This window comes from Pseudoalteromonas sp. SR41-8 (genome assembly GCF_014163915.1).
Classification (GTDB): Bacteria; Pseudomonadota; Gammaproteobacteria; order Enterobacterales; family Alteromonadaceae; genus Pseudoalteromonas; species Pseudoalteromonas rhizosphaerae.
Window position 1 is genome coordinate 57,672 of the sequence record NZ_JACJEE010000016.1, and the last position, 51,393, is coordinate 109,064.

At 41.3% G+C, this 51,393-nt stretch carries 53 protein-coding genes and 1 riboswitch; of the genes, 32 read left to right on the forward strand and 21 right to left on the reverse strand.

The window, feature by feature from the left end; genetic code table 11:
- Positions 1-105: 105 nt before the first annotated feature.
- From rpsJ to H5162_RS12450, 12 genes are all read left to right on the forward strand, one after another.
- Positions 106-417, forward strand: a complete 312-nt coding sequence (gene rpsJ, locus H5162_RS12395; protein ID WP_002957900.1) for a 30S ribosomal protein S10 — start codon at positions 106-108, stop codon at positions 415-417.
- A gap of 27 nt (positions 418-444) precedes the next feature.
- Entirely contained in the window at positions 445-1,080 is a 636-nt protein-coding gene (rplC, locus tag H5162_RS12400) for a 50S ribosomal protein L3 (protein ID WP_054206125.1), read from the forward strand.
- A gap of 17 nt (positions 1,081-1,097) precedes the next feature.
- Entirely contained in the window at positions 1,098-1,703 is a 606-nt protein-coding gene (gene rplD, locus H5162_RS12405) for a 50S ribosomal protein L4 (RefSeq protein WP_054206126.1), read from the forward strand.
- Entirely contained in the window at positions 1,700-2,002 is a 303-nt protein-coding gene (gene rplW, locus H5162_RS12410) for a 50S ribosomal protein L23 (protein ID WP_054206127.1), read from the forward strand. The genes rplD and rplW overlap by 4 nt, the downstream gene beginning before the upstream one ends.
- Positions 2,003-2,019: 17 nt before the next feature.
- A complete protein-coding gene (rplB, locus tag H5162_RS12415) occupies positions 2,020-2,844 on the forward strand; it encodes a 50S ribosomal protein L2 (protein ID WP_007376192.1) in 825 nt (274 codons plus the stop codon).
- A gap of 15 nt (positions 2,845-2,859) precedes the next feature.
- On the forward strand, positions 2,860-3,138 hold the full coding sequence (rpsS, locus tag H5162_RS12420) for a 30S ribosomal protein S19 (protein WP_010561269.1): 279 nt from the start codon (positions 2,860-2,862) through the stop codon (positions 3,136-3,138).
- Positions 3,139-3,152: 14 nt separating this feature from the next.
- Positions 3,153-3,485 (forward strand): 50S ribosomal protein L22, encoded by a 333-nt coding sequence (gene rplV, locus H5162_RS12425; RefSeq protein WP_004588690.1) that lies wholly within the window; start codon positions 3,153-3,155, stop codon positions 3,483-3,485.
- An 11-nt stretch (positions 3,486-3,496) separates the two neighbouring features.
- Complete coding sequence (gene rpsC, locus H5162_RS12430) at positions 3,497-4,198, forward strand: 30S ribosomal protein S3 (protein ID WP_054206128.1); 702 nt, start codon at positions 3,497-3,499, stop codon at positions 4,196-4,198.
- A 12-nt stretch (positions 4,199-4,210) separates the two neighbouring features.
- Positions 4,211-4,624 carry a 50S ribosomal protein L16 gene (rplP, locus tag H5162_RS12435; protein WP_002957890.1) on the forward strand — a complete coding sequence of 138 codons (414 nt, stop codon included), beginning with the start codon at positions 4,211-4,213 and terminating at the stop codon, positions 4,622-4,624.
- Entirely contained in the window at positions 4,624-4,815 is a 192-nt protein-coding gene (gene rpmC / locus H5162_RS12440; RefSeq protein ID WP_054552371.1) for a 50S ribosomal protein L29, read from the forward strand. The genes rplP and rpmC overlap by 1 nt, the downstream gene beginning before the upstream one ends.
- Positions 4,815-5,072, forward strand: coding sequence for a 30S ribosomal protein S17 (gene rpsQ, locus H5162_RS12445; RefSeq protein ID WP_016709053.1), 258 nt, complete (start codon positions 4,815-4,817; stop codon positions 5,070-5,072). Before rpmC ends, rpsQ begins: the two co-directional genes overlap by 1 nt.
- Before the next feature lie 172 nt (positions 5,073-5,244).
- Positions 5,245-6,117: a hypothetical protein gene (locus H5162_RS12450; protein WP_310736428.1), complete on the forward strand. Its 873-nt coding sequence runs from the start codon at positions 5,245-5,247 to the stop codon at positions 6,115-6,117.
- On the opposite strand, the gene H5162_RS12455 is transcribed toward H5162_RS12450, so the two are convergent.
- A complete protein-coding gene (locus H5162_RS12455) occupies positions 6,011-6,547 on the reverse strand; it encodes a helix-turn-helix domain-containing protein (RefSeq protein ID WP_182760126.1) in 537 nt (178 codons plus the stop codon). The two genes, H5162_RS12450 and H5162_RS12455, sit on opposite strands and share 107 nt — an antisense overlap.
- Before the next feature lie 183 nt (positions 6,548-6,730).
- Between H5162_RS12455 and H5162_RS12460 the strand changes: the two genes are divergently transcribed.
- The gene (locus H5162_RS12460; protein WP_182760125.1) at positions 6,731-7,195 is read left to right on the forward strand and encodes a hypothetical protein; all 465 of its coding nucleotides are present in this window, start codon (positions 6,731-6,733) and stop codon (positions 7,193-7,195) included.
- Between the two features lie 28 nt (positions 7,196-7,223).
- Here H5162_RS12460 and H5162_RS12465 read toward each other — a convergent pair whose 3' ends face one another.
- Positions 7,224-8,855, reverse strand: a complete 1,632-nt coding sequence (locus H5162_RS12465; protein ID WP_182760124.1) for an endonuclease — start codon at positions 8,853-8,855, stop codon at positions 7,224-7,226.
- A 408-nt stretch (positions 8,856-9,263) separates the two neighbouring features.
- On the opposite strand from H5162_RS12465, the gene H5162_RS12470 reads away from it, so the two are divergent.
- The 5 genes from H5162_RS12470 to H5162_RS12490 all read left to right on the forward strand — a co-directional run bounded on the left by H5162_RS12470 (position 9,264) and on the right by H5162_RS12490 (position 15,059).
- Positions 9,264-11,072, forward strand: a complete 1,809-nt coding sequence (locus H5162_RS12470; protein WP_182760123.1) for an assimilatory sulfite reductase (NADPH) flavoprotein subunit — start codon at positions 9,264-9,266, stop codon at positions 11,070-11,072.
- Between the two features lie 68 nt (positions 11,073-11,140).
- Entirely contained in the window at positions 11,141-12,838 is a 1,698-nt protein-coding gene (gene cysI / locus H5162_RS12475; RefSeq protein WP_182758034.1) for an assimilatory sulfite reductase (NADPH) hemoprotein subunit, read from the forward strand.
- A gap of 43 nt (positions 12,839-12,881) precedes the next feature.
- Positions 12,882-13,622, forward strand: coding sequence for a phosphoadenylyl-sulfate reductase (locus H5162_RS12480; protein WP_182732337.1), 741 nt, complete (start codon positions 12,882-12,884; stop codon positions 13,620-13,622).
- A gap of 137 nt (positions 13,623-13,759) precedes the next feature.
- Entirely contained in the window at positions 13,760-14,494 is a 735-nt protein-coding gene (locus H5162_RS12485; RefSeq protein WP_182732338.1) for an ABC transporter substrate-binding protein, read from the forward strand.
- 34 nt (positions 14,495-14,528) lie between these two features.
- Positions 14,529-15,059 (forward strand): DUF4124 domain-containing protein, encoded by a 531-nt coding sequence (locus H5162_RS12490; protein WP_182732339.1) that lies wholly within the window; start codon positions 14,529-14,531, stop codon positions 15,057-15,059.
- Here H5162_RS12490 and H5162_RS12495 read toward each other — a convergent pair.
- The 5 genes from H5162_RS12495 to H5162_RS12515 form a co-directional block, all read right to left on the reverse strand.
- The gene (locus H5162_RS12495) at positions 15,056-15,901 is read right to left on the reverse strand and encodes an ABC transporter substrate-binding protein (RefSeq protein ID WP_182735686.1); all 846 of its coding nucleotides are present in this window, start codon (positions 15,899-15,901) and stop codon (positions 15,056-15,058) included. The genes H5162_RS12490 and H5162_RS12495 overlap by 4 nt on opposite strands.
- Positions 15,902-15,911: 10 nt before the next feature.
- Positions 15,912-16,148, reverse strand: a complete 237-nt coding sequence (locus H5162_RS12500; RefSeq protein WP_145237921.1) for a hypothetical protein — start codon at positions 16,146-16,148, stop codon at positions 15,912-15,914.
- A 125-nt stretch (positions 16,149-16,273) separates the two neighbouring features.
- Entirely contained in the window at positions 16,274-19,021 is a 2,748-nt protein-coding gene (gene acnA / locus H5162_RS12505) for an aconitate hydratase AcnA (protein ID WP_182778659.1), read from the reverse strand.
- Positions 19,022-19,218: 197 nt separating this feature from the next.
- Entirely contained in the window at positions 19,219-19,638 is a 420-nt protein-coding gene (locus H5162_RS12510; protein WP_182732342.1) for a hypothetical protein, read from the reverse strand.
- A gap of 83 nt (positions 19,639-19,721) precedes the next feature.
- Positions 19,722-20,105: an RNA-binding S4 domain-containing protein gene (locus H5162_RS12515; RefSeq protein ID WP_149980457.1), complete on the reverse strand. Its 384-nt coding sequence runs from the start codon at positions 20,103-20,105 to the stop codon at positions 19,722-19,724.
- Between the two features lie 257 nt (positions 20,106-20,362).
- Between H5162_RS12515 and H5162_RS12520 the strand changes: the two genes are divergently transcribed.
- On the forward strand, positions 20,363-20,650 hold the full coding sequence (locus H5162_RS12520) for a hypothetical protein (protein ID WP_182732343.1): 288 nt from the start codon (positions 20,363-20,365) through the stop codon (positions 20,648-20,650).
- Between the two features lie 56 nt (positions 20,651-20,706).
- Complete coding sequence (locus H5162_RS12525) at positions 20,707-21,369, forward strand: hypothetical protein (RefSeq protein WP_182732344.1); 663 nt, start codon at positions 20,707-20,709, stop codon at positions 21,367-21,369.
- Here the strand turns inward: H5162_RS12525 and H5162_RS12530 are convergent.
- The 5 genes from H5162_RS12530 to glnA all read right to left on the reverse strand — a co-directional run bounded on the left by H5162_RS12530 (position 21,366) and on the right by glnA (position 26,469).
- On the reverse strand, positions 21,366-21,824 hold the full coding sequence (locus H5162_RS12530) for a cyclic nucleotide-binding domain-containing protein (protein WP_182732345.1): 459 nt from the start codon (positions 21,822-21,824) through the stop codon (positions 21,366-21,368). The genes H5162_RS12525 and H5162_RS12530 overlap by 4 nt on opposite strands.
- Before the next feature lie 28 nt (positions 21,825-21,852).
- Positions 21,853-23,238, reverse strand: coding sequence for a nitrogen regulation protein NR(I) (gene ntrC, locus H5162_RS12535; RefSeq protein ID WP_145237940.1), 1,386 nt, complete (start codon positions 23,236-23,238; stop codon positions 21,853-21,855).
- A gap of 18 nt (positions 23,239-23,256) precedes the next feature.
- Entirely contained in the window at positions 23,257-24,327 is a 1,071-nt protein-coding gene (gene glnL, locus H5162_RS12540) for a nitrogen regulation protein NR(II) (protein ID WP_145237942.1), read from the reverse strand.
- A 90-nt stretch (positions 24,328-24,417) separates the two neighbouring features.
- On the reverse strand, positions 24,418-24,930 hold the full coding sequence (locus tag H5162_RS12545; RefSeq protein ID WP_246175485.1) for a DUF4124 domain-containing protein: 513 nt from the start codon (positions 24,928-24,930) through the stop codon (positions 24,418-24,420).
- A gap of 132 nt (positions 24,931-25,062) precedes the next feature.
- Positions 25,063-26,469 (reverse strand): glutamate--ammonia ligase, encoded by a 1,407-nt coding sequence (gene glnA, locus H5162_RS12550; protein ID WP_145237945.1) that lies wholly within the window; start codon positions 26,467-26,469, stop codon positions 25,063-25,065.
- A gap of 520 nt (positions 26,470-26,989) precedes the next feature.
- Here glnA and typA point away from each other — a divergent pair.
- On the forward strand, positions 26,990-28,813 hold the full coding sequence (gene typA / locus H5162_RS12555) for a translational GTPase TypA (protein ID WP_145237948.1): 1,824 nt from the start codon (positions 26,990-26,992) through the stop codon (positions 28,811-28,813).
- Between the two features lie 483 nt (positions 28,814-29,296).
- On the opposite strand, the gene H5162_RS12560 is transcribed toward typA, so the two are convergent.
- Entirely contained in the window at positions 29,297-30,025 is a 729-nt protein-coding gene (locus H5162_RS12560; protein ID WP_182732346.1) for a CBM9 family sugar-binding protein, read from the reverse strand.
- Between the two features lie 194 nt (positions 30,026-30,219).
- Here H5162_RS12560 and H5162_RS12565 point away from each other — a divergent pair, with 194 nt between their 5' ends.
- Entirely contained in the window at positions 30,220-30,495 is a 276-nt protein-coding gene (locus H5162_RS12565) for a hypothetical protein (protein ID WP_145237954.1), read from the forward strand.
- Here the strand turns inward: H5162_RS12565 and H5162_RS12570 are convergent.
- A complete protein-coding gene (locus H5162_RS12570) occupies positions 30,490-31,581 on the reverse strand; it encodes an MBL fold metallo-hydrolase (RefSeq protein ID WP_182735689.1) in 1,092 nt (363 codons plus the stop codon). The genes H5162_RS12565 and H5162_RS12570 overlap by 6 nt on opposite strands.
- 178 nt (positions 31,582-31,759) lie before the next feature.
- Positions 31,760-32,416, reverse strand: coding sequence for a DUF2959 domain-containing protein (locus H5162_RS12575; protein ID WP_145237960.1), 657 nt, complete (start codon positions 32,414-32,416; stop codon positions 31,760-31,762).
- 88 nt (positions 32,417-32,504) lie between these two features.
- Between H5162_RS12575 and H5162_RS12580 the strand changes: the two genes are divergently transcribed.
- Genes H5162_RS12580 through dtd form a run of 3 tightly spaced genes read left to right on the forward strand, consistent with a single transcriptional unit; the run spans position 32,505 to position 34,809 of the window.
- Positions 32,505-33,398 (forward strand): virulence factor BrkB family protein, encoded by an 894-nt coding sequence (locus H5162_RS12580; RefSeq protein ID WP_182735690.1) that lies wholly within the window; start codon positions 32,505-32,507, stop codon positions 33,396-33,398.
- Positions 33,399-33,430: 32 nt separating this feature from the next.
- Positions 33,431-34,384, forward strand: coding sequence for an alpha/beta fold hydrolase (locus H5162_RS12585; RefSeq protein ID WP_182778661.1), 954 nt, complete (start codon positions 33,431-33,433; stop codon positions 34,382-34,384).
- Complete coding sequence (dtd, locus tag H5162_RS12590) at positions 34,372-34,809, forward strand: D-aminoacyl-tRNA deacylase (protein ID WP_182732350.1); 438 nt, start codon at positions 34,372-34,374, stop codon at positions 34,807-34,809. Before H5162_RS12585 ends, dtd begins: the two co-directional genes overlap by 13 nt.
- Positions 34,810-34,822: 13 nt before the next feature.
- On the opposite strand, the gene H5162_RS12595 is transcribed toward dtd, so the two are convergent.
- On the reverse strand, positions 34,823-35,512 hold the full coding sequence (locus H5162_RS12595; protein ID WP_182732351.1) for a spermidine synthase: 690 nt from the start codon (positions 35,510-35,512) through the stop codon (positions 34,823-34,825).
- A gap of 217 nt (positions 35,513-35,729) precedes the next feature.
- Here H5162_RS12595 and H5162_RS12600 point away from each other — a divergent pair, with 217 nt between their 5' ends.
- The gene (locus H5162_RS12600; protein ID WP_182778663.1) at positions 35,730-36,623 is read left to right on the forward strand and encodes a bifunctional GNAT family N-acetyltransferase/hotdog fold thioesterase; all 894 of its coding nucleotides are present in this window, start codon (positions 35,730-35,732) and stop codon (positions 36,621-36,623) included.
- Between the two features lie 54 nt (positions 36,624-36,677).
- On the opposite strand, the gene H5162_RS12605 is transcribed toward H5162_RS12600, so the two are convergent.
- The 5 genes from H5162_RS12605 to dapA all read right to left on the reverse strand — a co-directional run bounded on the left by H5162_RS12605 (position 36,678) and on the right by dapA (position 41,981).
- The gene (locus H5162_RS12605) at positions 36,678-37,718 is read right to left on the reverse strand and encodes a phospholipase A (RefSeq protein ID WP_182778665.1); all 1,041 of its coding nucleotides are present in this window, start codon (positions 37,716-37,718) and stop codon (positions 36,678-36,680) included.
- A gap of 290 nt (positions 37,719-38,008) precedes the next feature.
- Positions 38,009-39,130, reverse strand: coding sequence for a succinylglutamate desuccinylase/aspartoacylase family protein (locus H5162_RS12610; protein ID WP_182718986.1), 1,122 nt, complete (start codon positions 39,128-39,130; stop codon positions 38,009-38,011).
- Positions 39,131-39,135: 5 nt separating this feature from the next.
- Positions 39,136-40,341, reverse strand: coding sequence for a PLP-dependent decarboxylase (locus tag H5162_RS12615; protein WP_182732355.1), 1,206 nt, complete (start codon positions 40,339-40,341; stop codon positions 39,136-39,138).
- Positions 40,341-41,081 carry a 2,3,4,5-tetrahydropyridine-2,6-dicarboxylate N-succinyltransferase gene (locus tag H5162_RS12620; RefSeq protein ID WP_182778667.1) on the reverse strand — a complete coding sequence of 247 codons (741 nt, stop codon included), beginning with the start codon at positions 41,079-41,081 and terminating at the stop codon, positions 40,341-40,343. The genes H5162_RS12615 and H5162_RS12620 overlap by 1 nt, the downstream gene beginning before the upstream one ends.
- Positions 41,082-41,096: 15 nt before the next feature.
- Positions 41,097-41,981, reverse strand: a complete 885-nt coding sequence (gene dapA, locus H5162_RS12625; protein ID WP_145237988.1) for a 4-hydroxy-tetrahydrodipicolinate synthase — start codon at positions 41,979-41,981, stop codon at positions 41,097-41,099.
- Between the two features lie 132 nt (positions 41,982-42,113).
- Positions 42,114-42,307, reverse strand: a riboswitch (Lysine riboswitch).
- A gap of 190 nt (positions 42,308-42,497) precedes the next feature.
- Between dapA and H5162_RS12630 the strand changes: the two genes are divergently transcribed.
- From H5162_RS12630 to H5162_RS12655, 6 genes are all read left to right on the forward strand, one after another.
- Positions 42,498-43,199, forward strand: coding sequence for a DNA-3-methyladenine glycosylase I (locus H5162_RS12630; protein ID WP_182778669.1), 702 nt, complete (start codon positions 42,498-42,500; stop codon positions 43,197-43,199).
- An 8-nt stretch (positions 43,200-43,207) separates the two neighbouring features.
- Positions 43,208-44,623 (forward strand): YdiU family protein, encoded by a 1,416-nt coding sequence (locus H5162_RS12635; protein WP_182778671.1) that lies wholly within the window; start codon positions 43,208-43,210, stop codon positions 44,621-44,623.
- 467 nt (positions 44,624-45,090) lie between these two features.
- On the forward strand, positions 45,091-46,155 hold the full coding sequence (locus H5162_RS12640) for an OmpA family protein (RefSeq protein WP_145237997.1): 1,065 nt from the start codon (positions 45,091-45,093) through the stop codon (positions 46,153-46,155).
- Positions 46,156-46,432: 277 nt separating this feature from the next.
- Positions 46,433-49,030, forward strand: coding sequence for a bifunctional aconitate hydratase 2/2-methylisocitrate dehydratase (gene acnB / locus H5162_RS12645; RefSeq protein WP_149980473.1), 2,598 nt, complete (start codon positions 46,433-46,435; stop codon positions 49,028-49,030).
- A 389-nt stretch (positions 49,031-49,419) separates the two neighbouring features.
- Positions 49,420-50,052 (forward strand): 2OG-Fe dioxygenase family protein, encoded by a 633-nt coding sequence (locus H5162_RS12650; RefSeq protein ID WP_145238003.1) that lies wholly within the window; start codon positions 49,420-49,422, stop codon positions 50,050-50,052.
- A gap of 9 nt (positions 50,053-50,061) precedes the next feature.
- Complete coding sequence (locus H5162_RS12655; protein ID WP_182732361.1) at positions 50,062-51,294, forward strand: cysteine desulfurase-like protein; 1,233 nt, start codon at positions 50,062-50,064, stop codon at positions 51,292-51,294.
- The last annotated feature ends 99 nt before the right edge of the window (positions 51,295-51,393 follow it).

Consider the following 51,393-nt stretch of genomic DNA (forward strand, 5'->3'; position numbering starts at 1 on the left):
GAACTCAACGTAGATATAAATCAACAACCGGCATCTTATGTTTTTAAGATTGTTTCGGTCGTTTTTTTATGCTCTTTTAAATGCTCTTTATATTGAGGTTTAAGAATGTCAAATCAACGCATTCGTATTCGCCTAAAAGCTTTTGACCACCGTTTGATTGACCAATCAACGGCGGAAATCGTGGAAACTGCGAAACGCACTGGCGCACAAGTACGTGGTCCAATTCCACTACCTACACGCTTTGAACGTTTTACTGTACTTACATCACCGCACGTTAATAAAGATGCGCGTGATCAGTACGAGATCCGCACCCATAAACGTCTGATCGACATCGTAGAACCAACTGACAAGACTGTTGACGCACTTATGCGTTTAGATCTTGCTGCTGGTGTTGATGTTCAAATCAGCCTGGGTTAATCGAAAGATTAGAGAGGTTTTAGGAAAATGGCATTAGGTCTAGTCGGTCGTAAAGTGGGTATGACACGTATCTTCACTGAAGATGGTGTATCTATCCCTGTGACAGTTATTGAAGCGACACCTAACCGCATTGCTCAGATCAAATCTGACGCAACAGACGGTTATAACGCGCTTCAAGTAACCGCAGGCACTAAAAAAGCAAGCCGTGTAAACAAAGCAACAGCGGGTCACTTCGCTAAAGCTGGTGTTGAAGCGGGTCGCGGTCTGTGGGAATTCCGCCTAAATGGTGGTGAAGGCGATTTTGAAGTAGGCGCTGAGCTTACTGTTGAATTATTCAACGAAATCAACAAAGTTGACGTAACCGGTACTTCTAAAGGTAAAGGTTTCCAAGGTGGTGTTAAGCGCTGGAATTTCAGCATGCAAGACGCTACACATGGTAACTCTCTATCTCACCGTGCTCCTGGTTCAATCGGTCAAAACCAATCACCTGGTAAGGTGTTTAAAGGTAAGAAAATGGCCGGTCATATGGGTGCTGAGCGTGTAACGACTCAAAACTTAGAACTAGTACGCGTTGACGCTGAGCGTAACTTGCTTTTAGTTAAAGGTGCAGTACCTGGCGCTATCGGCGGTGACGTTATCGTTAAACCTGCTGTTAAAGCATAAGTCCTGGAGATTTAGTGATGGAATTAGCAATTAAAGACGCTTCTGGCGGTCTTGAAGTTTCTGAAGCTACTTTTGGACGTGAGTTTAACGAAGCATTAGTACATCAAGTAGTTGTTGCATACGCAGCAGGTGCTCGTCAAGGTACTCGTGCTCAGAAGACACGTTCTGAAGTAAGCGGTGGTGGTAAAAAACCATGGGCTCAAAAAGGTACTGGCCGTGCACGTGCTGGTACAATCCGTAGTCCAATTTGGCGTTCAGGTGGCGTTAGCTTCGCAGCTAAACCACAAGACCACAGCCAAAAAGTAAACCGTAAAATGTACCGCGGTGCGATCAAAAGCATTTTATCTGAATTAGTTCGTCAAGAGCGTTTAATCGTTGTTGAAAGTTTTGCTCTAGCAGCACCAAAAACTAAAGAACTAGTTGCTAAGCTTAAAGAACTTGAGCTTAAAGATGTTCTAATCGTAACTGAAGAAGTAGATGAGAATCTATTTTTATCGGCACGTAACCTGTACAAGGTTGACACGCGTGATGTAGCTGGTATCGACCCTGTAAGCTTAATCGCTTTCGATAAGGTACTTATTACAGCAGCTGCTGTTAAGCAACTTGAGGAGACGCTAGCATGATTCGTGAAGAACGTCTTTTAAAAGTGATCCTTGCTCCACATATCTCTGAAAAAAGCACTATTGCTGCTGAAGAAAACAACACTATCGTTTTCAAAGTAGTAAATGACGCAACTAAAGCTGAAGTTAAAGCAGCTGTAGAGAAGCTTTTTGAAGTGGAAGTAACTGGTGTTCGCACACTTAATGTTAAGGGTAAAACAAAACGTACTGGCGCACGTTTCGGTCGTCGTAGCGACTGGAAAAAAGCTTACGTTACTCTTAAAGAAGGCAGCGAACTAGACTTTGTCGGCGGCGCCGAGTAATAAGGGGAGTTAGAATTATGGCACTTCAAAAGTGTAAGCCAACTTCTGCGGGTCGTCGTCACCTAGTTAAAGTGGTAAACCCAGATCTACATAAGGGCAAGCCATACGCACCACTATTAGAGAAAAACTCTAAATCAGGTGGTCGTAATAACAATGGTCGTATTACGGTTCGTCATATCGGTGGTGGTCATAAGCAGCATTACCGTTTAATCGATTTTAAACGTACTAAAGATGGCATTCCAGCCACTGTTGAGCGTTTAGAATATGATCCAAATCGTAGCGCAAACATCGCACTTGTATTATATGCAGACGGTGAGCGTCGTTACATTATCGCACCAAAAGGCTTAAAAGCTGGTGATGCAATCCAGTCTGGTGTTGATGCACCAATCAAGCCTGGTAATGCATTACCTATGCGCAATATGCCTGTAGGTTCGACTGTTCACAACGTAGAATTAAAACCAGGTAAAGGTGCTCAAATCGCACGTTCTGCTGGTGCATACGTTCAAATCCTTGCTCGTGATGGTCAGTATGTAACATTACGTCTTCGTTCAGGCGAAGTTCGTAAAGTTGAATCAGATTGTCGTGCGACGCTAGGTGAAGTAGGCAATGCTGAGCATATGCTTCGTTCACTTGGTAAAGCAGGTGCAAATCGCTGGCGTGGTATTCGTCCGACAGTTCGTGGTGTTGCCATGAACCCGGTTGATCACCCACACGGTGGTGGTGAAGGTCGTACATCTGGTGGTCGTCATCCTGTGTCTCCATGGGGTAAGCCGACTAAAGGTGCTAAGACGCGTAAGAACAAGCGTACGGATAAATTTATAGTACGTCGTCGTACTAAGTAATATTGAGGAATAGCCATGCCACGCTCTCTCAAGAAGGGTCCTTTTATAGACCTACACTTGCTGAAGAAGGTAGAGAAAGCTTTGGAAAGCGGTGACAAGAAGCCAATTAAAACTTGGAGCCGTCGTTCAATGATCATACCTAACATGATCGGATTGACCATTGCTGTCCATAATGGTCGCCAGCATGTACCAGTTTTCGTTTCTGACGAAATGATCGGTCACAAACTAGGTGAATTTGCACCAACTCGCACTTACCGTGGCCACGCTGCGGATAAGAAAGCGAAGAAACGTTAAGAGGGGAATGATAAATGCAAGCATTAGCTAAACATAAATTCGCCTCTGGTTCGGCGCAAAAAGCACGTCTAGTTGCAGATCAGATCCGCGGGTTACCTGTCGATCGCGCACTAGAAATCCTGGCGTACAGCCCTAAGAAAGCGGCTGTATTAGTTAAGAAAGTACTTGAGTCTGCTATTGCTAACGCAGAGCATAACGAAGGTGCTGACATTGATGAGCTACGTGTAACAACGATCTTTGTGGACGATGGTCCAACAATGAAACGTATTATGCCACGTGCTAAAGGACGCGCAGACCGCATCCTTAAGCGTACAAGCCACATCACTGTTGTGGTTTCAGATAGCTAGGAGTATAAGTAATGGGACAAAAAGTTCATCCTACTGGTATTCGCCTAGGTATATCTAAACCTTGGGTTTCTACCTGGTACGCGAGTTCAAAAGATTTCTCTGCACAGCTTTTTGGCGATCACAAAGTACGTACATTCCTTACTAAGGAATTGAAAGCGGCTTCTGTGTCTAAAATCGTTATTGAGCGTCCAGCAAAATCAATCCGCGTAACAATTCACACGGCTCGTCCGGGTGTTGTTATCGGTAAAAAAGGCGAAGACGTAGAAAAATTACGTCAAGCGGTAACTAAGATTGCTGGTGTACCTGCTCAGATCAATATTTCTGAAGTACGTAAACCAGAACTAGATGCACAACTAGTAGCAGACGGCATTGCCTCTCAACTAGAGCGTCGTGTTATGTTCCGTCGCGCTATGAAGCGTTCGGTACAAAATGCAATGCGCATCGGTTCTAAAGGGATCAAAGTTGAAGTTAGCGGTCGTCTTGGCGGCGCAGAAATCGCACGTTCAGAATGGTATCGTGAAGGTCGTGTACCTCTACATACTCTTCGTGCTGATATCGACTACGCAACTTCTGAAGCCTTAACCACTTATGGTATCATTGGTGTTAAAGTTTGGATCTTCAAAGGCGAAGTTATTGGTGGTTTACCACTAGTACAAGAGCAAGAGAAGCCAGCTAAACGCGCACCAAAGAAAGCCAAAAAAAGTGCTAAGTAGAGGTAGCGAGTAATGTTACAGCCAAAACGTACAAAATTCCGTAAAATGCACAAAGGCCGCAACCGTGGTTTAGCGCAAAACGGTAACAAAGTAAGCTTCGGTACTTTCGGTTTGAAAGCTACTGGCCGTGGCCGCATGACTGCTCGTCAAATCGAAGCAGCTCGTCGTGCCATGACACGTCACGTGAAACGTCAAGGTAAAATCTGGATCCGTGTCTTCCCTGACAAACCGATCACAGAAAAGCCTCTTGAAGTTCGTATGGGTAAAGGTAAAGGTTCTGTTGAATATTGGGTTGCTGAAATTCAGCCTGGTAAAGTACTTTACGAAATGGAAGGTGTTTCTGAAGAGCTTGCTCGTGAAGCATTCGACCTTGCTGCTCGTAAACTGCCATTCAAAACAACTTTCGTAACTCGGACGGTAATGTGATGAAAGCAAGCGAACTAAAAGATAAAAGCGTAGAAGAGCTTAATGCTGAACTTCTAGGTCTTCTTCGTGAGCAGTTTAACCTGCGCATGCAAGCAAGCACTGGTCAGTTAGCTCAAACTCACACGCTAAGAACAGTACGTCGCGATATCGCGCGTGTAAAAACAGTTATTAACCAGAAGGCAGGTCAATAATGAGTGATAAAATTCGTACTCTTCAAGGCACTGTAATCAGCGACAAGATGGAAAAATCTTTCACTATCGCTATCGCACGTTACGTGAAGCACCCAATCTATGGGAAATTCATCAAACGTACGACTAAATTACACGTACATGACGAAAATAACACAGCAAAAGCGGGTGACGTTGTTACTATCCGTGAATGCGCTCCAATCTCTAAGACTAAGTCTTGGACATTAGTAGACGTTATTTCTAGTCCAAAACAAGCTTAATTTTTAATTAAGTCTGTTTTATAAAAAGCCTCGGCATTAGCTGGGGCTTTTTGCTTTTAGTACTGCAGTAAAGCCACTTATTGATGGTTTTTAACCTAATAACAGTGCCTCCCTAAATGAACTAAACCTGCCTAGTTATACTCATAGAATAAACTGTTCACAGGGAGCGGATGTGTTTAAAGGTAACTATAAAGCGTGGGGTATATCAATTGGTTTGCATGTTGTTGTTATTTGTTTGATTTCGAGGCAAACGATTGAGATAGCACAACCCCCTACAGGCAAAGTAATAAAAGCTTATGTAATGGTGGACCTTGCAACATTACCTAGTAATAAAAATAGTAAGCAACCCAGTGCTTCATTCTCTGAAAATAATACTGAGCTTGATGCAAGTGAGTTAACAACTAAGCCGCTTAAAGAACGTGATTTTGAAAACGACAAGCAATTAGAATCAGATTTACCGGATGGTGCTATTACAGCAAATGGAAATACGGCCACAAGTACCGATGGAAAAAAGCATAATGTTGATAAGGTAGTTATTGATAATATAAAGAGTAAGGTTAATTCAAAAGCTAAACAGCAGTCATTTAAAAAGCTTAACCCTTACGCATTGATACCTCAGTTTTCAACTTCAAATAAGGCCATTGTATCGTTTGATTACACGCAAATAGCAACTTTGCCAAATCGTAAAAACCACCAACAAATTACGGTTCCTATTGAGCATTCTAGTGATTTAAAATCAGTGATATTATGGCAAAACGCTGATGGAGGTAAGCGAACGGAGATGTATAAAGGTATGTGTTATGACATCGATTTCAATGGTGTGATGGGGAAAGTAGGGTTGCCGCAAGGATCACCAAGGCCATGTAAAAATAACGATGCTATTTTATTCGATAAAATAATGGATAAATGGAACGTTAAAAGCAAATTCGGTAGTGGGTTCATAATTTACGAAACTTATGTGTTTGCGATAAAACGCCTATTACGACTGACACTAAAATACACAGCACGGAGCTTACAATTAAAAAGCGGTTTTCAATCCGGCTAACTTGTCTTTCGCCCACAATTTGGTATGTAACATCCCCCTCTATAAATCGCTCGCCTTGATATTGCTGAGTCACATTAAACGCTAAAAAGTCCCCTAGCTTTGCTTGATAGGTGAAGTAGGTTTCTGGATAAAAAATTTCATATGTTGCACACAGCCACATTACAAGACTAGTGATAATCAGGAGCAAACTCATAAGTGGCATTTTTTTAAATGATGTGTGTTGTGATGGTTTTGAGGGTGAATACTTATCTAAACACGCTTTGCCATAGCAAAGTTCGAGCTTTTCAATTACCTCAGTGGAAGGAATAAATTGTCCATTTTCGAGCTTAGATAAGTAAGACTGCTGGATACCAATTTCACGTGCAGCAAATGCTTGGGTCCACTTTTTGTTTGCTCTAATGCGTTTTAATTCTGTTCCTAATGATGACATGTTTCCATACTCTAATTGTTTACTTACCCGCGCATTATCGCTAAAAATGAGTTTTTTAAATAGCCTGCTGAGTTATATTCATGGCGATGAATAAAAAGAATATCATGAATATTAGTGAGTTATATATTAATTAGGTGTTTTTTAGTTATGCTAAGCAGACTTATTAATAAAGGAGTATAACTAATGAAAACGTATTTTTATAAAGCAGTAATCTGTATTACCTTGGGGTTTTTATCCTCAGCATGTATTGCAGAGCCAGTATTTGCGATTGAAGCAACTATTTATAAATTAGAAAATAATATAACCATAGACAGCCAAGTAAATGAAACACTAAAAAATCTACAACCCATTCATCAACCTCAACTATTAGCCAGCTTGAACAAAAGTGCATTAATAGAAATAGGTGACGATGAGCAGTTAACAGCCCTTGAGATTAAAACAAATAAAGAAGGAAGCTATTTTAACGCGAGTATGAAACTTAAAGAAAAAGTAGACAGCCAATGGGAGTCTATTACGTCTTTTATGCCAAATATTCCAAATGGGCAAACGGTGTATTTTAGTCGAACATTTGCAGACAATGTATGGGTGATTAAACTAACAGGGCAGCGCTATGAGTCTATTGCGCTTGGTCAGGCGAGTTTTAAATAGCTTCAGCCTTGGCTGAAGCTATATTTCTCTACCAAATCATTTCTACAAATTCAGGGTAGTCGATATAGGGATTACGATTACCTTGAAATTCAAACGCTGCTTGGTTTCGGTCTATTTCCATTTGGCTCACAGGGTCTGCGTTATGCCAATTAAGCAACATAGCAACAACCCAGCTTTCAAATACTTGGTTACTTGACCCATTAAGTACCGCATTACTTGCAGTGGTATTATTTTGCCAAGAGCCGATTACGTTTTCATAACGTGTAGCCATATAAAAATAAGCGCGAGCAAAGTCACCTTTAAATTCATCAATCGGTTCAAATACTGTACCTGAGTAATTAATTGCGCTACTAGCAGAGCCTAGTTTGCTGCCGTTTGTTGATGTAAACGTAGCGCTTGCCACTTCACCAAACGGAAAGTTGCTACGTTTAGAATTTACATAACCATCGGTTGCATAAATGTGGTGAACATCTGAGTTCATAGGCTCATTTGTGCCGCCAAACCAACTTTTAGGAAATGAATGTTCGCGGTTATAGCAATCAGCTTCACTATTGTAAGTGCCGCATTGATCACTTACAGCGACATAGTTATAGCTGTCTTGACCGGTGGGATTTTCTGAATAGCGATCGAGTATTGAATTGTCATTTTCAAAGTACTTATCCCGTGAAGCAATATCGTAAAAACTCCAAATAGCTGAATAACCCTGTGAGTTGTGACCTTTAATAATGTTATAGAGCGCGGTTTTAAGTGCATAGCCCGTTAAACCTTGTGCTGTAACATAGTAGCCAGTTGGCTCGCTGGGTGGCGTTTCTGGGTTGGTATTATCACCAAGTATAAAGGGAGTTGCTTCACTGCTTTGAAAACTACTGCCGTTAGCCAATGTTGTTTGGGCGGATGTTAGCGCGTAGCTGCCATTACCAAATGAACAGCAAATACCGTCGCCGTAACTATCAAAAATACTAAATGTGTAATCGCCATCAACTAAGCAGGCTTGCTCTGTATAGCTGTTGTTGCCACTATAACTGCCACCTGACGCAACCGCTGTGCCTTGGGCGTTAGTGATTTGCCAGCTAGTCTCTTCGCCATAGTTATCAGTTGTCAGTGCTAAGTTAACGGTGTTATCAGCACAACCGACTGGTGGCGGTGGGGTGGTATCACTAGAACCAGGTGTAAAACTATCCACATAAACAGTTTCACTGCCATCAAAGCCGCTGACATCGTAAAAACGCAGGCCAACGGTAATCGTAGCATTGCTGGTTGCTGGATATGTATAGCTTATTTGTTGCCACTGATTTAATAACGCTGGATTTGAATAGCCTTGATAGCCGTCGGCAATTAAGCGCGCTTTAATGCCGCCTTCGGTGTGATAAACCCAGCTTGAGAATAAGTAGCTTTTGCCGGCCTCAACAGTAACTTCTTGCAGTAAATCAGTATTGCTTTGACTAGCGGTATTAACCACTACTTTTGCAGCAAGAGCTCCTGAATTTACTATGGTATTTGAAGCTGATAGTGTAATACCAGTATCAATCGTGCTCCAGCCGTTTGGGCTATTACCTGACCAGTTTTCAAAGTCACCATTATTAATGGTGGCCATGCAGGGAAGTGCTGTAGCTAACATAGCACTGCTGAGTATGAGTTTTCTATATGCCCCGTGTGACATAGTGTTTCCTTATTATATTTATAGTCGGCGCACAGAATGTGGCCAAATCCACTATAGCCTACTCAAGATTTGTTGCAAAAAAGTTAATTTGTATTTTGAAAAAAATGAAGTGAATAAATTTTTGTATGATATTTCTGATCGGCTAAGTGTGGTGCTGAAATCGTAAGTAGTTATTTGTTACCTTTTAATCTGTTTTTACTGGTTAATTTATAAATTAATAACTAAATGGAATAACAAAGCAGATTCTATTCTTTTTTTATTGGCGCGTACCCCGTTATTCTTCACACTCAGAGAAATCTTTAGGGCCTGAGTTATTTGCCTTAAAGTTGACACAAATTTTAGGCAAAGTGATTACTGCAATCAGTGAGCATTTTGCAGATAACTTTCAGGGTTACGGGGAATTAATTCATGTTGTTAAGTCAACTCAATGCGCTAGCAAGTCCGCTATCGCAAGAGCAAGTACAGAAGCTACAAGGTTTAGTGGCTGAGCTTAATCCAATCCAGCAAGCTTGGGTAAGTGGTTATCTTGCTGCGAATGCCAATACGGCGGCATTAGGTGGTGTTGTAGGTGCTGCGCCAAGTGTTGGGGATGCAGCGGCATTGACCATTTTATATGGCTCACAAACCGGTAATTCAAAAGGTGTAGCGACTAAGCTCAAAGAGCAAGCGGAGTCTCGTGGTTTAGCTGTTAAGCTGGTTAGCATGGCTGATTACAAACCAACGGCCCTGAAAAAAGAAAAATTCTTAACTGTCGTTGTTTCTACTTACGGTGAAGGTGAGCCGCCGGAAGATGCCGAAACATTACATGAGTTTTTAGCAACCAAAAAAGCGCCTAAGCTTGATGGCGTTAAAATTGCGGTTATAGGTTTAGGTGATTCAAGCTATGAGTTCTTCTGTCAAACAGCAAAAGACTTTGAACAGCGCTTAAATAAGCTCGGTGCAGAAACCATTTATCAGCGTGCTGATTTAGACGTTGATTACGATGATGAAGCCGCCAGCTGGATCAGCGGAGCACTTGATGCATTTGAACCTGATTTAAAAGCACAGCAAGGCGCAACAGGTGGGCAAGTGGTGTCATTTGGTGCACCAGCAACAGCTGCCAGCCAATATACTAAGCAAAACCCATTTCCAGCAGAACTTAGCCTAGTGCAAAAGATCACTGGTCGTGACTCTAGCAAAGATGTGCGCCATGTTGAGATTTCACTGGAAGGATCTGATATTACTTACACACCGGGCGATTCATTAGGCGTGTATTTTTTAAATGATGAGATTCTGGTTGATGAAGTACTGACACTGACGCAAATTGATGGTGCCAGCAAAGTTAAAATCGCTGATGAAGAGCTCAGTGTTCGTGATGCACTGATTGAAAAACTTGAATTGACTCAGTCATACCCTGGCTTTGTTGAAAAGTACGCGATAGCGACAGGTGCGCCTGAGCTATTAAAGCTGGTTGAAGATAAAGCGGCAATGCGTGAATATATTGAGCCTCGCCAAATCTTTGATGTGATCCGCCAAAATCCAGCTGCGCTTGAGGCACAAACGTTTGTTGATTGCCTACGTAAACTGCAAGCACGTTTATATTCAATTGCGTCAAGCCAAGCAGAAGTTGAAGATGAAGTGCACTTAACCATTGGTCTAGTTGAATTTGAAGCATTCGGTAGTGAGCATTTAGGTGGTTGTTCTGGTTATTTAGCACGTCGTGCTGAAGAAGGTTGTAAAGTAAAAGTATATAGCGAGCATAATGATAACTTCCGTTTGCCAACTAACGACGAAACGCCAGTGATTATGGTTGGCCCTGGTACTGGTATTGCGCCGTTCCGTGCTTTCTTGCAAGAACGTGATGCCCGCGAAGCATCCGGTAAAAACTGGTTATTCTTTGGTAATCCACACTTTACCCAAGATTTCTTATATCAAGTAGAAATTCAAGGTTACTTAAAATCAGGGCTACTAAGTAAAGTTGATGTGGCGTTTAGCCGTGACCAAGCAGAGAAGGTCTACGTGCAAGACAAGCTACGCCAAAACAGCAAAGACGTATTTGCATGGCTAGAAGCGGGCGCGCATTTTTATATTTGTGGTGACGCAAATCGCATGGCGAAAGATGTACACCAGGCATTGGTTGATATCATCAAAGAAAACAGCGGTAAGAACGATGAAGACGCTGAGCAGTATTTAAAAGATTTACGTAGCGCAAATCGCTATCAGAAAGACGTGTACTAAGCGTAGACGTTGCTTACTTTATAAAAGCAAAGCTAACAGCCGTCACTGTAACAAATTTAGGATCAAACATGAGCGAACAAGATAAAAACGTAAAGCTTTCTGATAACGAGCGTTTGAAAAGAGAAAGTAACTTTTTACGTGGCACCATAGAGCAAGATTTAAAAGATGAGATCACCGGTGGCTTCACTGCGGATAACTTTCAGTTAATTCGTTTCCACGGTATGTATCAACAAGATGACCGTGATATTCGAGGTGAGCGTGCTAAGCAAAAGCTAGAGCCATTACACAACGTAATGTTACGTGCTCGTATGCCTGGCGGTATTATCAAACCTGAACAATGGTTAGCAATTGATAAGTTTGCTGACGAAAAAACTAGCTACGGCAGTATTCGTTTAACAACCCGTCAAACGTTTCAATTTCATGGTGTGTTAAAACCAAATATAAAAGGCATGCACCAAATGCTTAATAGCGTGGGCATCGACTCTATTGCAACGGCAGGTGATGTTAACCGTAATGTACTTTGTACTACAAACCCTGTGGAATCTGAGTTGCATCAAGAAGCATACGAGTGGGCTGCAAAAATCTCAGAACATTTGTTACCAAAAACTAAAGCGTATGCAGAAATTTGGTTAAACGGTGAAAAGGCTGAGACTACAGAAGAGCCAATTTTAGGATCTAACTACTTACCGCGTAAGTTTAAAACCACGGTGACCATTCCACCGAACAACGAAGTGGATGTGCATGCGAATGACTTAAACTTTGTAGCTATTGCAGATAACGGCAAGCTAGTTGGTTTTAACGTATTAGTAGGCGGTGGCCTTGCCATGACCCACGGTGATACCGCAACCTATCCACGTAAAGCCGATGATTTTGGGTTTATCGCCTTAGCGGATACGCTAAAAATTGCTGAGCATGTGGTGTCTGTACAGCGCGACTGGGGTAATCGCTCAAACCGTAAAAACGCAAAAACTAAATACACCTTAGACCGTGTTGGTACTGATGTATTTAAAGCGGAAGTAGAGCAACGCGCAGGTGTTAAATTTGCGCCAAGCCGCCCTTATGAGTTTACTCATCGTGGCGATCGCATTGGTTGGGTTGAAGGTATTGATGGTAAGCATCACTTAACTTTATTTATCCAAAGTGGCCGTATTTTAGATTTACCGGGTAAACCACTGAAAACAGGTTGTCGCAAAATTGCAGAAGTTCACCAAGGTGATTTCCGTATGACAGCCAACCAAAATTTGATCATCGCCGGTGTGCCTGCCGATCAAAAAACAGTGATTGAAGAAATAGCCCGTAATCACGGTTTGATTGACGACAAAGACTCTGAGCAACGTAAAAACTCGATGGCCTGTGTGGCATTACCAACTTGTCCACTCGCAATGGCGGAAGCTGAGCGTTACTTACCAAGCTTAATTGAAAAGACCGAGGCATTGCTTGCTAAGCACGGTATTCCTGATGACAGCATCATCATGCGTGTGGTTGGTTGTCCGAATGGCTGTGGCCGCGCAATGTTAGCGGAAGCTGGCCTAGTAGGAAAAGGCCCAGGTAAATATAACGTGTACTTAGGGGGTAACCTTGAGGGGACGCGTATTCCTAAATTGTATTTAGAGAATGTTGGTGAAGACGTGTATTTAGACGCCTTTGACAAATTAATTGGTCAATGGGCAAGTGAGCGTAATGACGGCGAATGCTTTGGTGACTTTGTGATCCGCAAAGGCATAGTTGCTGAAGTTAAAGTGTCAGTCACCGATTTTCACGCTTAATTTAAAAGCAAGCGGTGACGCTTGCTGAGGTTTGGAATTTACTATGAGTGAATTTAAAAACATATTACAGCTAGATAAAGAAAGCCAAGTAACACTGCTGGCTGATGCTAACGGCGTATTGAAAGATATGAGCGCTGAGCAGCGTGTCGCATGGGCACTGGAAAACTTGCCAGACACGCAGTTTTTATCATCGAGCTTTGGTATTCAAGCGGCTGTGATGTTGCATTTAGTTACAGTACAGCGCCCCGATATTCCTGTGGTATTAACAGATACTGGTTACTTATTTCCTGAAACTTATCAGTTCATTGAGCAAATGACCGAACGCTTATCGCTAAATTTAAAAGTGTATAAGTCGCAGTTAAGCCCAGCTTGGCAAGAAGCCAAGTTTGGTAAGTTATGGGAACTAGGTGAAGCAGGTATTAAACAATACAACCAGCTTAATAAAGTTGAACCAATGACTCGCGCATTAAAAGACATTAATGCAGGTACTTGGTTTAGTGGCTTGCGCCGTGACCAATCATCAACACGTGCCGATAAGCAAATTATTGAAATTAGCCGTGGCACGGTAAAGGTTTACCCAATCATCGAATGGTCAAATCGCGATGTTTATCAGTACCTGACTAAACATGACTTACCATATCACCCATTATGGGAGCAAGGTTATGTGTCAATGGGCGATGTGCATACTACGCGTAAACTAGAGCCAGGTATGACCGAAGAAGAGACCCGTTTTTTTGGTCTAAACCGCGAATGTGGCCTACACATTGATGGTGATGGGATCTAATTCTGAACGTAAAAATATAAGTAAATCATTTAAGCTGAGATAGCTAACTATAGTGATTATTAAAGCGCAGCCTAGCTGCGTTTTAAATTTTTGACTATAATACAATCAGCCGTTATAAATTGATGTGCATGTATTTTATGAAACCATATTACGTAATTTTCTTTTTATTCTTTTCTACTAGTCTTTTTGCCGATAACCTTCGCATTGCCTTACCCGAGCAAGATTACCCTCCTTATCACTTTGTTTGTTCAAAAACAGGCATTTTAAATGATGTTATTACATCGTTTTCGATGGCAACGGGGATCCAAATAGACTATACCTTCGTCCCTGAAATGCGCTCTGCGAAAATGGTGAAACGAGGTGATGTTGATGCACGAATGGAATCAGAAGTTTGGCTTGTAGATAATGGACCCTATTATTGGAGCCAAGAGATAGTAGTAATTGAAGATGTGTTAGTAGTCGCTCGAGGAGCTGAACTAATTGACTTTAAGGAGCTAAGCAGTTTAAAGGGCGGTGTTTTACTCGGGCGATTTGGTTATGTGTATCCAAAATATGAGCTACCAGTAGTGAATAAGACTCTGCACCGTGAGAATTTTTATTCAGACTTAGAAATATTGCAAAGTTTGCACAAAGATACTGATACAAGTAAACGCTTTACTGTTATGTCACGCTCTGTCGTAAACTGGTACATACAAAAGTACCCTGAGCTTGCTGCTTTGACCATAAGTGATGAAAATGTCGCTGAGGCGCCGCTGCAGTTGCAGTTTTCTTATAATTCAAGGGGTAAAAAGTACGCGAAAGAATTTAATGATTTTTTACAAAGCTTGAAAGATAATGGCGGCCTAGCTAAAATCATAGCCCGCTATCAATGATAGCAATCGAGAATTTTAACTCAAAGGATTGAAGATGAAGTATTTTGCGTACCTCGCTATTATGGTATTGCTGATCAGTGTCGCGGCATTATTTTATTTGCAACGACCCGATGGTCAAACGTGGTTAACCAGTGATGGTATTAGTAGTAAATCAAATCAGCTAACAGAGCAAATGGTTGCGTTATCAAGTGACACCCTTGCCATGGCAGCCACATTGGTTAGTGAGACCAGTCAAAAAGTTGTAGAATCAATTACCAATGAAAGCTCAGTAGCAACGACCGTTATTTATAAATGGCAAGATCAGCAAGGTCAATGGCATTACTCAGATCAGCCTAATCCTGAGGGCACAAGTGAAAAAGTAATTCTAGATCCGCGCGATATTACAGTAGTTGCGGCCGAAGATACGTCCATTTTAAAAGGCACCTCAAAAACAACTAATATGTCTTTAATGCCAAACTCAGGCAGTGTTTATGATCCCGTGGTGATGAAAAAGCTGTTTGAAGATGCAGAGCAAGTGAAAGAACAGTTAGAGCAACGTACTAAATCGTTAGATGAGACGCATTAATTTGCTTTAATAGCGTTGTTTTGCTGTGTTTTTTCGGGCTGTGTTACAAAAAATTGTTGCTTAATAATTGGCAGGTTATAGGCTTTTAACCAACGATCAGTAGCTATCATTAGTTCTCCTGAAGCAACTAATCTTGTCAGGCCTTCATCAAAATTATCTCTGACAGACTTATCTTGAAAAACAATGTAAGAGCCTTGATAGTTTAAAATATCGCGATATATAAAACTTGTAGGGTCAAGTTGGGTGTTTGTTGATGTATGCCAGTAGAGCATTAAATAATCACCGATACGGGCATCGATCTTATTGGTAAGTAACTGTTTATTTAGGGCTTGTTGATTTCCTATTTCAGTATAATAGGTGAATACCTGTGTTGCCATGTTTTTATATTCTGGACCAAAGATATCGCTCGCCCCTATAAAACTACCTACTCTTAAATTCTTCAAATCGTTCAACGTAGCTACTTTTTCGGTCCATGCAGAAGGAAGCATGGTCACACGGTTCATAAATCGTACACGATAACGAGAAATAAAAGCATGTGCAGCTGGTTGTGCCGTATAGTTGATCGCTATATCAGCGACTTTATTGTTGAAGTAGCGTTGAATAGCATCATTATTTAACGGCACCAATTGCGGGTTTTGATAGCCTTGTATCAGTAACACTTGAACCACAAGCTGATCGAAGTAACCATTACCGGTTACGTTGTCCTGCATGAAATAAGGTGCAAAATTACCGGATGCAATAATCAATTTGTCATTTGCACGTAATTGAGTGGGTAAGCAAAGCACCAAAAATGCCGCTATTAATAAAGTTTTAGAGGTGTTAAATGGTTTGATTAATTGCATGAACTTGCTGCTATACATGTTTGTCACGTACAGCCTCTATGTTCATTAAAACAATAGTGAGGTAAATTTTTGTAGGCAGAGAAAATAGCACTCCAATAGCAATAAAAGCGGCGCTGATAATAATGCCATGTATACTATTTTGTTCACCAAACAGATCCGAGACTAATAAATAATGTCCAGTCGCAATAAGGCATATGCCAAGGACAATAAATACTTTTAGTACTGTGATGATCTTCTGCTCGGTCATAGTATGCAGGCATTAATGATAAGATGAATTAAGTGTAGTTAATAATGAGTAAGCTGACTTGTTTTACATCAAAAAATTAAGGGCTAAGCAAATTAATTTTGCAAAGCCCTAATATTATAGATTAATTAGCTAGTTAACATATTACGCAGTACATACTGTAAAATGCCGCCATGTTTGTAGTAATCCCACTCTTTGGGGGTATCAATACGGACATCGGCACTAAAGCTTAGTTTTTTGCCTTCGCTATTAGTGGCAACGACACTAACTTCCTTGGTTTTATCGTAGAGACCTTCGATATCGAACTGCTCTTGACCTGTTAACCCCAGTGATTCATGGCTCTCACCTGCTTTAAATTGCAGTGGTAGCACGCCCATACCAATTAGGTTCGAGCGATGAATACGCTCATAACTTTGCGCAATGACCGCTTTAATACCTAATAATAGCGAACCTTTCGCTGCCCAGTCTCGTGATGAACCCGTACCATACTCAGCACCGGCAAGCACAACGAGCGGTACGCCTTGCTGTTGATACGCCATTGCAGCATCGTAAATACTGGCAAGCTCATCATCAGGTTGAGTGCGCGTTACACCGCCTTCGGTGCCTGGTGCAAGCAAGTTTTTTAAGCGTACATTGGCAAATGTACCGCGCATCATTACTTCATGATTACCACGGCGAGAACCGTATGAGTTAAATTGCGATTTATCTACGCCATTTTCTTGTAAGTATTCGCCAGCAGGCGCGCTTGCTTTAATTGCACCAGCAGGGGAGATATGATCAGTAGTGACGGAATCGCCAAGTTTTGCTAAACAGCGAGCACCCGTAATAGTAGGGATGCCTGGTGGTTCTGTCGTCATGCCATCAAAAAACGGCGCTTTTTTAATATACGTTGAGGCATCATCCCAGTCATAAAGTTTACCATCAGGAATTTTGATTTGTTGCCAGCGATCATCACCCTTATAAACATTACCGTAACTGGTAGCGAACATTTCTTTAGTGACGGTTTTTTTCACCAGTTCATTCACTTCGCTGACACTAGGCCAAATATTTTTCAGGTAAATATCGTTACCATTAGCATCTTGCGCAAGTGGCTCGTTATAAACATCGATATCAGTACGACCTGCAATCGCATAGGCGACAACTAAAGGTGGTGAGGCTAAAAAGTTCATTTTCACATCTTGGTGAATACGTCCTTCAAAGTTACGGTTACCCGATAAAATAGAGCTTACTACTAATTTATGTTGTTGAATTGCCTCACTGATCTCATCGGCAAGCGGACCTGAGTTACCAATACAGGTAGTGCAGCCATAACCTACTAGGTTAAAGCCAAGTGCATCTAAATCATCCATCAGGCCTGCTTTTTTTAAGTAGTCAGTGACCACTTGTGAGCCAGGTGCCAGTGATGTTTTTACCCAAGGTTTTACGTTAATTCCTAACTGGCGAGCTTTTTGCGCGACTAAACCCGCGGCTAAAATCACACTTGGGTTAGAAGTGTTGGTACAGCTAGTAATGGCAGCAATTACACAAGCGCCATCTTTTAACTCAAATTCTTGCCCTTTAAAGTTAACCTTTGCTGCGCCCATAAATTGCGCTTCGTTGGTTGGCTCATCAGGATTAGTGACAGGGCCTTCACCTTCAATTCGTGATTGCTGTTCATCACTATCGTCGCGCTTAGCAAGACGTTCATCTTGAAAGGTTTTTAAATGATTGGCAATAACTTCGCCAGCTTGATCAAGGGCAATTCTGTCTTGTGGACGTTTCGGACCGGCAAGGCTTGGCACTACATCATTTAGGTTTAATTCGAGCTTGTCGGTGTAATTTGCTTCATCGCCATCGTTGCGCCATAAACCTTGATGTTTTGCGTAGTCTTCTATCAGTTTTAGCTGTGTTTCATCACGGTTGGTTAAACGAAGATAATTAATTGTTTCATCATCGATAGGGAAAATACCACAGGTAGCGCCGTATTCCGGTGCCATGTTGGCTATGGTTGCGCGGTCGGCCAGTGGTAAATCAGCAAGGCCATCGCCATAAAATTCTACAAATTTACCGACAACGCCATGCTTACGCAATATTTCAGTAACGGTCAGCACTAAATCGGTCGCTGTGGTGCCCTCCGGTAAACGGCCGTTGAGCTTCATACCCACCACTTGCGGGATCAGTAAGCTAATTGGCTGGCCTAGCATTGCAGCTTCTGCTTCGATGCCGCCTACACCCCAACCAAGTACGCCTAAGCCGTTGATCATAGTGGTATGTGAATCAGTACCGACTAAGGTGTCAGGGTAAGCAAATTTTTGCCCATTGCGCTCTTCATTAAAGACAACGCGAGCAAGGTATTCTAAATTCACTTGGTGAACAATACCCGTTGCTGGTGGCACAACTTTTAAGTTATCAAAGGCTGTTTGGCCCCAGCGTAAAAACTCATAACGTTCTTTATTGCGTTCGTACTCAAGCTTGGCATTTAAATCAAATGAGCCATCTTCACCATAACCGTCTACTTGTACTGAGTGGTCGATAACTAATTCCGCAGGGGATAATGGGTTTATTTTCGCAGGATCGCCGCCAAGTCTTTCCATAGCATCACGCATTGCGGCCAAATCGACGATTGCTGGCACGCCAGTAAAATCTTGCATCACCACGCGGGCCGGTGTAAATGCTACCTCAGCACTGGGCTTGGCTTGTGAATCCCAGTTTAGCAACGCTTCAATATCTTGTTTTTTGATATTTACGCCGTCTTCATTGCGCAGTAAGTTTTCGAGTAGGATCTTGAGCGAGAACGGCAGTCGCTTGGCTTTATCGCCTAAACCTTGCAGTGAATGGATATGAAACTGCTCACCGTTGATAGTGAGTTGTTTTTGGGTGTCAAAACTATTGTTCATTATGTGCCCCTAAGTTAGATGAATATCCTTAAATGGTACTTAAGTGGTAAATGTAACCTCTCTTTAAATAGTTAAAATGCAAAGTACATACCAGTGTGTTTTTGCGCGATTTTTATACAGGTAATAGAATATATATGATGCTGAAAATTTATATTTCAAGCGTCAGCAGTAAAACAATAGTAACTCAATAGCGTGTTTTACAGTAGCCAACCTTGCTGTTTGCCTTTGTGGCTTAGCAGTAGCAGGATAATTGCAATTACGACTACAAATATTGGCATAAACACCGCGCTGGCACCGAGTAATTCAATACTATTAATAACAATGAAATTATAAAATTGCTGGATAAAAATCCCAGCGAGTGAGAGCGCAAAAAGCACTCGAGCAATGGCTTTTTTAAGTAATAATAAAATACAGCCTAAGACTCCACCAAAAACCGCGGTAGCGAATGCAATAGTTGACCAAATTGGTGTATTTGAATATGCAGCTTGTTGTTCTATAGGGAGTTTACTTATCATGTCTGGAGTCATGAGCATTTGCATAATGAATGCAATTACCCCAAGAAAGTTCCAAATAAGGGCTGCCCAAGCGACAGATTTTAACCAGTGCGGAGGAGTCATACATTACCTTTTAAACTATTATTTAAAAAGTTATTAAAGGCGACTACGGCTACTTTTACAAGTTGCACGTAGTCTAAATTGGATTAGCCGAATGAAATAGGGCGACGGCCTGTTTTTTCATCCACTTTTGGTTTTTTGGTACGTTTACGCTTAGCTTTAGCAGGCGCGTTAGTAGCAGGCTCTGCACTTTGTTGTGGTTCAGGTTGCGTTGATGTAACAGGGCGCTCTGCTGGAATAGCACTTTCGCTTAATGTCAGTTGAAATTGCTCACCATCAAATTCAAGAATGTCGCCACTGTATAATTTTTTCCGCTTGATTGTACAAATTTCATGGTTAACGCCAACATAACCTTCAGTGATAAGGTTTTTGGCTTGGCCGCCACCTTCGACTAAATCAAGAACTTTTAAGAGTTTGCATAGCTCAATTGGCTCTTCTTCTAATTCAATTTCAATATATTCGTCGTTCATGTTTGATCTCATTAAGGTAGGGCACAGCCTGTAGTATAAAGGCTGTGCGCGACTTTTGCATCAAGCAGCCTAAAGTCTACAGGGCATTAAATAGAATTAACCTGAAACTATCTCGAATTTTATACCGTCTTTAAAAAAACGGTAGTAATTCAAGCGTAGTATCCGCGTGAAAAGCTGGCCTACAATTTGCTGTTCGAATCGAATTCGATATTTAGTTGGTCATTTTATTACAAATGCCGCAGTACTGGAGATTTAACATGGGCGTAAGACTAGCCATGAAAAAAGAGCTAATGGGTTTAGAGGGTTCTGACTTTATGACCGCAGATGATGTGCGTGCGCGGCTTAATCAGGTTGTAAAGAAAGCATCGCAACAACCAGAGCGAGGCTTTTCGCTTATTTCACGTTTTAACGACAATCACAGCCAATTAAGTTGTGGTGAAAATAGCAAAGAAAAACTACTTGAGTTTCAACGACACCGCTTGTTTAAGGATGTTTTATATACCCGTAAAAGCGTGGATGCTTGGCTCAATAGCCAAGTGAATTAACTTGCTATAAATAGTCACCTCGAATAGACTACAGTTGTAATCTATTCGAGGTGACTATGAAATATGGCATTTTAATTGGCATGTTGTTATTTCTAACAGCCTGTCAGCACCCTACAGTGTATGTCTATACGGAGGGTTTAACTGTTTTGCAAAAACAACAACTGACAGAGCAACTACAACAGCAGACCTTGCCTTTTCAATTTACTGAACTGCCAGTACCCAAAGAGTTTAGTGCTGCGACATTATTAACCTCAGAAGATAAAATACTGACTCCTGAAACAGAGCAACTTGCAAATATTATGCAAGCGATGGGTTATCAGCCGCAGCTTAATTATGTGTCGGTGGCTAATCATCATTATAGCGATGGCAATATTGGCTTTTACTTACGTGGTGAGCAAATAGAGCAAGGTTTTGACGTGCCGCAACAGCTGCGTACTACTGGTTGCGTTGAAGACCGCTACAATAACCTTAAAGTCAGATTTTTTGATAACTTGGTTGAGTTTACTTTACTAAATGGTGCCCGCGCTCAGTTAGTTTGGCAGCGTTATGAAAATTATTTAGTCATCAATTATAGAAATATTTCGCAGTCATACACGCATTCAACCCCTTTGGTTGCAACGCCTTTTGGTGAAAAACCCTCAGATACATTTCGTTATACTGCGCATGTTGAGAGTCCGCAATGGTTAAACTGTTCGCTACAGGTTGTGTATATGGATTAGCCGCGTGACTCGAGGTAATCGCTTAATTTAGTAATACGTCTACTCATCCCTTCGATAATGCGGTCTTTAATTTTTTCGCGGATCACATTTGGTAAACGTATTAGTGCTTCGCTGGTAATCGCCAGTACTATGGTATCGCTTTTAGCACGAGCACTGGTGCTGTGCTCGCGGTTATTTATAAACGCACCTTCACCAATAAATTCGCCGGGTTCAATGGTGCCTAAATCCATCAAATGACTATGTTTAAATACCACAATAGCGCCGCTGAGCACGATATACAGTTGTTTGTCGTTATCAAACTGCTTAAACACAAAGCGATCTTTATTGATCAAGTATAAGTGACTGAATGACTCCAGTAATACTTGGCGCTCATTGAGGCTGAACTCTCTAAAAAAACTCAGCCTATTAAGTATCTCCATCTGCTTTATTAATGGAATATGCTCGATTAACTTCAACTTATTTTCCTTCGTTTGAGCAGGGAAGTTAGTTGATATTGCGCTCTTTTAATTTACGGGTCAATGTATTGCGGCCCCAGCCTATTTTTACTGCGGCTTCTTGTTTATGTCCTGCACAGTTTGCCAATGCGGTTTTAATTAGGCGGGTTTCTAATTGCGCTTGTACATTAGGCCAGATGTTTTCTTTACCTTGCTTAAGCTCTAGATTAAGCCATTGTTGAAAGGCATCAAGCCAATCACCCTCTTGTTGAGTCTCGTCAATTGCTAAGATCTCTGGAGGTAAGTCTTGCTCACTCACAAGCTCGCCGGGAGCCATAACGGTAAGCCAGCGGCAGGTGTTCTCTAGTTGACGAACATTGCCAGGCCAGTTGAACAAGCGTAGTAAGTCGGTGGCTTTTGAGCTGAGAATTTTGCTTTCGACTTGTAAGTCTTTGGCGCTTTTATGTAAAAAATGCTGTGCTAAGCGTTCAATGTCTTCGGTACGTTCACGCAGTGCAGGTAGGCGCAGGCGCACAACATTTAAGCGATGAAATAAATCGTCTCTGAATTTGCCTTGTTTTACTAAGTCTTCAAGGTTTTGGTGAGTCGCGGCAATGATCCGGACATCAACTTTAATACTTTGATGGCCACCAACACGGTAAAACTCACCATCAGCTAAAACACGCAGCAAACGGGTTTGTACATCCAGCGGCATATCACCAATCTCATCTAAGAATAGCGTACCGCCATTGGCTTGCTCAAAGCGACCTTTACGTACGCTATCAGCACCAGTAAAAGCGCCTTTTTCATGGCCAAATAGCTCTGATTCAACCAACTCTTTTGGAATAGCTGCCATGTTTAAGGCAATAAACTGGTTTTCTTTGCGTGGGCTGTGGTTATGTAAAGCACTGGCTACCAATTCTTTACCGGTACCAGATTCACCATTGATAAGTACGCTCATACTTGATGCTGACAGCTTACCTATTGCCCGAAATACTTCCTGCATGGCTGGCGCTTCGCCAATGATATGGGCACTTTTAGGTGGTGCGGGTTTACGTTTTACTTTTTTAGTTGAGTTAGCGCGACACGCGCTTTCTACTAACGCAACTGCTTCATTTAAATCAAATGGTTTGGCTAGGTATTCAAAAGCACCTTTTTGAAACGCATTTACCGCTGAATCTAAATCTGAATGCGCAGTCATGATGATCACTGGCAAGCCTGGGTTTTGTTCAGCGATCAGTTCTAATAATGCCATACCATCCATACCAGGCATACGTACATCAGACACCAGTACCGTAGGTTGGCTAAACTTTAATGCTGACAGCACGTCTTGTGCATTAGAAAAACTTTCAGCATTAAATCCTGCGCGAGTTAGTGCTTTTTCAAGTACAAAGCGAATAGATGCATCATCATCAACCAGCCAAACTGTTTTCATGCAAACTCCAAAAACCGATTAATCCGCAAAAGGCAGATATATATTAAACTCTGTATGACCTGGCCAGCTATCGCATTCTATATAGCCGTTGTGTTGATCGATCAAGGTTTGTGCAATCGAGAGACCTAAGCCAGAACCACCTTCTTTGTTGGTGATCATCGGGTAAAATAATGTCTCTTTGATGCTGGAATCGATACCTGGTCCGTCATCTGAAATTTGGATCAGCAGTGCCTTTTTAGGGGCTTTTCCGGGGCGACGTTGCTGGTGATTAATACGTGTTTTAATTTTTATCACGCCACCACCGACTAACGCTTGTTGTGCATTTCGAACGATGTTAAGTACTACTTGCTGAATTTTACCTTGGTCAATATAGACATCAGGTATACTTGGGTCGTAATCTTTTTCCAAGCTAATATTGGCGCAATTATCTAATGTACTTAGTTTAATTACAGACTCTAAGGTTTGATGAATATTACCGTATGACTTTTGTGGTAATTGATTCGGGCCCAGTAGCCTGTCAACAAGCTCTCGTAAGCGATCGGCTTGTTCAATAATTAATTCTGCACATTCATCCCGTTCTTGCTGATCAACCTCATACTGCAATAATTGCGCCGCTCCGCGAATTCCGCCTAAAGGATTTTTGATTTCATGAGCAAGCCCTCTAATTAGGTTACGTGCTGCTTGATATTGATGCATTTGATTAGAAGCTTGATCGTGGCGAATTTCATCATCAGTTTGGCGACACTCGAATAAAATAAAATACTCATTTTGTAACTTCACGCGACGCGAACTAATTGCCAGTTTGGCATGACGAGAATCAACAAAAACCACGTCAGCTCTGTGCTGGTGGCAATCTACACCATCTACCAAAGAGTATTGTGCAATGCGTTTAAGGTCAATGGAATGGTAATTAAAAAGACTGTCAAACGGTTGATTGAGAATACGTTTAGGGCCTAATCCTAACAGTTCACTGGCGCTATTATTAGCGTAAATAAGGGTGAATTGTTGATCAAGTAAGATCACTGCCGTTGACAGGTTTTGCCAAATGCTAGTTAGTAACTCAGGGTTAAAATTTTTATTATCGGGCATGGTTGCACCATTTTAGTGCGTTGATGATTATTAGCAGCTTAGCACAAATATTTTAAGTAAATTATGGTCTTTGATAGAAATACATGGTTTTTATAAAGACGATGCTCTATGCATATAAAATGTGCTCACTGGACTAACAGAGACAACAGAGCCTTGTGGGTCAAATAGCTTCAGTTGCAATGTGTGTTCGCCACGGTTTACCTCGCGCAGAGCAAAAGTACTGATATTGCTAGGTTCTGCGTACGGTGCGCCATCAACTAGTAGTTGAATTTTAAAACCATTCTCAAAGCGTGGTGTTATACGGCTAGTTACATACACTGAACCGGTATTTTCACGAACAGTGCCTTGATCGGCAGGGGAAGAAATAACCGCTTTATAGCTTTTCACAGCCGCTGGTTGCTGTTCATCTAAAATGCTTGTATCAACAGTCGGCATCGACAAACTTTGATTGGTGAGCTTGATTTCTTGCGCACCTGGTTTAGGAGTATCTGAAAATACTGATACGCCATTTTTATCTTTCCAAGAATAAATTTTTTTATCGCCAGAATAGCCATAAAAGCTGATTAAAATCAGAGTTACTAGTAATAAAAGCGTCTTTTTCACCTTGTCACCTTGCATTTTTTGCACTAATTAAACTTTAGTGGAGAATGGGAAAATTAGCCATAAAAAAAGCCCGCAGAACGGGCCTTGAGAACACACATATATTATCTATAAGATAATTTTTCTACAGCCTAATTAACAGCTGTAGTACATTTCGAACTCAACAGGGTGAGTCGTCATGTTAAGCTTTTCAACTTCTTTAGACTTAAGCGCAATGTAAGCATCGATTAAATCGTTAGTGAATACACCACCTTGATTTAAGAACTCACGGTCAGCATCTAGAGACGCAAGCGCTTCTTGTAGTGAAGTTGCAACTGTTGGGATTTCTGCTGCTTCTTCTGCTGGTAAGTCGTATAAATCTTTATCCATTGCATCGCCAGGGTGGATCTTGTTTTTGATACCATCAAGGCCAGCCATAAGCATTGCAGAGAAAGCAAGGTATGGGTTAGCTGTTGGATCTGGGAAGCGTACTTCGATACGACGACCTTTTTCTGATGGAACCACTGGGATACGGATTGATGCAGAACGGTTACGTGCAGAGTACGCAAGCATTACTGGCGCTTCAAAGCCTGGTACTAAACGTTTGTACGAGTTAGTAGACGCATTTGCAAAAGCATTGATTGCTTTAGCATGCTTGATAATACCACCGATGTAGTAAAGCGCTTCTTCAGAAAGACCGCCGTACTTGTCGCCTGCGAATAAGTTAACACCGTCTTTAGCTAAAGACTGGTGACAGTGCATACCAGAACCATTGTCACCAACGATTGGCTTAGGCATGAAGGTAGCTGTTTTGCCATATAAATGAGCCATGTTATGGATAACATATTTCATTTCTTGGATTTCATCCGCTTTTAATACCATAGTGTTAAAGCGAGTTGCGATTTCGTTTTGACCAGCTGTAGCCACTTCGTGGTGATGCGCTTCTACAACTTGACCTAGCTCTTCAAGAACTAAACACGTCGCTGAACGCCAATCTTGGAAATCATCAACTGGAGCAACAGGGAAATAACCACCTTTCACGCCTGGACGATGGCCAGTGTTGCCGCCTTCGTAGCTTTTATCTGAGTTCCAAGCTGCTTGCTTAGAATCAATTTTGTACATTGAACCTGACATATCAGTTTTGTATTTGATGTCATCAAATACGAAGAACTCTGGCTCAGGACCAAATAGCACGGTATCAGCAATACCAGTCGAACGCATGTACTCTTCAGCGCGCTTAGCAACTGAACGAGGATCACGCTCATAACCTTGTAATGTGCCAGGTTCAACAACATCACAACGTAAAATTAAAGTAGCTTCTTCTGTGAAAGGGTCTAATTTAGCAGACTCAGCAACAGGTAGTAATACCATGTCTGATTCATTAATGCCTTTCCAACCAGCAATTGAAGAACCGTCAAACATTTTGCCGTCTTCAAAAAAATCTTCATCTACTTGGTGATGAGGAATAGAAACATGTTGCTCTTTACCTTTGGTATCAGTAAAGCGTAAATCAACGAACTTAACGTCATTTTCTTTAATAAAATCTAAAACCGATTGTGACATGTGTCCTCCAACTGTTGGGTTTTATTTTGCTGCATAATTGCTTTTGCTTTTATAGTAAGCGGCTTTTATGCCATTTTTATAGTGCATTGTTTTTTAAGGTTAAAAAATAAGTTATACATCCAGCTGTTATATGTTTTGCACCATATTGGATCGGCTTGTGATCATTTTGGTGCGTCAGTGTGGTCACTTCTCTTTGGCGCTAAATTGTATAGATTATAAACACCAACATAAAGCTAACTTACTCACCAAATACTGCCAAATTATGACAATAATAGCTAGGAATGAGCAAAATAGTGACAAATTGAAAAATTAAATTAATTAAAATGTCATATATAAAACAGATACTTATTGCAAGTATAAAGAAAGTTTTGAAATATATATTGGATAAACTTTCATCCATGTCATTAATAAGGGATAATATGCGCCCTTTTAAATCCTATGCTGGGACATCTCGTGAAAACGCAGATGAGTGCGTAGATCTTGCAGGATCAATGAGAATTTAATTTCTCTGAGTAAAAATATGAGCATCGAAAAGTTAAGAAATATAGCGATTATCGCGCACGTTGACCACGGTAAAACAACATTGGTTGACAAACTACTTGAGCAATCAGGTACATTAGAAACACGCGGCGGTAACGAAGAGCGCGTGATGGACTCAAACGACATTGAGAAAGAACGTGGTATTACCATTTTGGCTAAAAACACAGCCATTTCATGGAATGACTACCATATCAATATCGTAGACACCCCTGGACACGCCGACTTTGGCGGTGAAGTTGAACGCGTACTTTCGATGGCTGACTCAGTATTACTACTTGTTGATGCTCAAGAAGGTCCAATGCCACAAACGCGTTTCGTTACGCAAAAAGCATTCGCGCAAGGCTTAAAGCCAATCGTTGTTATCAATAAAATTGATAAACCAGGTGCACGTCCTGATTGGGTTATGGATCAAATCTTTGATTTATTCGACAACCTAGGCGCAACTGACGAACAGTTAGACTTTAAAGTAATCTATGCATCAGCAATTAACGGCTGGGCAACATTAGATTTAGACGAGCCATCAGACAACATGGAACCTATGTTCAAGATGATCGTTGACGAAGTATCACCACCGGATGCAGATCCTGAAGGTGACTTCCAAATGCAGATTTCGCAACTTGATTACAACTCATATGTTGGTGTAGTCGGTATCGGTCGTATCAAACGTGGTTCTGTTGCTCCTAACCAACAAGTTACTATTATCAGTGCCGATGGTACTAAACGTAATGGTAAAATTGGCGCAGTACAAAGCTACCTAGGCCTTGAGCGTATCGAAACTGATAAAGCTTACGCTGGTAACATCGTAACAGTAACAGGTATTGGTGAGCTTAAGATTTCTGATACAGTTTGTTTCCCTGGCAACGTTGAAGCATTACCACCACTAAGTGTTGATGAGCCAACTGTAACAATGACATTCTCTGTAAATAACTCACCTTTCTGTGGTAAAGAAGGTAAGTTTGTAACGTCACGTAATATCCGTGAGCGTTTAGACAAAGAATTAGTACACAACGTAGCACTTCGCGTTGAAGATACTGCTAGCCCAGATAGCTTCCGTGTATCTGGTCGTGGTGAATTACACCTAGGTATCTTAATCGAAAACATGCGTCGTGAAGGTTACGAGCTAGCTGTTTCTCGTCCAGAAGTAATCTTACGTACTGTTGATGGCGTTCTAGAAGAACCGTTTGAAACAGTAACAATTGACTGTCAAGATGAGCACCAAGGTTCTGTAATGGAGCAAATTGGTCTTCGTAAAGGCGAACTAACAAATATGACGCCAGATGGCAAAGGTCGTATGCGTTTAGACTTTATGATCCCAAGTCGTGGTTTAATCGGTTTCCAAACTGATTTCATGACGCTTACATCAGGTTCTGGTCTTATGTACCATACTTTCGACCATTACGGTCCGCACAAAGGTGGCGAGATCGGTGTTCGTAAGAACGGTGTAATGATTGCAAATGCAACAGGTAAAGCACTTACTAACGCATTATTCAACTTACAAGAACGTGGTCGCTTATTCATCGGTCACGGTGTTGAAGTATACGAAGGTATGGTTATCGGTATTCATAACCGTGATAACGACCTTACAGTTAACGCCCTTAAAGGCAAGCAGTTAACTAACGTACGTGCATCTGGTACTGATGAAGCGCAAACGCTTTCTCCGCACCTAAACTACTCACTTGAGCAAGCGCTTGAGTTCATCGATGATGACGAGCTAGTTGAAGTAACACCACTAAACATTCGTATCCGTAAGCGTCATCTTACAGAAAACGAACGTAAACGTGCTGGTCGTGCGCCTAAAGGATAATCACCTTATAAATTAAGCTGATTTTAAAAGCCGCTGTATTGCAAAATACAGCGGCTTTTTTGTGGGTGAAAACAAAAGAGCTGTAAGCGACAAGCTGTCAATAATAGCTGCTAGGTTAGAGGTGCTAGGATCTAGGTTAAAAGCGTTCTCATCACCAAGAGGGTGCACAGAAACAGTAAAGTTTAATCAAATCCAGCAATCGTTGCTGTTGATATTATGTTTATTATGAAATGATTCATTAGGTAGTCGCTAGATTTCAAAAAATCTTGCAACATAATCTATCTCTGGGAATAATCTTTTTCCTCTAAAAGCGCAGCGCCTCTTATCCTCTTTGTGAATAATTCACTTAAAGATTTTTTGCACAAAGAGAAGTGAATGAGGAAAGGCTGAAACAACAGATAATGCAAAGCTCCTGCGTTTATTGGGAGTGTATTTTTGGTTGGGTTTCGCTTCGCTCACTCCAACCTGCGCGGCTAACCTCCATCACTTTTTCGGTAATAACGTAACCTTTCCAAATACGCTGGCGTCGATATAGCCTAGGTTGCGGCTGCCATTTACGGGTTGTACTTCATGCGAACCCATAAAGTGCTCACGAATTTTACTGCCGTCGTTATCGCAGTAGGCGAGCATAAAGCCGATTACTTGCTTTGCCGTTAACTTAAGCGGGGTGTTTGGCACACCTTCTTGGAAATCATTCGGGTAGAGCTTAATGGCTACTTCCCATGTGATGTTATATGGGGCGGTACTGTTTCGTTGCCAGTGGCTGATTAAATGATCTGTGTATAAATGGGGTTTTTTATCAGCTCCGAAATCGGCAGCTTGGTTATCAAGACCAATGTGATAGGCAAACGCAGTATGATTGAACTGATGGTTACCGCCAGATGCGTCGCTATCAATAAACACTTCTAAGGCATCATCGTCCCAGTACTTATCGGTAGGATCTGGATGGGTATCAATTAGTACATCATCCACAATATCGGCTTGTAAATACAGGTAGTTTTCATCCCAAAGTAACTTGTAGCGGCCTTTAAAGTCTTTATCTGAGTCAGGCAAGGTGCCATCCATAAGAAAAGGCATAGGCTGCCATTTTGCTTGGTCCCATGCGCTTTCAGATACACCGTCAATAGTAATTGGTGTTGCTGTATGCTCTACATCGATAGCCATAGCGGCGTTGCTCATTAATAGGCCTAAGGTAAGCGCGGCTGTTTTCATCTAATTCTCAAAGTTTCTTATTTTGTTTGTGGTTCAATAGTGACTGAAACAAAAATTGAAAACAACAGACAGAATGTTCAGGTATAAAATTAGTGATAGTAATGGATCGTAAGTGAATACAGTTTTTTACATTTTCTCGCTCAGTTAACAGGTAAAGTAATGGCACTACTAGAATTAATATAAAAGGAATAATTGTGGCTAACGTATTGTTGTTGATTGTGGCTATGTTGTTATCTGGCTGTACTTCGTCGCAAGTAATGAGCTCGGGTTGTGACTTTGTTGTTGGTAGTGCACAAAGTCAGCAACGGCAAGTGCAGAACCACTCGCTTGATAGCTCAGAGACACACCAAACAGCGAATATAATTAATGGTTTTTTTAGTATGTTACTTGGGCCAATAAATCGCTCCCTCGGTGATGATGAATGCAAGACTGAAGAGCAATCGTATCAGTATCCAAGTGTCGTTTTATAGTGCGACACTTTGCCCTTCATTTAAAATATACAGCGGGATTTGTGACTTCATTTCATCATACATATGCAATAAGCGCAGCAATGCAGAATGGCTGCTGTGATCGCCCATCTTCCAACTTGAGTTGCCATAGCCCCAAGGTATCATAACTTTACAGTTAAGCTCCTGTGCGGCTGTTAAGGCATCCTCAGGAGTAGTATGTACATAACGATACCAGTTACCGTTTTCTTCATGGTAGTACGAGGCGATTGGCATTAAGCACACATCGATAGCGCCATATTTTTTCTGTATATCGTTAAAGTGTTTTGAATAGCCTGTGTCGCCTGCAAAAAATAAAGTGCTGCCATTTTGCTCAAGTAACCAGCCATTCCATAAATCTTTATCGTTATCTTCGTAAATAAAGGGCACTAACACACGACTGCTAAAATGATGCGCAGGTAGCGCATGAATGGTTAAATCATCAATTTTAGTTTTTGCATACCACGCCATTTCGCTAATATTAAAACCACCGGTAGGAAAGTTATCTGCCATACCAAGTGGTGTTAAGTAGCGAGGTTTATTACCTATGCTTTCAATGTCTGCTTTATTGAAGTGATCGTAATGGATATGAGAATAAATTACTGCGTCTAGATTGTTAAGTTCGCTTTCGCTAAGCCAATCGCCAGGTTTACGATAAAACCCAGATGCCAGCCGAAAAGCTAAATCAACAGGGGAGTCAAATTGCTCTTTTACTGGGTCAAATACAACTTGCTGGCCGTTAGGAGTGTTGATCATAAACCCGGCGTGACCGAGCCAGCGTACTGTGTAGCCGGTATTTAGTTGTGGTGCTAGTTGCGCGCCTTGATAGAGGCAGTTTTCACCCGGAGTTTCACATACCAAGTTAGCATTACTTGGGTAACAATCGCTTTCGCAGCTAATCGGATAGTTTTTTTTCCCTGGATAGAGGTTGTGGTAGCGCCCAGCCTGCTCACCCTCTTGATGAAGTGGCACAACAGTATCAGCGCCTGCAATTCTTTGCACATTATTGGCAGTGCTACACGCAGCTAATAAACTTGATGCGATAATTAAACTAGCTGCACGTATTTTCATTGTTTAATGTTTTTATAATTTTAATTAGGTAAAAGTGTAGCAAAAATAGCAGATGAAATAACACTTAAAAAGTAACAAGATATAACAACAAAAAAGCCTACATAAATGTAGGCTTTGATTACTCTGCGACTAGCAAACTAGCGCTCTTGATAAGTGACAGGCAAACTCACAGGCTGATTTAGCCTGCTTTACTCATTTGCTCAATAAATTTATTTGAATCAGCAATCGACTTGTTCATGTCATCCATTAACACTTTTATATCGCGCTTAAGATTAGTGAATTCACCTTGAATGGCTGATACAGCTTGTGCATTAAGGTTATGCTTCAAGTATAAAACATTGTCATGCAGTGATGACAGTACCGGCTCCATCTTGCTTTCAGCATTACGCATAGAGCGTAACAGTTTATCAAAGTCACGTTTGGTTGCGGTGAGCTTTTTATTACTTTCACGTTTAAGTGAAGCGTTAGAATATTGTTCTAATTCATCGCTCCATTCTTCAAACAATGCTTCAGCTACATCTTCAACTTTGTTGATGTTATTTGTAACGTCATTAGCAGCCGCAAGGCTAGATTCGTAGTCATCATTGAGTTGGTCATAGGCTGCTTGTACATCTCCACCATCAAAGTTAATCAATGTTGTTAAACGTTCAAGTGCAGATTGGAATTCCTCTTGAGACTCTTCTTGAGACTCTTTAGTTGCTTCTACGCGGTCCACTAAAATGTCACGCTTATGCACACCAACTGATTCCATAGCCGAGTAATATGCAGATTGGCAGCCAGATAAAGCCAATGATAAGGCCAATATTGGTGCGCTGAGTAAAGTCAGTTTTTTCATCGAGATCCCTTTTTAAATCCGTTAGTGCTGTAAATTATGTGGTGGATTGCTATGATAATCAAAACTATTTTAGCAGAAAGTTAACTTTATGAATGAAAAGGTCGCACATTATAAACAGCAGTTGAGGGTACTTATACGTCAGCAGCCAACGTGGTGGATGCAGTATATTAATCGCTGCATTGACGACCAAATTACTGTAAATGCTGGTTATTTAGCCTATGTAACCTTACTTTCATTGGTTCCTTTAATTGCAGTTGGCGTGGCTATTTTCTCGGCTTTTCCTGGCTTTGAAGATACCCGTATTGCTATTGAAAACTTTTTATTTACTAACTTTGTGCCTACCTCATCAGATGTAATTAAAGAGCATATAACGTCTTTTGCAGGTAATGCGAATCAAATGACTGCTGTAGGTATTGGTTTTCTTGCAGCGATAGCATTGCTACTGATCCGTAATGTTGATGCGACGCTGAATCGAATTTGGCGGATTAAAACCAAGCGACCAATGATGATTTCTTTCGCGGTATATTGGATGGTGTTGAGTTTAGGGCCATTGTTATTAGGCGCAAGTATTGGGGTTACTTCATATATTGTGTCGTTAGTATCATTTGCCGATCAGGGGATTCCGGGCTTTAGTGGCTTTTTATTAAAATTACTGCCTTATTTAATTTCTATGGCTGGCTTTATTATGCTCTATACTTTAGTGCCTAATACTCGCGTATCTTTTAAAGCTGCAGTACCAGGTGCTTTATTTGCAGCCTTGTTGTTTGAATTAACTAAAAAAGGTTTTGCGCTTTATATCAGTCACTTTCCTTCATACGAAGTGATTTATGGTGCGGTGGCAACTATTCCAATTTTATTTGTGTGGGTGTATTTGTCGTGGGTGGTTGTGTTACTCGGTGCAGAGTTTACAGTATGTATTGGCCCTAAAAATATCGAAGGTACATCTGATATTATCCTTGATGAGGGCGATGCTAATAAGTAATTCACTGCATCGCTGATAGGAGAGTCGGCATTATGCAGTTATATCCAAATATTACCCCATACCATGATTTTCATTTGAGTGTGGGAAGTGGGCACCAAATTCATGTACAAGAGTACGGTGATCCAGCTGGCCTGCCGGTGGTAATTTGCCATGGCGGGCCCGGCGTGGGTTTGCATGCTGATAATTGCCGTTTCTTTGATCCTACCCGTTATCGTATTATTTTATATAGCCAACGCGGCTGCGGGCAATCAACTCCTCATTTAACAAGCGCTAATACAACCTCAGAACTGGTCGCTGACCTTGATTATTTACGCACTTACTTAGGACTAGAAAAGTGGGTGTTAAGCGGTGGTTCGTGGGGAGCAACTCTGTGTTTGCTGTATGCCATTGAACACACTCAACATGTACATGGGTTAATTTTACGAGGCACGTTTTTGGCTACTTCAGCCGATTTTCAGTGGCTATATAGTTGTCATGGTGCTGCTGCACATTTTTATCCTGAATTATATGCGCGTTTTTCTCAGGATTTACCTGATGTTGCCAGCATTTTTGCGTTTTATCGGCGGCAATTAAATGATGATAATCAAATTAATGCAAATCACTTTGCTAAATTATGGTGCCAATGGGAAAACGTATTAAGCCATGGTAAACAGCAACATCAATGGGGGTTAAGTTCACCACAGTTGGGGCTTAATATGGCGCGTTTAATGGTCCATTACTTTACTGCTCAGTGTTTTATTACTGATAACTTCATTGGTGAACACTATAAAAAAATTAGTAAAATTCCTACTTGGTTTATTCATGGCAGGCATGATTTAGTGTGTCGTTTTAATGCCGTACAGCATTTAGCTGAGCAACTCAACGCACAGTTACTTATTTTAGATGGTGTTGGGCATGGTGTTGATAGTAATGTATATTTAGCGGCAGTGCGGCGTGCAGCCGATCTTATGTGTATCAAATTATCGAGGAATAGATGCAAGGATTAATTCAGCGCGTAAAACACGCAAAAGTTGAAGTGGATGGTCAGGTAATTGGTCAAATTGAGCAGGGGCTTTTATTGTTGCTTGGGGTTGAAAAGCATGATGATCAACAAAGCACTGATAAGCTGCTACATAAAGTTAGTAATTACCGCGTATTTAGCGATGAAAACGACAAAATGAATTTAAGCCTGCAAGATATTCAAGGTGAGTTATTGGTGGTATCGCAATTTACTCTGGCGGCAGATACTAAAAAAGGCATGCGCCCAAGCTTTTCATCAGCAGCCACACCTGCACAGGCTAATGAGCTATACGAATACTTTGTTAGCCAAGCTCGAGTTATGGGTTTAAGCGTAGCAACAGGACAATTTGCTGCGGATATGCAAGTAAGTTTATGTAATGATGGGCCGGTGACATTTAATTTAACAGTGTAGTTAAGGCTAGCAGTTATTTTCTGATCACCACGATGTTGTTGGCATAACCTGGAATTTTTTCGATGCTAGGTATTTTACCAAAAGTGGTGATCAGTAAATGTTCTAACTGCTTTAATTGTGAATCATGCTGAGATAAAAAATTAATAAACAAATAGCCATTTTTAGTTAAAGCACAGCGCAGTTTTTCGTAAAAGCGGTGTTTGTATAAAAATAACGGCGCATCTAATTGGCTAAATAGGTCAAGAATGATCCAATCGTATTGTGGGCCATGCTCTAATACAGCTTCAGCATCAAAACAGCGTAAATTCGATGCATGCTCACCACCAAAAAAACGCTTATAGCAATGAATGATATTCGGATTTTTCTCTACAGAGAGTAGCTGACTATCAGGGTAGGTGTGTTGTAAGTAATTGCGGATAGCACCGCCACCTAAGCCCAGTTCAAGTACGGCGTTTGGCGCTGAGAGTGGTTGCCATAATTGCGCTAAATATTGTAAATGTGGAAACAGCAAATGGCTTGGGCTGCTTTTCTCGACCACTGACTGTAGTGTTTCGTTGATCAATAACCAACGTAACTGCTTATGTTGGCGTACCTGAATGCAATCGGCGCCATATTTGTGCCAATAGAGTAGTTGTCCGATACGGTGACAATCTTCGATAAAGCTGTGCTTTACTGCCCCGTTGTCTTCAAAAAAATGTTCCATAGTTACATCAGCATAGACGAGTCAATCTAAAGTGCCAATATGTCTATCAAGTTTTACAGGTAAAGCAGTTATTTTGCGTTGCTCACCAAAGTCGTATTCCAAGTTTTTATCAGATGGAGTATGGTAGTTTGCAAATAATAACTGACCGCATTTTTAGTTAGATAAACGCATCTTGAATTAACAAGCGTTTGCGGCCTTGGTAGCAACAGGAGTGATTATGTTTCAGGTGACAACACCACAAAGTAGCGAAGATTGGCAAGCGTATTATCAATTACGTTGGCAAGTATTGCGCGCACCTTGGAATGAACCGCGTGGTTCTGAGCAGGATGATTTAGAGCAAGATGCTGAGCATCGCTTTATTAAAAATAAAGAGGGGGCAGTGTTAGGTGTTGCACGACTGCATTTTAATAATCAACAACAAGCGCAAGTCCGTTATATGGCGGTTGCGGAAGGTAACCGTAATCAACACATCGGTAGTCGTTTATTGCATGAGCTTGAGAAAATGGCCTGGACTCAAGACGCCGATGAGTTGGTTTTATTCGCTCGTGAACGGGCATTAGAATTTTATAAGCGCCATGGTTATGAATTAAAAGAAAAGGCTCACTTAGCTTACGATGATGTACAACACTGGAAAATGGTGAAACAAAAACCGTCTGAGCCAGGCTGGTTCCGTCATCCTAATTGGACCCAAATTCTGCAAAATACATGGCGCGAATCTATTCCGATCAGCGATGCTATGGGCATTAAAGTTGAAAGTTACACTGATTGGCAATTTACCACCAGTGCAGATCTAAATGCGAACTTAAACTTGCATAACACTATGTTTGCTGGCTCTATTTATAGTTTAGCGACGTTAACCGGCTGGGGCGCAACTTATTTAGCACTCAAAGAAGCCGGGTTTGAAGGTAATATAGTGTTAGCCGATGCTAATATTAAATATTTAAAACCGCTTAATAACGACCCTCGTGGCAGCGTTGATTTAAGCGGTTGTAAAGGTAAATTAGCCGAGTTAGAGTCAGAAGGCAAAGCGAGCTATGTAGTGCCAGTGGAAATCTACGATGGTGAGTTACTGGTTGCTGAGTTTGAAGGTACATTTAAAATTATTAAGTAGTTAGAATTCAGAGCAAACAAAAAATAAGGCCAAGCAATTGCTTGGCCTTAACTTTTATAGTAAATCAGTTAACAATATACCCACACCAATACGTTCTATATCTGCGTTATAATCTATTAAGCTTTCACCGTAACCGTTAAAGTATTGGGCATAGCCTCGTAGTCGGCCCCATAACGGAAATGACCAATCCAGTTGAATTGCACCGCGGTTATCTGAATTTAAATTATTGCGGGTCATAAAGCTAAATTCATGATCATCTAGTCTATACGCGCCAGAAAATTCAAAGTAACCCATGTATTTATAGATATCTGGGTTATCGTCGCCTTTAGCCTGCATAGGATCTTCTTTTCTATCTTCTGGGATGCGGTACCAAGGTTTAAAACTAAATACAAAGCCATCATTTTCCCAAACGAAATTGGCATAAATACGATTCCAAGAACGAGAGTGAGGCTGGCTACGGCCATTCGATTGATGCACGAAACCAACCGCAATCGCCATTTCATCTCCCCAAAGAACATGCTCGGGGTCTAGATAATTAACCCAAAAGATCTCGGGTTCGTAATTAGTTTCACGAAATGGTGATGAAATATCGTCGTTATAAAACTGCCAAAATGATTGCAGTGTAAAACCAAAGTAAACAGCTTGGTCTTTATCTGCAAAATCATTGTATAACGGTACTTTGATTGATAACTGATATTTTATTTCTAAGTTATCAAGTGTTTCGCCTTCGTTGTTTTCTGATAGGTCATTAAGATTGTCAAAAGGTCTGGCATTTGGGTTGGATACATACGACAGCGGTAATATATAATTACGTTTATGTGGAGTGATCACATTTCGGTTTTTTTCACTGACCTGTTCACGGGCTTTGCGTTTATCTAGTACGGTGATCTGCTTACTTTCATCGAGAGAACTACATTTTTCACGTAATTGCGCTAGTGTCATTTCGGCTTTGCCGCCAATGGCTTCATTTAAAATACATTGCTTTACTAGCTCAAGATCATTGTCTTGTTCATTTGTTTTTTCAGCTTGTTCTGATTGTGCAAATGCGGTGTATGAAAGCAGTGTCGTCAGTAGGAACCCGTAGCGCCAAGTCATTATTCTTCCTTTGATAAAGCCAAATAGAGAGTAGCTGTTGTATGTTATTAGTAAATGATAATGGAGTGATTTTCAGTGCAAGAAAATAGCTGAAAATAGATTTTCATTATATTTTATTCAGTGCAGACTTTAACTGAATATCAGTGAATTGTTACTGAACTTAGTTGATTGTGGCGCTTTTTGCCCATAAATACAAAGAAAAAGCGGCCGAAGCCGCTTGTTCAATGCACTTTTTCCAATTGGATAGTCGTGCTCTCACGCAATGAGAAGGGTTGAGCTTGATATAAAAATTAAAGCTCAAATACGTTAGTAAAGAATTTATATAGTTCGGTGCCTTGGTTTACGCTTGCTGAAGCAAAATGCAAAATCGCGATGGCGTCACAATCAAGTGTTAGGGTTTGTAATGGTTGCTCTGCGAGGTAGCGCTCCATTCGCAATACTCTAGCAATCGGCTCGCCAGCTTTGATATGGCCGCCAAGTGGCGCTATATACTCAACCATGCCGCCCATAGGTGCATAGTAAGCAAGGTAATCATTTAAATCACAGCCGTAGCGCTTCATTACTTTTGGCTGATAGGGGGCATCAACGAATACCTGCTTATGATTTAGGTAACTTAAAATACTATTAGCATCATCAAGGGCCGCAGTTAAATCGATTTTTTCTTGGCTGCCGAGTTCGACCGTAAAAGCTTCAACTTGAACATTAAATTCACGCCCTTGTTGAGCTAATGCCTCGGTTAATTGCCACCATGGGCAAAAACTTGCTTCATCCATTGCTCCTGCAAAATCATTAGGGATGATTAATACATGAGGAATATTAAAGTAGTTGGCACTGGCCTTGGCATAATCTGGGCAATATAAATGCTGACTCGAAATGGGGCCTGTGTGTAAGTCGAGCACGATATCAGCTTGGTGTGCCAACTTTTGCAAGTTAAGTGCAATGCGTTTGCCTGTAGTTAGGCGATAAGCTGGACCGCTTAGTTGTTGGTCTACTTCATCAATCAGTGCGGCTTTAAACTCACTTTTTAAGGTTTGCTCATCGGCATCACTATATTGCTCAGCAAATTGGCTCGCGAGCTTACTATTGCAGTGATACATGCGGTTCCAGTTGGTGCCGGTGATTGGATCAAAACGACCAAGGGTGAATTCGCCCGATTTTTGATTGCAACCAATTGGGTTCGCGTAAGGCACCAGGGTGATATCGCCTTTGAGTTCAAGATGCTTAAGCTGCTCAAGTAATTGGTAAATAACCGCATTGCCTTGTACTTCTGCACCGTGCATATTAGCTTGCACATACACACTTGGCCCAGTGCCATCGCCTTTTAAACGATAGACAGGAATTGTGAGCGGTAGGCCGTTGGCAACTTCACCAACTACTATGTTTTCTTGGCTTATAGCTTTAGTCGTGCTCATCTCAATTACCTTAAGTAGTAGCTGGCATCTTCAGCTGTGCGAATACAGTTAAGCTCGCCATTTTGTAATGTGTATTCAGCGGCTAGCTCATGACATAAAAAATACGGCATACTTTCGGTAAAGCCGTACGCGCCACATTGGCTAAAGACCAGCCAGTCTTGTTCATTTAAATCACTAGGTAATTGGTGTTCACCTAAGCAATCAAGTGCTGTACATAATGGCCCATATAAGCTCATAGTTTGGTATGCAGCAGTTGAGTCTCGTAATAATCGTGCCGGGAAATCTTGGCTGGTGACTGCAGGGCGCAATAAATGATTAATACCGCCGCTTAAGATCACTTGTTGTTGGGCATAGTTAAGTTTTCGCTCAACGACAGGTGTTGCGTAATGACCGCATTCGCCCACAGCATAACGGCCAAGCTCCATCCAGAGTTCTTGTACGCCTGCGGCATTCTTAATGTCAGCTAATGCATCAATGAGCGCATCCCAACTTAAGGTTGGTGCATCAAGAGTGTAAGGAATACCTAAACCACCGCCTAAGTCGAGTACTTTTAAGTGAATACCTAAGTCGTTGGCAAGCTTTGTTAGCGGTGCAATCATTTGTGACCAAAGTTCAGCTAGCTTGTCGCTGCTGAGCATGTTGCCCCATTGAAAAATATGCAGGCCATCAAAGCTAAGCGCTGGGTAGTCGCTAGTATTTAGCGCTTGCCATTCATCGCAACCTAAACCAAATGGAGTAAGGCTATCGCCACCAAGTGGGTTTTTTTCTCCTTCAGGCCAGCGTAATTGCACTCGCAGTAATACCTGTAACTGGCAGTTTTGTAAGCTTGCTTGCTCGTTAAGCCAGCGTACTTGATTAAGGCTTTCGGCAACAAAGGTACGTACGCCGCGCGCAATAAAGTGTTTAATTTGTTTTGGGCTTTTGGCAGGCCCTGTATTGAGCACGCGCTCGCTGTTAATACCTTGTGCCAGAACTTGCTCAAGTTCGCCTTTACTTGCTACATCAAAGTTAAAACCCACGTTATCTAAGCTTTGAATGACTTTAGATAATGGATTAGCTTTTACGGCATACCACAGTTTTACCTCAGTTTGCGCCACTAATCGCGTTAAGTGTGCGTTTAATGTATCAAGGTCGTAAATAAAAAATGGTGTATCAAGCGTAGTTGATAGCTCATCAATGGCGGTTTTAACTGGCGTGCTCAAAAAGCTCATTAACGTAAAACCTCTTCAAGCAGCAATGATGCATCACTTTGTTCATCACGGTATTTTACAATTAATGCACACGACATACTTAATCCTTGCTCGCGGGCCCAAGTATTAGAAGCTGGACGAGAGCCTGGAATAACAATTGCGTATTCAGGAATAGGCTCGCCTTTAGCCAGCTGGCGCTCATTAACACAGTCATAAACTGGAATAGTTGCTGATAAGCGTACACCTGGTGCGAGCACCGCGCCTTTTTTCACTACTACGCCTTCAACAATCACGCAACCTGCACCGATGAATGCATCCTCTTCTACCACCACCGGGCTTGCACCAATAGGTTCAAGTACACCGCCTAGTTGTACTGCAGCGCTTAAATGTACATTTTTACCTACTTGCGCACACGACCCCACTAACGCGTGGCTATCAACCATAGTGCCTTCGTCGATAAACGCACCAATGTTTACATATGCTGGTGGCATAATAATCGTGCCCTTAGCAACGTGTGCGCCACGGCGAACGCTTGAGCCACCAGGTACCATACGCACTCCAGCATCGGCTGCAAAACCTTGTGGTGCTAAATTATGTTTATCAACAAAGCCACCTGGAAATTCGGTATTAGTGCCATTTTTAAACGCTTCTAAAATACCTTGTTTTACTGCAACGTTAGCATGCCATTGGCCGTTGTCGTCTTGTGTTGCTGCGCGCACTGCGCCCGATTCTAAATTATTTAGTAGTTCTAACCAGCTCATTATAAAAACCTGTATTTAATGCCAAGATAAAATGGTGTTGTTTGCGTTGTTAATACAATCAGTTTGCGTTAACTCAAGATGCGTCAAAGGTGGACGTAAGTACGGGCTGTTAATTCGCCCTTGTAAATGCATCAATACTTTGACGGGGATAGGGTTTGCGACAGCAAACAAGCTTTGAATGGCTTGTGACCAGTCGGCAAATAAATTGGGGTGTTGACCGCTGAGACTTCGTTTTACAAACTCATGGGTTTGCACAGGCCATGCATTAGCAGCCACAGAGACTAAACCTTTTGCGCCAGCCTGGGCAAAGTAAGGCATCAGTGCATCGTCACCGCTAAAAATAGCTAAATTAGGTGCGACTTTTCTAAAACCTTCAAATTTAGCAATGTCGCCACTGGCTTCTTTGAGTGCCCACAAGTTTTTATGGTCTTTTAAGTTGCTAATTACGGCCGATGGAATATCAACAGCACTGCGCCCTGGTACGTTATAAAGCATGCAAGGATGTTTACTGGTATTAAGTAAGCTTTCAAACCAATGTGTTTGGCCTACTACGCCGGGCTTAGCGTATAGGGGAGTGCCCAGTAAATAGCTATGAATGGGTAACTGATTACAGTATTCAACCCAGGCAATTTGTTGCTTTAGGTTTATACCGCCTACTGCAACCATCAGTGGTACTGTTGGCGTTAATTGGCACACGTGTTCAACAATCGCTTGTTGCTCTTTGAGTGTTAGTGCGAGGCCTTCGCCAGTGCTACCAAGTAATAAAATACCATTGTTAGCCACTTGCTGCTGTGCAACTAACTGATCAAGAGTGGCATAGTCGACTTCACCAGCGTCAGTAAATGGCGTGACGAGTGCCGTCCACAAAGGGTAGTCATTTAAATTGAAGTTATTGATCATCTCTCACGAACTTATAAGTGATTCGAGGAGTTAATAAGCTTTTATGATTGGAGCCACATTAACGTCGTTCGAACTAATAATTCGAAGAGCGAATGGGCTTAATATAATAGGGCGCTATGGCCTTATTACGCTAAGACCAGAAGCTCTCCACCAAATATTTTAACAGCCAAGCTGTTATTGGTGACAGTCGCTGGGATTCAACCCAGTCGCCCGAAGTAAAACTTCACAAAAAGTGTTACTTCTCGGCGTTAATTCCCCTCACGTATGATCACTGGAGTGTGTGCTCCTCACATACGTTACCTGAATAACGCACCTCTTCTAGCCCATGGTGTAAGTTTTATCGTTTAAAACTCACACCTTTAATAGGGGTAATGCGGAAGATTAAAGCATTTTAGCCGTCTAGGTGTCAAGGCTGGATATTTTTAAGTTTATTTTTAGCTGCAATGTGCTCCTGACATTTTTTTACAACGTAAATAGCGTTACAGTAAGCGTAATAACAAGCAGTGGTAGTGAGTAATGGAAAAATTTCAAGATATATATCAACGAGCGGCACAGCGAAAAGGTAGCGAAGTAATGTTACAGCACTTACTTGTTGCCCCTCAAAATGCAAAGCAATTAACTGCTTTACCTGATGATGCATGGCTTGAAGAGTTTACCCGCAAAATTTTTCAAAGTGGTTTTTATTGGTCAGTGATCAACAATAAATGGCCAGGTTTTCGGGAAGTATTTTGGGATTTTAGTGTGGCTAAATTATTAATGATGCCGCCAGATATGCTTGAGCAAAAAGCCACCGATGAGCGAATCGTTCGTAACTTTAAAAAAGTGCAAACGATCCCAGAAAATGCGTATATGATCCATGAAGTGGCAAGTGAACATGGCAGTTTTAGTCAGTTTATTGCAGATTGGCCGAGCGACGATATTATTGGTTTGTGGGGGTATTTAAAAAAGCATGGTGCGCGTTTAGGTGGTAACACCGGCCCTTATGCATTGCGAACCTTAGGGAAAGACACTTTTTTATTCTCGCGTGATGTAGAAAGTTATCTCCGTGCTCATAAGATAATTGATAGCGGTTTACAAACTAAAAAGTCACTTACCAGCGCTCAACATTTTTTTAATGAATTGCAGCAACAAAGCGGATTAAGCCTTCAAGAGCTCAGTTTGTTAGTTGCATACAGCGTGGGCGATAATCGCGTTGGCATACAAACAACCCAAGCCTAAGGAATACTATGAAATTAGTTGCTCGTTACACCCAGATTGCTGATGATTTTGCTGTGGCTGATCAGCCAAGTGCTGTTATTGCTCCAAACTTACTGCTGTGGAACGATACGTTAGCTAGGCAGCTTAATATTGAGGTTGCCACATCAGAACGTGCGGTAATTTTTTCTGGTAATCTTAATAACAGCGATGTTGCTGCTGTGGCATTAGGTTACTCAGGGCATCAATTTGGACATTTTTCACCGCGTTTAGGTGATGGGCGAGCACATTTATTAGGGGCTGTCACTGATCAGCAGCAACAGCTTTGGGACATTCAACTCAAAGGTTCTGGTGCTACGCCATTTTCACGTGGAGGTGATGGCCGTTGCGCAATCGGTCCTGCGGTACGTGAATATATAATGAGTGAGGCAATGCACGGGCTTGGCATACCGACGACACGTTGTTTGGCAGTTGTTGCCAGTGGTGAAACAGTTTACCGTCAACCACCACAACAAGGAGCCATTGTTACCCGCGTTGCTAGTAGTCATATACGTGTCGGTTCGTTTCAGTATTTAGCTGCGCAAGGTGATGTTACTGGTTTAAAAACTTTAGCTGATTTAGCTATTGAGCGTCATTATCCTGAGATAAAGTCTACGGGCTCTGCGCGTTATTTGGCATTTTTAAGTGCGGTAATTGAAAAGCAAGTTAGCCTGATTGTTAGCTGGATGCGCGTTGGTTTTATTCATGGAGTAATGAATACTGATAATACGCTCGTCAGTGGTGAGACCATCGATTATGGCCCTTGTGCAATGATGAATCAGTTTGATTTTGATACTGTATTTAGTTCTATTGATCGCCAAGGCCGCTATGCTTTTGGCAATCAACCTAATATTGCTAATTGGAATTGTGCACGTTTAGCTGAAAGTTTAATTCCTTTAATTAGCGATGACGAAGAGCAGGCTGTTGAGCTACTAAGCCCATTAATAAATGGTTTTGCTGAGCAGTTTCATCAAGCTTTTACACAGATGTGGGCGAAAAAGTTGGGCTTTGATGGTCATCAAGATGGTGATGCTGAATTAGTATCCGAGTTATTAACTTTACTGAAAACTCATCAGCTTGATTACACCAATACTTTTGACTCCTTAACAGAATCACTGCAAGGTCAGACTGCTATTCCGAGTGACTTGGCTGGTTGGTCTATTAAGTGGTTAGCCAGAACAAATACGCAAAGCTATCAGCTGATGCGCCAAGCCAACCCACGCTTGATCCCGCGTAATCATATCGTTGAAAGCATAATACAGCAGTATGAAAGTACTGGTGAAAGCAGCATGTTAGATGAATATTTAACGGCCTTGAGGTCGCCTTACCAATTGTTGGCAAGCCCTGCATTTTGGTACTCACCGCCTGTCGATATGGACACTAATTACCAAACATTTTGTGGTACATAATAACAGCATCAATTATTGTTATTTGTCGCTGTTCGTAAATTGAACGGATACGAACGAATTGATGCTACTTATTCATCCAGATCTTTAGTTAAAAGCTGTTATTTATTAAGAATTATAAGAAATAAATATGCTTAGCTACTTGTTGATTTAAAATTAACCAATATAATGCATCCATTAACTTCAGCATTTAAATTTTTAAAGCCAAATATATTGGAAACGTTGTTTCTGAAATAGTAGTGATAGCAATTACAATGCTGACAATCGATGTATGTGTAAGTTAGGTAAAGTCTTTTATCTGAACTATAATGTAGAGCGCTTTATTCTAATAAATATTTAAATTGCAAAATATATGCATTTAAACGTTTTTGTTAAGTAATGATTAACTAAAGATGCGGTACTCTGTAATCAAACTTATTGAGCTAGGGTTTCTTAGCTACAATTTTAATTGTGAAAATGGGAAGGAAACAATGAAATTAAAATCACTTACTATTGCTTTAGCACTAGCTGCAACTAGCGCTTCAAGCTTCGCGGCTGAAAAAGAAGGTTTCTTTATCGGTGCTTTTGGCGATTATTACGATGCTTCATGGGAAAATGTCCGTGGTAGCGCAGGTACTAACGTTGATGATTCAACTGGTTGGGGTGCGGAAATTGGTTATCGTTTTAACGATTACTGGAGCGCGCGCTTAGAATATGCTGATATGGATTTTGACATTTCAAATGTAAATCCTGCTATGAACGCAACAAGCATGGACGGCGATCGTTTAGGTATTGATGGTCTTTATCACATCAACGGCGGCCCTTTCTATGGTATTTTCGGTCTTAAACAAATCGATATTACAGAAAACCTAACTTTTGCTAATGTGGGTGCTGGTTACCAACATTATTTCACTGATAATTTCGCATTTAATGCTGAAACATCTATTTACCAAGGCCTTGACCGTGGTTACACAGATGTAGGTGCTAAACTTGGCCTTAGCTATTTATTTGGTAAGCAAAGTTCAGCAGCTGAGCCAGTTAAAGCTGCTCCAGCTCCAGCTACAGTAGTACCTGTAGCGGTTGCTCCTGTTGATAGCGATGGTGATAACATCCCTGATGCAGATGACCAATGTGCAAACACACCAATGACAGATGCTGTTGATGGAACAGGTTGTACTCTATATGAAGACCGTGAAGTAACTAAGAGCTTGTTAGTAACATTCCCTAACAATGCGTCGGTTGTTGCTGGCAAATATGACAGCGGTATTGAAAAAGTTGCAGGCTTCTTAAAAGAGCACACAGATACAACAGTATTACTTGAAGGTCATTCTTCTGCTGTTGGTAAAGCAGATTACAACAAGTGGTTATCTAAAAAGCGTGCTGATGCAGTTGCTGCTAAGCTAATTGCTGATGGCATTGCTGCAGATCGTATTACTACTGTTGGTCTAGGCGAAGAGCGTCTTAAAAATACAGACAACACACCTGCTGCACACGCGGAAAACCGTCGTGTAGAAGCACACATTAAGTCAATTGAACGCGTGAAAGTTGAGCGTTAATAGCATTTGATTTATTAAAAACCCGGCAATATGCTGGGTTTTTTTATGCCTAATAAAATAGTAATGATTCGCAGTTAATTAACATTCATGTGAATGGTGTTTTCCTTTTTGACTATTCATAGTATTTATAGTGAGTATAAAATTTTGCTTGATTGCATGGACTTTCATCTATATTTAAAAGCTTTATAATTAATCATCAGAATACTATAAGTATTGAGTAATTTTTCGCGAGAACGCGTATTACTGAATACTTTCACGTCACCAAGAGGGCAATATTGTGCTAGAAGATTATCGTAAACACGTAGAAGAACGTGCCGCGTTAGGTATCGTACCAGCGCCATTGGATGCTCAGCAAACGGCTGATCTTATCGAGCTAGTTAAAACACCACCTGCAGGTGAAGAAGAGTTTATTTTAGACTTATTAGTAAATCGCGTGCCGCCAGGTGTGGATGACGCAGCTTACATCAAAGCTGGTTTTTTAGCCGCAGTTGCTAAAGGTGAGGCAACTTCACCACTAATTTCAAAAGAAAAAGCAGCTGAACTATTAGGCACAATGCTTGGCGGTTACAACATCGCCCCCATGATTGAGCTACTTGACGAAGAAGCGCTTGCGCCAATCGTTGTTAAAGGTCTTGCAAATACGTTATTAATGTTTGATGCATTTTATGACGTTGAAGAAAAAGCAAAAGCGGGTAATGAATACGCTAAGCAAATTATTGAATCTTGGGCTGCTGCAGAATGGTTTACCAATAAACCTGCGGTTGCTGAAAAAATCTCAGTTACGGTATTCAAAGTAACTGGCGAAACAAATACTGATGATTTATCACCAGCGCCAGACGCATGGTCACGTCCTGATATTCCATTGCATGCTTTAGCAATGCTAAAAATTGAGCGTGACGGTATTACACCTGATAAAGCTGGTGAAGTTGGCCCAATTACACAACTTGAAGAATTAAAAACGAAAGGCTTACCACTTGCCTACGTAGGTGATGTTGTTGGTACTGGCTCTTCTCGTAAGTCAGCAACTAACTCTGTACTTTGGTTTATGGGCGATGATATCCCGTTTGTACCAAACAAGCGTGTTGGCGGTGTATGTTTAGGTAATAAAATTGCGCCAATCTTCTTCAACACAATGGAAGATTCAGGCGCATTACCAATCGAATTAAATGTTGATGAACTTAACATGGGTGAGCAAATCGATATCTTCCCTTACGAAGGTGTTGTTAAGCGTCACGGTACTGATGAAATTATTTCTACTTTTGAACTTAAATCTGAGGTAATTTTAGATGAAGTTCGTGCTGGTGGTCGTATCCCACTAATCATTGGTCGTGGTTTAACTGACAAAGCGCGTACATCTCTTGGCTTGGGTGCAACTGATGTATTTAAAGTACCAACAGCAACAGAAGTTTCTGATAAAGGCTTCACACTAGCGCAAAAAATGGTTGGTAAAGCATGTAACGTTGCAGGTATTCGCCCTGGTCAATACTGTGAGCCTAAAATGACTACTGTTGGTTCGCAAGATACAACCGGTCCTATGACGCGTGATGAACTTAAAGATTTAGCGTGTTTAGGTTTCTCTGCAGATTTAACAATGCAGTCTTTCTGTCATACATCAGCTTACCCTAAACCTATTGATGTAAATACTCACCATACGCTTCCTGATTTCATCATGAACCGTGGCGGTGTTTCGCTTCGCCCAGGTGACGGTATTATCCACTCATGGTTAAACCGTATGTTATTACCAGATACCGTCGGTACTGGTGGTGATTCACATACACGTTTCCCATTAGGTATTTCATTCCCAGCGGGGTCGGGTGCAGTAGCATTCGCAGCAGCAACCGGTGTAATGCCACTTGATATGCCTGAATCAATTTTAGTCCGTTTTAAAGGCGAAATGCAGCCTGGTATCACATTACGTGACCTAGTACATGCAATCCCTTACTACGGTATTAAGCAAGGCTTATTAACCGTTGAGAAAAAAGGAAAAATTAACGAATTCTCTGGTCGAGTACTAGAAATTGAAGGCGTTGAGCACCTAACTGTTGAGCAAGCATTTGAATTATCTGATGCATCTGCAGAGCGTTCGGCGGCAGGTTGTACTGTTAAGTTATCTAAAGAATCTATTTCTGAATACCTAGAATCAAACATTGTTATGCTGAAGTGGATGATCTCTGAAGGTTACGGTGATGTACGTACGATTGAACGTCGTGTTACGGCAATGCAAGAGTGGTTAGCTAACCCAGAACTTATGGAAGCTGATAAAGACGCTGAGTACGCTCATATAGTTGATATCGATTTAGCCGAAATTAAAGAGCCAGTTCTTTGTGCACCAAATGATCCAGATGATGCGCGTCTTCTTTCTGATGTTGCAGGCGAGAAAATTGATGAAGTATTCATCGGCTCTTGTATGACTAACATTGGTCACTTCCGTGCTGCTGGTAAGTTGCTTGATGGCTTTAAAGGTCAATTACCGACTCAGCTTTGGGTTGCTCCACCAACTAAGATGGATAAAGACCAACTTACAGAAGAAGGTTATTACGGTATTTTTGGTCGTGTTGGCGCACGTATCGAAACTCCAGGTTGTTCACTATGTATGGGTAACCAAGCACGTGTTGCAGATCAAGCAACAGTTGTGTCTACCTCTACACGTAACTTCCCGAACCGTTTAGGTAATGGTGCAAACGTATTTTTAGCTTCATCTGAACTTGCTGCAATCGCTGCAATTTTAGGTAGATTACCAACATCTGCTGAGTATCAAGAATATGCTGCGAAGATCAATGCAACAGCATCAGATACATACCGTTACTTGAACTTCCATCGCATGCCTGCTTACACTAAAAAAGCAGACAACGTGATTATTCAACAAGCTGTTTAATTTTAACTCGTTTGTATATGACAGCCTGCTTAGCAGGCTTTTTTATTAGGGATGCTGAAATATTATTCGTATTTAGTTGAACATTAAGAATGTGGCGCTACAACCTACCTTACCAGCCTGCGACTAAGTTGAACTTGTAGTTGAAGATTGAAAAATAAATATGAGGTTAGTTGGACTCTTTAAGTGTTTTTGTTATTGATGTTTATAAATAGAAATTCCATTGGTCATTTTGTTGTTAGATTAAAATTTCATTATGATGATATTTTAGATCTTAAAATTCTACTTTAACCTTACTTTAATCAAGTAAAGACGCAAAAAATCCCCTCTAATTGCATTAAAATCCCTTCATTATTTATGAGTTAATCCTCTTATTTTTAGGCGAGATTTTTATGACAGCATTAAACAACCAGAACCTATTACAACTTCGCTTTGTAAACCAAGCTCATATTGAGGCTGTTAAGCCATCGTTTGCTAATCTTCCGGCTAACCCGTATGCCGACGGTGCGTTTCGTAAACGCCGCTATTCAGTAATTAAAGTGCAAAATGATGAACTTGTTTTACAAGCCACAAAAGCATTTGTACAAGATGATTCAATCAATACTTTCCAAGGTAATGTTGAGCGCACTTACGAAAATTTAGAGCCGAGTTTATTGGCAAGCGAAGGGATGAAAAGTATCGTCAATGAGTTTCGTGCCATTACCGGTATTAGCGAAGAGCGTGATATTGAAATTCATCAATTTCGTATGCTTGCTATTGAAAGTGATACGCCGCCTGCGCCAGAAGGTATTCATCAAGATGGCTTTGATCACGTTTGTATTTGTGGTGTATCTCACGAAAACTTAGAAGGTGGTGAGTTGTTGGTGTATGAAAATAAGCAAGCTGAGCCTTGTTTTAAAATGGAAATTAAAGACGGTATGTTTGCATTAATTAATGACCGTGAAGTTTGGCATAACGCAACACCGATGAATAAAATTGATGACACAAAAGCGGGTTATCTTGACTGCTTCGTACTGACAGCTTAAGGAATAGCAATGAACTTAACACAATTACGCCGCCAATTTCCGGCCCTAATGCAGCAAGTAGCTGGTAAGTCACCAATATTTTTAGATGGCCCGGGTGGCTCACAAGTACCACAGCCTGTTTTGAGTGCAATGTCGGCTTATTTAGGTTATTACAACTCGAATTTAGGCGGTGCATTTTTTTCGAGTGAAAAAACCGTTGAGTTAATGGCTGATGCGCGCCAAGCGGCTGCTGATTTACTTAATTCCCCATCGCGCGATCAAATTGTATTCGGTGCGAATATGACTAGCCTTACTTTTAGCTTTAGCCGTGCGATTTCTCGTGATTGGCAAGCGGGTGATGAGATTATCGTGACCAATGCAGATCACTTCTCAAATGTATCTTCTTGGCAGCAGGCTGCAGAAGATAAAGGCGCAAAGGTTAATACTGTATTGATTAACGAAGCTGATTGCAGCTTAGATTTAGCGCATTTTACAAGCTTACTGAGTACTAAAACCAAATTAGTAGCCGTTACTTATGCATCAAACACTACCGGCTCTATAAACGACATTAAACGTATTGTTGAAATGGCTCATAGCGTAGGTGCTTTGGTGTATGTGGATGCTGTGCATTATGCGCCACATGAGCTGATTGATGTTCAAGCACTTGATTGTGATTTTTTGGCCTGCTCTGCGTATAAGTTTTTCGGCCCACATTTAGGTATGGTGTACGCTAAGCGTGAGCACCTTGAAGAGTTTAGACCATACAAAGTCGAGCCTGCCAAAGATGTTATTCCTGGGCGCTGGGAAACCGGCACGCAAAGCTTTGAAGCACTCGCAGGTTTAATTGCTGCTGTTGACTACATTGCAGATATTAGTGAGCTTGATGGTAGCTATTCACGCCGCGATAAATTAGCTTCTGCTTTTGCAAAAACTAAACAGCATGAAATGGCGTTAAGTGAGTACTTCCTTACTCGACTAGTTAACTATCCTAAGATCAAACTATTTGGTATTGATGATTTAGATCGTTTAGCTGAACGTACCCCAACTTTTGCTTTAACCTTTGCAGGGCTTGAGCCACGTCAGGTGTCTGAGTTTTTAGGTAAGCAACATATATGTGTGTGGGATGGTAACTTCTACGCTCAGGGCTTATGCAAGCAATTGGGTGTATTGGATACTGGCGGCGTTGTACGCATTGGTTGCATGCACTACAACACCATCGAAGAGCTAGATAAGTTATTTGATTTGTTTGATCAATTACTTTAGAGCTATAAGGCATAAGCTGTAAGTTTTAAGCGACCAGAGCGCTTGGTAAGCCTTGACATAAAATCTGAATTGAGTAGATTTTTGGCTTACCGCTTACCG

Coding starts and splice junctions, on each gene's coding strand:
- H5162_RS12650 (WP_145238003.1), top strand. CDS start 49,420: ATGACAGCATTAAACAACCAGAACCTATTACAACTTCGCTTTGTAAAC.
- H5162_RS12460 (WP_182760125.1), top strand. CDS start 6,731: ATGAAAACGTATTTTTATAAAGCAGTAATCTGTATTACCTTGGGGTTT.
- H5162_RS12605 (WP_182778665.1), bottom strand. CDS start 37,718: ATGACTTGGCGCTACGGGTTCCTACTGACGACACTGCTTTCATACACC.
- rpsC (WP_054206128.1), top strand. CDS start 3,497: ATGGGACAAAAAGTTCATCCTACTGGTATTCGCCTAGGTATATCTAAA.
- rplV (WP_004588690.1), top strand. CDS start 3,153: ATGCAAGCATTAGCTAAACATAAATTCGCCTCTGGTTCGGCGCAAAAA.
- typA (WP_145237948.1), top strand. CDS start 26,990: ATGAGCATCGAAAAGTTAAGAAATATAGCGATTATCGCGCACGTTGAC.
- H5162_RS12640 (WP_145237997.1), top strand. CDS start 45,091: ATGAAATTAAAATCACTTACTATTGCTTTAGCACTAGCTGCAACTAGC.
- rplD (WP_054206126.1), top strand. CDS start 1,098: ATGGAATTAGCAATTAAAGACGCTTCTGGCGGTCTTGAAGTTTCTGAA.
- H5162_RS12525 (WP_182732344.1), top strand. CDS start 20,707: ATGAAATATGGCATTTTAATTGGCATGTTGTTATTTCTAACAGCCTGT.
- H5162_RS12520 (WP_182732343.1), top strand. CDS start 20,363: ATGGGCGTAAGACTAGCCATGAAAAAAGAGCTAATGGGTTTAGAGGGT.
- H5162_RS12655 (WP_182732361.1), top strand. CDS start 50,062: ATGAACTTAACACAATTACGCCGCCAATTTCCGGCCCTAATGCAGCAA.
- glnL (WP_145237942.1), bottom strand. CDS start 24,327: ATGCCCGATAATAAAAATTTTAACCCTGAGTTACTAACTAGCATTTGG.
- H5162_RS12620 (WP_182778667.1), bottom strand. CDS start 41,081: ATGAGCTGGTTAGAACTACTAAATAATTTAGAATCGGGCGCAGTGCGC.
- rpsQ (WP_016709053.1), top strand. CDS start 4,815: ATGAGTGATAAAATTCGTACTCTTCAAGGCACTGTAATCAGCGACAAG.
- H5162_RS12500 (WP_145237921.1), bottom strand. CDS start 16,148: ATGACCGAGCAGAAGATCATCACAGTACTAAAAGTATTTATTGTCCTT.
- H5162_RS12470 (WP_182760123.1), top strand. CDS start 9,264: ATGTTGTTAAGTCAACTCAATGCGCTAGCAAGTCCGCTATCGCAAGAG.
- H5162_RS12635 (WP_182778671.1), top strand. CDS start 43,208: ATGAAATTAGTTGCTCGTTACACCCAGATTGCTGATGATTTTGCTGTG.
- H5162_RS12560 (WP_182732346.1), bottom strand. CDS start 30,025: ATGAAAACAGCCGCGCTTACCTTAGGCCTATTAATGAGCAACGCCGCT.
- rpsJ (WP_002957900.1), top strand. CDS start 106: ATGTCAAATCAACGCATTCGTATTCGCCTAAAAGCTTTTGACCACCGT.
- H5162_RS12595 (WP_182732351.1), bottom strand. CDS start 35,512: ATGGAACATTTTTTTGAAGACAACGGGGCAGTAAAGCACAGCTTTATC.
- acnA (WP_182778659.1), bottom strand. CDS start 19,021: ATGAACAATAGTTTTGACACCCAAAAACAACTCACTATCAACGGTGAG.
- H5162_RS12580 (WP_182735690.1), top strand. CDS start 32,505: ATGAATGAAAAGGTCGCACATTATAAACAGCAGTTGAGGGTACTTATA.
- dapA (WP_145237988.1), bottom strand. CDS start 41,981: ATGATCAATAACTTCAATTTAAATGACTACCCTTTGTGGACGGCACTC.
- rplC (WP_054206125.1), top strand. CDS start 445: ATGGCATTAGGTCTAGTCGGTCGTAAAGTGGGTATGACACGTATCTTC.
- cysI (WP_182758034.1), top strand. CDS start 11,141: ATGAGCGAACAAGATAAAAACGTAAAGCTTTCTGATAACGAGCGTTTG.
- H5162_RS12615 (WP_182732355.1), bottom strand. CDS start 40,341: ATGAGCTTTTTGAGCACGCCAGTTAAAACCGCCATTGATGAGCTATCA.
- H5162_RS12630 (WP_182778669.1), top strand. CDS start 42,498: ATGGAAAAATTTCAAGATATATATCAACGAGCGGCACAGCGAAAAGGT.
- H5162_RS12485 (WP_182732338.1), top strand. CDS start 13,760: ATGAAACCATATTACGTAATTTTCTTTTTATTCTTTTCTACTAGTCTT.
- H5162_RS12585 (WP_182778661.1), top strand. CDS start 33,431: ATGCAGTTATATCCAAATATTACCCCATACCATGATTTTCATTTGAGT.
- H5162_RS12465 (WP_182760124.1), bottom strand. CDS start 8,855: ATGTCACACGGGGCATATAGAAAACTCATACTCAGCAGTGCTATGTTA.
- H5162_RS12610 (WP_182718986.1), bottom strand. CDS start 39,130: ATGAGCACGACTAAAGCTATAAGCCAAGAAAACATAGTAGTTGGTGAA.
- H5162_RS12570 (WP_182735689.1), bottom strand. CDS start 31,581: ATGAAAATACGTGCAGCTAGTTTAATTATCGCATCAAGTTTATTAGCT.
- rpsS (WP_010561269.1), top strand. CDS start 2,860: ATGCCACGCTCTCTCAAGAAGGGTCCTTTTATAGACCTACACTTGCTG.
- dtd (WP_182732350.1), top strand. CDS start 34,372: ATGCAAGGATTAATTCAGCGCGTAAAACACGCAAAAGTTGAAGTGGAT.
- H5162_RS12600 (WP_182778663.1), top strand. CDS start 35,730: ATGTTTCAGGTGACAACACCACAAAGTAGCGAAGATTGGCAAGCGTAT.
- ntrC (WP_145237940.1), bottom strand. CDS start 23,238: ATGAAAACAGTTTGGCTGGTTGATGATGATGCATCTATTCGCTTTGTA.
- H5162_RS12495 (WP_182735686.1), bottom strand. CDS start 15,901: ATGCAATTAATCAAACCATTTAACACCTCTAAAACTTTATTAATAGCG.
- H5162_RS12455 (WP_182760126.1), bottom strand. CDS start 6,547: ATGTCATCATTAGGAACAGAATTAAAACGCATTAGAGCAAACAAAAAG.
- H5162_RS12510 (WP_182732342.1), bottom strand. CDS start 19,638: ATGACTCCTCCGCACTGGTTAAAATCTGTCGCTTGGGCAGCCCTTATT.
- rplB (WP_007376192.1), top strand. CDS start 2,020: ATGGCACTTCAAAAGTGTAAGCCAACTTCTGCGGGTCGTCGTCACCTA.
- rpmC (WP_054552371.1), top strand. CDS start 4,624: ATGAAAGCAAGCGAACTAAAAGATAAAAGCGTAGAAGAGCTTAATGCT.
- H5162_RS12575 (WP_145237960.1), bottom strand. CDS start 32,416: ATGAAAAAACTGACTTTACTCAGCGCACCAATATTGGCCTTATCATTG.
- H5162_RS12515 (WP_149980457.1), bottom strand. CDS start 20,105: ATGAACGACGAATATATTGAAATTGAATTAGAAGAAGAGCCAATTGAG.
- H5162_RS12480 (WP_182732337.1), top strand. CDS start 12,882: ATGAGTGAATTTAAAAACATATTACAGCTAGATAAAGAAAGCCAAGTA.
- glnA (WP_145237945.1), bottom strand. CDS start 26,469: ATGTCACAATCGGTTTTAGATTTTATTAAAGAAAATGACGTTAAGTTC.
- H5162_RS12490 (WP_182732339.1), top strand. CDS start 14,529: ATGAAGTATTTTGCGTACCTCGCTATTATGGTATTGCTGATCAGTGTC.
- rplP (WP_002957890.1), top strand. CDS start 4,211: ATGTTACAGCCAAAACGTACAAAATTCCGTAAAATGCACAAAGGCCGC.
- rplW (WP_054206127.1), top strand. CDS start 1,700: ATGATTCGTGAAGAACGTCTTTTAAAAGTGATCCTTGCTCCACATATC.